Annotated in this window: 54 protein-coding genes, 1 tRNA gene and 1 pseudogene (1 of these 56 running past the window's edge); 30 read left to right on the top strand and 26 right to left on the bottom strand. The window is 72.9% G+C overall.

What is annotated here, in order from left to right; genetic code table 11:
• The 5 genes and pseudogenes from glpK to ACIP4Y_RS24625 all read left to right on the top strand — a co-directional run.
• On the top strand, nucleotides 1–1,165 hold the 3' portion of the coding sequence (gene glpK, locus ACIP4Y_RS24645; RefSeq protein WP_358644103.1) for a glycerol kinase GlpK. 374 nt of this gene lie to the left of the window's left edge; 1,165 of the gene's 1,539 nt are visible here — the last part of the coding sequence; its start codon lies off the left edge, out of view; the stop codon is at nucleotides 1,163–1,165.
• Nucleotides 1,166–1,213: 48 nt separating this feature from the next.
• On the top strand, nucleotides 1,214–2,830 hold the full coding sequence (locus ACIP4Y_RS24640) for an FAD-dependent oxidoreductase (RefSeq protein WP_401397232.1): 1,617 nt from the start codon (nucleotides 1,214–1,216) through the stop codon (nucleotides 2,828–2,830).
• A 167-nt stretch (nucleotides 2,831–2,997) separates the two neighbouring features.
• Nucleotides 2,998–3,120 (top strand): annotated as a pseudogene (locus tag ACIP4Y_RS24635) (class II aldolase/adducin family protein); the annotation flags it as partial.
• A gap of 138 nt (nucleotides 3,121–3,258) precedes the next feature.
• Nucleotides 3,259–3,930, top strand: a complete 672-nt coding sequence (locus tag ACIP4Y_RS24630) for a FadR/GntR family transcriptional regulator (protein ID WP_401397229.1) — start codon at nucleotides 3,259–3,261, stop codon at nucleotides 3,928–3,930.
• A gap of 164 nt (nucleotides 3,931–4,094) precedes the next feature.
• Nucleotides 4,095–5,018, top strand: a complete 924-nt coding sequence (locus tag ACIP4Y_RS24625; RefSeq protein WP_401397226.1) for a PAC2 family protein — start codon at nucleotides 4,095–4,097, stop codon at nucleotides 5,016–5,018.
• A gap of 210 nt (nucleotides 5,019–5,228) precedes the next feature.
• Here ACIP4Y_RS24625 and mshC read toward each other — a convergent pair whose 3' ends face one another.
• From mshC to ACIP4Y_RS24605, 4 genes are all read right to left on the bottom strand, one after another.
• A complete protein-coding gene (gene mshC, locus ACIP4Y_RS24620) occupies nucleotides 5,229–6,458 on the bottom strand; it encodes a cysteine--1-D-myo-inosityl 2-amino-2-deoxy-alpha-D-glucopyranoside ligase (protein WP_401397223.1) in 1,230 nt (409 codons plus the stop codon).
• 93 nt (nucleotides 6,459–6,551) lie between these two features.
• Nucleotides 6,552–7,376 (bottom strand): SCO1664 family protein, encoded by an 825-nt coding sequence (locus ACIP4Y_RS24615; RefSeq protein ID WP_401397220.1) that lies wholly within the window; start codon nucleotides 7,374–7,376, stop codon nucleotides 6,552–6,554.
• Nucleotides 7,340–7,930, bottom strand: a complete 591-nt coding sequence (locus ACIP4Y_RS24610; RefSeq protein WP_358644115.1) for a DUF3090 domain-containing protein — start codon at nucleotides 7,928–7,930, stop codon at nucleotides 7,340–7,342. Before ACIP4Y_RS24610 ends, ACIP4Y_RS24615 begins: the two co-directional genes overlap by 37 nt.
• Nucleotides 7,931–8,029: 99 nt before the next feature.
• Nucleotides 8,030–8,719: a histidine phosphatase family protein gene (locus tag ACIP4Y_RS24605; protein ID WP_401397216.1), complete on the bottom strand. Its 690-nt coding sequence runs from the start codon at nucleotides 8,717–8,719 to the stop codon at nucleotides 8,030–8,032.
• Between the two features lie 62 nt (nucleotides 8,720–8,781).
• On the opposite strand from ACIP4Y_RS24605, the gene corA reads away from it, so the two are divergent.
• Nucleotides 8,782–9,777, top strand: a complete 996-nt coding sequence (corA, locus tag ACIP4Y_RS24600) for a magnesium/cobalt transporter CorA (protein ID WP_401397872.1) — start codon at nucleotides 8,782–8,784, stop codon at nucleotides 9,775–9,777.
• A gap of 7 nt (nucleotides 9,778–9,784) precedes the next feature.
• Here the strand turns inward: corA and ACIP4Y_RS24595 are convergent, their stop codons facing one another.
• Complete coding sequence (locus ACIP4Y_RS24595) at nucleotides 9,785–10,579, bottom strand: ferritin-like domain-containing protein (RefSeq protein ID WP_401397213.1); 795 nt, start codon at nucleotides 10,577–10,579, stop codon at nucleotides 9,785–9,787.
• Nucleotides 10,580–10,786: 207 nt separating this feature from the next.
• Nucleotides 10,787–11,842, bottom strand: a complete 1,056-nt coding sequence (locus ACIP4Y_RS24590; protein ID WP_358644121.1) for an LLM class F420-dependent oxidoreductase — start codon at nucleotides 11,840–11,842, stop codon at nucleotides 10,787–10,789.
• 169 nt (nucleotides 11,843–12,011) lie between these two features.
• Here ACIP4Y_RS24590 and ACIP4Y_RS24585 point away from each other — a divergent pair, with 169 nt between their 5' ends.
• Nucleotides 12,012–12,995 (top strand): aldo/keto reductase, encoded by a 984-nt coding sequence (locus ACIP4Y_RS24585; RefSeq protein WP_401397209.1) that lies wholly within the window; start codon nucleotides 12,012–12,014, stop codon nucleotides 12,993–12,995.
• Nucleotides 12,992–15,196, top strand: coding sequence for a helix-hairpin-helix domain-containing protein (locus ACIP4Y_RS24580; RefSeq protein WP_401397206.1), 2,205 nt, complete (start codon nucleotides 12,992–12,994; stop codon nucleotides 15,194–15,196). The genes ACIP4Y_RS24585 and ACIP4Y_RS24580 overlap by 4 nt, the downstream gene beginning before the upstream one ends.
• An 88-nt stretch (nucleotides 15,197–15,284) precedes the next feature.
• Here the strand turns inward: ACIP4Y_RS24580 and ACIP4Y_RS24575 are convergent, their stop codons facing one another.
• The gene (locus tag ACIP4Y_RS24575; protein WP_401397203.1) at nucleotides 15,285–15,989 is read right to left on the bottom strand and encodes a hypothetical protein; all 705 of its coding nucleotides are present in this window, start codon (nucleotides 15,987–15,989) and stop codon (nucleotides 15,285–15,287) included.
• A gap of 47 nt (nucleotides 15,990–16,036) precedes the next feature.
• Here ACIP4Y_RS24575 and ACIP4Y_RS24570 point away from each other — a divergent pair, with 47 nt between their 5' ends.
• Nucleotides 16,037–16,225 (top strand): DUF5703 family protein, encoded by a 189-nt coding sequence (locus tag ACIP4Y_RS24570; RefSeq protein ID WP_043407302.1) that lies wholly within the window; start codon nucleotides 16,037–16,039, stop codon nucleotides 16,223–16,225.
• A gap of 69 nt (nucleotides 16,226–16,294) precedes the next feature.
• Here the strand turns inward: ACIP4Y_RS24570 and ACIP4Y_RS24565 are convergent, their stop codons facing one another.
• From ACIP4Y_RS24565 to ACIP4Y_RS24555, 3 genes are all read right to left on the bottom strand, one after another.
• On the bottom strand, nucleotides 16,295–17,134 hold the full coding sequence (locus ACIP4Y_RS24565; protein ID WP_401397198.1) for a chaplin: 840 nt from the start codon (nucleotides 17,132–17,134) through the stop codon (nucleotides 16,295–16,297).
• 116 nt (nucleotides 17,135–17,250) lie between these two features.
• Complete coding sequence (chpH, locus tag ACIP4Y_RS24560) at nucleotides 17,251–17,484, bottom strand: chaplin ChpH (RefSeq protein WP_358644131.1); 234 nt, start codon at nucleotides 17,482–17,484, stop codon at nucleotides 17,251–17,253.
• 146 nt (nucleotides 17,485–17,630) lie between these two features.
• Nucleotides 17,631–18,956, bottom strand: coding sequence for a M20/M25/M40 family metallo-hydrolase (locus ACIP4Y_RS24555; RefSeq protein WP_401397195.1), 1,326 nt, complete (start codon nucleotides 18,954–18,956; stop codon nucleotides 17,631–17,633).
• Between the two features lie 212 nt (nucleotides 18,957–19,168).
• On the opposite strand from ACIP4Y_RS24555, the gene ACIP4Y_RS24550 reads away from it, so the two are divergent.
• Both ACIP4Y_RS24550 and polX read left to right on the top strand, forming a co-directional pair.
• Nucleotides 19,169–19,256, top strand: a tRNA-Leu gene (locus tag ACIP4Y_RS24550).
• A gap of 63 nt (nucleotides 19,257–19,319) precedes the next feature.
• On the top strand, nucleotides 19,320–21,047 hold the full coding sequence (gene polX, locus ACIP4Y_RS24545) for a DNA polymerase/3'-5' exonuclease PolX (RefSeq protein WP_401397192.1): 1,728 nt from the start codon (nucleotides 19,320–19,322) through the stop codon (nucleotides 21,045–21,047).
• Nucleotides 21,048–21,057: 10 nt separating this feature from the next.
• Here polX and ACIP4Y_RS24540 read toward each other — a convergent pair whose 3' ends face one another.
• The 3 genes from ACIP4Y_RS24540 to ACIP4Y_RS24530 are packed head-to-tail and all read right to left on the bottom strand — an operon-like array spanning nucleotide 21,058 to nucleotide 23,809.
• A complete protein-coding gene (locus tag ACIP4Y_RS24540) occupies nucleotides 21,058–22,173 on the bottom strand; it encodes a CapA family protein (RefSeq protein ID WP_401397189.1) in 1,116 nt (371 codons plus the stop codon).
• 10 nt (nucleotides 22,174–22,183) lie between these two features.
• Nucleotides 22,184–23,488, bottom strand: a complete 1,305-nt coding sequence (locus ACIP4Y_RS24535) for a phosphoribosyltransferase family protein (protein WP_401397186.1) — start codon at nucleotides 23,486–23,488, stop codon at nucleotides 22,184–22,186.
• Nucleotides 23,489–23,500: 12 nt separating this feature from the next.
• A complete protein-coding gene (locus tag ACIP4Y_RS24530) occupies nucleotides 23,501–23,809 on the bottom strand; it encodes a dsRBD fold-containing protein (protein ID WP_358644141.1) in 309 nt (102 codons plus the stop codon).
• Nucleotides 23,810–23,898: 89 nt separating this feature from the next.
• Here ACIP4Y_RS24530 and ACIP4Y_RS24525 point away from each other — a divergent pair, with 89 nt between their 5' ends.
• Complete coding sequence (locus ACIP4Y_RS24525; protein WP_401397183.1) at nucleotides 23,899–24,291, top strand: YchJ family protein; 393 nt, start codon at nucleotides 23,899–23,901, stop codon at nucleotides 24,289–24,291.
• Here the strand turns inward: ACIP4Y_RS24525 and ACIP4Y_RS24520 are convergent.
• Complete coding sequence (locus tag ACIP4Y_RS24520) at nucleotides 24,288–24,989, bottom strand: FadR/GntR family transcriptional regulator (protein ID WP_358644145.1); 702 nt, start codon at nucleotides 24,987–24,989, stop codon at nucleotides 24,288–24,290. The genes ACIP4Y_RS24525 and ACIP4Y_RS24520 overlap by 4 nt on opposite strands.
• A 140-nt stretch (nucleotides 24,990–25,129) precedes the next feature.
• Between ACIP4Y_RS24520 and ACIP4Y_RS24515 the strand changes: the two genes are divergently transcribed.
• The gene (locus ACIP4Y_RS24515) at nucleotides 25,130–25,648 is read left to right on the top strand and encodes a gluconokinase (RefSeq protein WP_358644147.1); all 519 of its coding nucleotides are present in this window, start codon (nucleotides 25,130–25,132) and stop codon (nucleotides 25,646–25,648) included.
• Nucleotides 25,649–25,686: 38 nt separating this feature from the next.
• Nucleotides 25,687–27,084, top strand: coding sequence for a gluconate:H+ symporter (locus tag ACIP4Y_RS24510; RefSeq protein ID WP_401397179.1), 1,398 nt, complete (start codon nucleotides 25,687–25,689; stop codon nucleotides 27,082–27,084).
• Nucleotides 27,085–27,387: 303 nt separating this feature from the next.
• Here ACIP4Y_RS24510 and ACIP4Y_RS24505 read toward each other — a convergent pair whose 3' ends face one another.
• The 3 genes from ACIP4Y_RS24505 to ACIP4Y_RS24495 form a co-directional block, all read right to left on the bottom strand.
• Nucleotides 27,388–28,014, bottom strand: coding sequence for a cytochrome b/b6 domain-containing protein (locus ACIP4Y_RS24505; RefSeq protein WP_401397176.1), 627 nt, complete (start codon nucleotides 28,012–28,014; stop codon nucleotides 27,388–27,390).
• The gene (locus ACIP4Y_RS24500) at nucleotides 27,998–28,744 is read right to left on the bottom strand and encodes a molybdopterin-dependent oxidoreductase (RefSeq protein ID WP_358644153.1); all 747 of its coding nucleotides are present in this window, start codon (nucleotides 28,742–28,744) and stop codon (nucleotides 27,998–28,000) included. The genes ACIP4Y_RS24505 and ACIP4Y_RS24500 overlap by 17 nt, the downstream gene beginning before the upstream one ends.
• Nucleotides 28,745–28,878: 134 nt before the next feature.
• A complete protein-coding gene (locus ACIP4Y_RS24495; protein ID WP_401397173.1) occupies nucleotides 28,879–29,856 on the bottom strand; it encodes a hypothetical protein in 978 nt (325 codons plus the stop codon).
• Between the two features lie 355 nt (nucleotides 29,857–30,211).
• Here ACIP4Y_RS24495 and ACIP4Y_RS24490 point away from each other — a divergent pair, with 355 nt between their 5' ends.
• Genes ACIP4Y_RS24490 through ACIP4Y_RS24475 form a run of 4 tightly spaced genes read left to right on the top strand, consistent with a single transcriptional unit; the run spans nucleotide 30,212 to nucleotide 32,417 of the window.
• Nucleotides 30,212–31,126 carry a DMT family transporter gene (locus ACIP4Y_RS24490; protein ID WP_401397170.1) on the top strand — a complete coding sequence of 305 codons (915 nt, stop codon included), beginning with the start codon at nucleotides 30,212–30,214 and terminating at the stop codon, nucleotides 31,124–31,126.
• Nucleotides 31,127–31,149: 23 nt separating this feature from the next.
• Nucleotides 31,150–31,665, top strand: a complete 516-nt coding sequence (locus ACIP4Y_RS24485) for an NUDIX domain-containing protein (RefSeq protein ID WP_401397167.1) — start codon at nucleotides 31,150–31,152, stop codon at nucleotides 31,663–31,665.
• Nucleotides 31,666–31,686: 21 nt separating this feature from the next.
• Nucleotides 31,687–32,079 carry a DUF202 domain-containing protein gene (locus ACIP4Y_RS24480; RefSeq protein ID WP_358644159.1) on the top strand — a complete coding sequence of 131 codons (393 nt, stop codon included), beginning with the start codon at nucleotides 31,687–31,689 and terminating at the stop codon, nucleotides 32,077–32,079.
• The gene (locus ACIP4Y_RS24475) at nucleotides 32,076–32,417 is read left to right on the top strand and encodes a DUF202 domain-containing protein (protein ID WP_401397163.1); all 342 of its coding nucleotides are present in this window, start codon (nucleotides 32,076–32,078) and stop codon (nucleotides 32,415–32,417) included. The genes ACIP4Y_RS24480 and ACIP4Y_RS24475 overlap by 4 nt, the downstream gene beginning before the upstream one ends.
• A 266-nt stretch (nucleotides 32,418–32,683) precedes the next feature.
• On the opposite strand, the gene ACIP4Y_RS24470 is transcribed toward ACIP4Y_RS24475, so the two are convergent.
• Nucleotides 32,684–33,634, bottom strand: a complete 951-nt coding sequence (locus tag ACIP4Y_RS24470; protein ID WP_401397160.1) for an NADP-dependent oxidoreductase — start codon at nucleotides 33,632–33,634, stop codon at nucleotides 32,684–32,686.
• Nucleotides 33,635–33,746: 112 nt separating this feature from the next.
• Here ACIP4Y_RS24470 and ACIP4Y_RS24465 point away from each other — a divergent pair, with 112 nt between their 5' ends.
• The 6 genes from ACIP4Y_RS24465 to ACIP4Y_RS24440 all read left to right on the top strand — a co-directional run bounded on the left by ACIP4Y_RS24465 (nucleotide 33,747) and on the right by ACIP4Y_RS24440 (nucleotide 40,130).
• The gene (locus ACIP4Y_RS24465; RefSeq protein ID WP_401397157.1) at nucleotides 33,747–34,046 is read left to right on the top strand and encodes a hypothetical protein; all 300 of its coding nucleotides are present in this window, start codon (nucleotides 33,747–33,749) and stop codon (nucleotides 34,044–34,046) included.
• A gap of 170 nt (nucleotides 34,047–34,216) precedes the next feature.
• On the top strand, nucleotides 34,217–35,239 hold the full coding sequence (locus ACIP4Y_RS24460) for a phosphotransferase family protein (protein WP_401397154.1): 1,023 nt from the start codon (nucleotides 34,217–34,219) through the stop codon (nucleotides 35,237–35,239).
• A 5-nt stretch (nucleotides 35,240–35,244) separates the two neighbouring features.
• The gene (locus tag ACIP4Y_RS24455; RefSeq protein ID WP_401397151.1) at nucleotides 35,245–36,459 is read left to right on the top strand and encodes an acyl-CoA dehydrogenase; all 1,215 of its coding nucleotides are present in this window, start codon (nucleotides 35,245–35,247) and stop codon (nucleotides 36,457–36,459) included.
• A gap of 145 nt (nucleotides 36,460–36,604) precedes the next feature.
• Nucleotides 36,605–38,281, top strand: coding sequence for a PucR family transcriptional regulator (locus tag ACIP4Y_RS24450; protein ID WP_401397148.1), 1,677 nt, complete (start codon nucleotides 36,605–36,607; stop codon nucleotides 38,279–38,281).
• 230 nt (nucleotides 38,282–38,511) lie between these two features.
• Nucleotides 38,512–39,912, top strand: a complete 1,401-nt coding sequence (locus ACIP4Y_RS24445; RefSeq protein ID WP_401397145.1) for a diaminopimelate decarboxylase — start codon at nucleotides 38,512–38,514, stop codon at nucleotides 39,910–39,912.
• A gap of 11 nt (nucleotides 39,913–39,923) precedes the next feature.
• Nucleotides 39,924–40,130, top strand: a complete 207-nt coding sequence (locus ACIP4Y_RS24440) for a hypothetical protein (RefSeq protein WP_358644175.1) — start codon at nucleotides 39,924–39,926, stop codon at nucleotides 40,128–40,130.
• Between the two features lie 16 nt (nucleotides 40,131–40,146).
• Here the strand turns inward: ACIP4Y_RS24440 and ACIP4Y_RS24435 are convergent, their stop codons facing one another.
• From ACIP4Y_RS24435 to ACIP4Y_RS24425, 3 genes are read right to left on the bottom strand one after another with little or no spacing between them, the layout of a single operon-like run.
• A complete protein-coding gene (locus tag ACIP4Y_RS24435) occupies nucleotides 40,147–40,740 on the bottom strand; it encodes a TetR/AcrR family transcriptional regulator (protein WP_401397141.1) in 594 nt (197 codons plus the stop codon).
• A 42-nt stretch (nucleotides 40,741–40,782) separates the two neighbouring features.
• Entirely contained in the window at nucleotides 40,783–42,447 is a 1,665-nt protein-coding gene (locus ACIP4Y_RS24430) for a class I adenylate-forming enzyme family protein (RefSeq protein ID WP_401397138.1), read from the bottom strand.
• Complete coding sequence (locus ACIP4Y_RS24425; protein ID WP_358644181.1) at nucleotides 42,444–43,217, bottom strand: SDR family NAD(P)-dependent oxidoreductase; 774 nt, start codon at nucleotides 43,215–43,217, stop codon at nucleotides 42,444–42,446. The genes ACIP4Y_RS24430 and ACIP4Y_RS24425 overlap by 4 nt, the downstream gene beginning before the upstream one ends.
• A 168-nt stretch (nucleotides 43,218–43,385) precedes the next feature.
• On the opposite strand from ACIP4Y_RS24425, the gene ACIP4Y_RS24420 reads away from it, so the two are divergent.
• Both ACIP4Y_RS24420 and ACIP4Y_RS24415 read left to right on the top strand, forming a co-directional pair.
• Complete coding sequence (locus tag ACIP4Y_RS24420; protein WP_401397135.1) at nucleotides 43,386–44,606, top strand: exo-beta-N-acetylmuramidase NamZ domain-containing protein; 1,221 nt, start codon at nucleotides 43,386–43,388, stop codon at nucleotides 44,604–44,606.
• 93 nt (nucleotides 44,607–44,699) lie between these two features.
• Nucleotides 44,700–46,001, top strand: a complete 1,302-nt coding sequence (locus ACIP4Y_RS24415) for a serine-threonine protein kinase (protein ID WP_401397132.1) — start codon at nucleotides 44,700–44,702, stop codon at nucleotides 45,999–46,001.
• Between the two features lie 144 nt (nucleotides 46,002–46,145).
• Here the strand turns inward: ACIP4Y_RS24415 and ACIP4Y_RS24410 are convergent, their stop codons facing one another.
• Nucleotides 46,146–48,935, bottom strand: a complete 2,790-nt coding sequence (locus tag ACIP4Y_RS24410) for a penicillin acylase family protein (protein ID WP_401397129.1) — start codon at nucleotides 48,933–48,935, stop codon at nucleotides 46,146–46,148.
• A 208-nt stretch (nucleotides 48,936–49,143) separates the two neighbouring features.
• On the opposite strand from ACIP4Y_RS24410, the gene ACIP4Y_RS24405 reads away from it, so the two are divergent.
• Both ACIP4Y_RS24405 and ACIP4Y_RS24400 read left to right on the top strand, forming a co-directional pair.
• The gene (locus tag ACIP4Y_RS24405; RefSeq protein WP_401397126.1) at nucleotides 49,144–49,746 is read left to right on the top strand and encodes a hypothetical protein; all 603 of its coding nucleotides are present in this window, start codon (nucleotides 49,144–49,146) and stop codon (nucleotides 49,744–49,746) included.
• A 108-nt stretch (nucleotides 49,747–49,854) separates the two neighbouring features.
• A complete protein-coding gene (locus tag ACIP4Y_RS24400; RefSeq protein WP_401397123.1) occupies nucleotides 49,855–50,559 on the top strand; it encodes a 3-keto-5-aminohexanoate cleavage protein in 705 nt (234 codons plus the stop codon).
• Between the two features lie 105 nt (nucleotides 50,560–50,664).
• Here ACIP4Y_RS24400 and soxR read toward each other — a convergent pair whose 3' ends face one another.
• A complete protein-coding gene (gene soxR / locus ACIP4Y_RS24395) occupies nucleotides 50,665–51,123 on the bottom strand; it encodes a redox-sensitive transcriptional activator SoxR (protein WP_358644193.1) in 459 nt (152 codons plus the stop codon).
• A 116-nt stretch (nucleotides 51,124–51,239) separates the two neighbouring features.
• On the opposite strand from soxR, the gene ACIP4Y_RS24390 reads away from it, so the two are divergent.
• Complete coding sequence (locus tag ACIP4Y_RS24390) at nucleotides 51,240–51,701, top strand: MaoC family dehydratase (protein ID WP_358644195.1); 462 nt, start codon at nucleotides 51,240–51,242, stop codon at nucleotides 51,699–51,701.
• Between the two features lie 2 nt (nucleotides 51,702–51,703).
• Here ACIP4Y_RS24390 and ACIP4Y_RS24385 read toward each other — a convergent pair whose 3' ends face one another.
• From ACIP4Y_RS24385 to ACIP4Y_RS24375, 3 genes are all read right to left on the bottom strand, one after another.
• On the bottom strand, nucleotides 51,704–52,327 hold the full coding sequence (locus ACIP4Y_RS24385) for a TetR/AcrR family transcriptional regulator (protein ID WP_358644197.1): 624 nt from the start codon (nucleotides 52,325–52,327) through the stop codon (nucleotides 51,704–51,706).
• Between the two features lie 72 nt (nucleotides 52,328–52,399).
• Nucleotides 52,400–52,687 carry a YiaA/YiaB family inner membrane protein gene (locus ACIP4Y_RS24380; RefSeq protein WP_358644198.1) on the bottom strand — a complete coding sequence of 96 codons (288 nt, stop codon included), beginning with the start codon at nucleotides 52,685–52,687 and terminating at the stop codon, nucleotides 52,400–52,402.
• Nucleotides 52,688–52,757: 70 nt separating this feature from the next.
• Nucleotides 52,758–53,909, bottom strand: coding sequence for an acyl-CoA dehydrogenase family protein (locus ACIP4Y_RS24375; RefSeq protein WP_401397870.1), 1,152 nt, complete (start codon nucleotides 53,907–53,909; stop codon nucleotides 52,758–52,760).
• A gap of 82 nt (nucleotides 53,910–53,991) precedes the next feature.
• Here ACIP4Y_RS24375 and ACIP4Y_RS24370 point away from each other — a divergent pair.
• The coding region (locus tag ACIP4Y_RS24370; RefSeq protein ID WP_401397118.1) for a TetR/AcrR family transcriptional regulator at nucleotides 53,992–54,595 on the top strand (604 nt) is incomplete at its 3' end.

The raw sequence follows: 54,595 nt of genomic DNA, 5'->3' as shown, positions 1-54,595 counted from the left end.
CCAGGACCGCTTCCGCCGGGAGACCGGTCTGCCGCTCGCGTCCTACTTCGCCGGCCCCAAGGCCCGCTGGCTGCTCGACAACGTCGAGGGCCTGAAGGAGCGCGCCGAGGCCGGGGACATCCTCTTCGGCACCATGGACACCTGGGTCATCTGGAACCTGACCGGCGGTGTCAACGGCGGCCGCCACGTCACCGACGTCACCAACGCCTCCCGCACCCTTCTCATGAACCTGCACACCACGCAGTGGGACGAGAAGATCTGCGAGTCCATCGGCGTGCCGATGCAGATCCTGCCCGAGATCCGCTCCTCCGCCGAGGTCTACGGCGAGGTCACCGGCGGCAAGCTCGGCGAGCTGCTCGGCGGCATCCCGGTCGCCTCCGCGCTCGGCGACCAGCAGGCGGCCCTGTTCGGCCAGACCTGTTTCTCCGAGGGCGAGACCAAGTCCACCTACGGCACCGGCACCTTCATGGTGATGAACACCGGTGACAAGATCATCAACTCCTACGCCGGTCTGCTGACCACGGTCGGTTACAAGATCGGCGACCAGCCGACGGTCTACGCCCTGGAGGGCTCGATCGCCGTCACCGGCTCGCTGGTGCAGTGGATGCGCGACCAGATGGGCCTGATCTCCACCGCCGCCGAGATCGAGACGCTCGCGCTCTCGGTGGAGGACAACGGCGGCGCCTACTTCGTACCGGCCTTCTCCGGCCTGTTCGCCCCGCACTGGCGCTCCGACGCCCGCGGTGTGATCGCCGGTCTGACCCGGTACGTCACCAAGGCGCACCTCGCCCGCGCGGTCCTGGAGGCGACCGCCTGGCAGACCCGGGAGATCGCCGACGCCATGGTCAAGGACTCCGGCGACGAGCTGGTGGCCCTGAAGGTCGACGGCGGCATGACCTCCAACAACCTGCTGATGCAGACCCTGGCCGACGTCCTGGACGCACCCGTGGTGCGCCCGATGGTCGCCGAGACCACCTGCCTCGGCGCCGCCTACGCCGCCGGCCTCGCCGTCGGCTTCTGGTCCAGCACCGACGAACTGCGCGCCAACTGGCGCCGCGCCGCCGAATGGACCCCCCAGATGGACGCGGAGATCCGCGACCGTGAGTACAAGAACTGGCTCAAGGCCGTCGAGCGGACCATGGGCTGGATCGAGGACGAGAGCTGAGCGGCTCAAGACAGCTCAGACATCTCTGACGAGGAGTAAGTACCCGACATGACCAGTCAGTCCACCCTGCAGTCCGTGCCTGCCCTGGGGACGCACCCGGCCTCCGGCTCCAACCCGAGCCGGGCCGAGACCAGGGAGCAGCTCGCCAAGGCGTCGTACGACCTTCTTGTGATCGGCGGCGGCATCCTGGGCATCTCCACCGCCTGGCACGCCGCGCAGTCCGGGCTCAGGGTGGCGCTGGTCGACGCCGGCGACTTCGCCGGCGCCACCTCCTCCGCCTCCTCCAAGCTCCTTCACGGCGGTCTGCGCTACCTGCAGACCGGCGCGGTGAAGCTGGTGGCGGAGAACCACTTCGAGCGCCGTGCGGTCTCCCGCCAGGTGGCCCCCCACCTGGCGAACCCGCTCACCTTCTACCTCCCCGTGTACAAGGGCGGGCCGCACGGCGCGGCGAAGCTCGGCGCGGGCGTCTTCGCCTACTCCGCGCTCTCCGCGTTCGGCGACGGCGTGGGCCACCTGCTCTCGCCGGCCAAGGCGGCGCAGGACGTGCCCGAGCTGCGCACCGAGAACCTCAAGGCCGTGGCCGTCTACGGCGACGACCAGATGAACGACGCGCGCATGGCGCTGATGACGGTCCGCGCGGCCGTCGAGGCGGGCGCGGTCGTCCTGAACCACGCCGAGGTCACCGGCCTGCGCTTCACCAAGGGCCGGGTCACCGGCGCCGACCTCAAGGACCGGACGTCCGGCGACGAGTTCGGCGTCAACGCCCGGCTCGTGCTGAACGCGACCGGCCCCTGGGTCGACCACCTGCGCAGGATGGAGGACCCCAACGCGGCGCCGTCCATCCGCCTGTCGAAGGGCGCGCACCTGGTCCTGAAGCGCACCTCCCCCTGGAAGGCCGCGCTCGCGACCCCCATCGACAAGTACCGCATCACCTTCGCCCTCCCCTGGGAGGACATGCTGCTGCTCGGTACCACCGACGAGGAGTACGAGGGCGACCCGGCGGACGTCTCGGTCAACGAGAAGGACATAGCCCAGATCCTGGACGAGGCCGCGTTCTCCGTCCGGGACCAGCAGCTCCAGCGCGACCTGATCACCTACGCGTTCGCCGGTCTGCGGGTGCTGCCGGGCGGGCCCGGCGACACCGCCAAGGCCAAGCGCGAGACGGTCGTGACCGAGGGCAAGGGCGGCATGCTGTCCGTCGCGGGCGGCAAGTGGACCACCTTCCGGCACATCGGCCGTACGGTCATGCAGAAGCTGGAGGCGCTGCCGGGTCACCCGCTCGGCGACGACTTCGAGCCGATCTCCTCGCTGCCGAAGAAGCTGCCGCTGCCCGGTGTCGCCAACCCGCGCGCGGTCGCCCACCGTCTGCTGGTGGACGGCCCGGCGCCGGGCCCGCGCATGGCGGCGGACACGGCGAAGCACCTGGCCACCCACTACGGCTCCCTGGCCTTCGACATCGCCCGCCTGGCGAACGACGATCCGGAGCTGGCCGAGCGCGTCCACCCCGACGCCCCGGAGATCTGGGCGCAGGTGGTCTGGGCCCGTGACCACGAGTGGGCCGAGACGCCGGACGACGTGCTGCGCCGCCGTACCACGCTGACCATCCGGGGCCTGGCCACGGACGAGGTCCGCGCGAAGGTCCAGGACCTGCTGGACAAGAAGTAGACCCGAGCGGCGGCCGGTATCCCCGACCCGGACCGTCCGCCGCCGGCACTCCGGACCCCGCCGCACCGGGTCCGGACCACTGAGAGGGGCGGCTCCACGCCGATGGAGCCGCCCCTCTCGCCTGCCCGGGAGGAGTCCGCGGTGCCAACGGCCAGGACACGACGGGGCTGGGCGACCGGCTGGAGGCCGCGCGCGATCCCCGGATGCCGGCGGTGGTCGTCGCCGGGCACGGGCTGTACGCGTGGGGCGCGGACCCGCGGCAGGCCCGGCAGCACGCGGAAGTGGTCGAGTGGCTGCTGGAGTCGGCGCCGGCGGGGAACCGAGCCCGCACCCGGCCCCAGGGGGACTTCCGTTCGAGGCGATCCGGCCATGAGAGGCCCCGCATAATGTCCGGAGACATCCGATGTCTGGGCGACAGGAGGCCGGCCGTGGCAGTCACCGACGAGGCGATCGAGAAGATCAAGGACATGATCGTCTCCGGTGCGCTGCGCCCCGGCGACCGGCTGCCCAAGGAGAGCGAACTGGCCGCCGAGCTGGGCCTGTCCCGCAACTCCCTGCGGGAGGCCGTACGTGCGCTGTCGCTGATCCGGATCCTCGACGTACGGCAGGGCGACGGCACCTATGTCACCAGTCTGGACCCGCAGTTGCTGCTGGAGGCGATGAGTTTCGTCGTGGACTTCCACCGCGACGACACGGTGCTGGAGTTCCTCGCGGTGCGCCGGATCCTGGAGCCGGCCGCGACCGCGCTGGCCGCCTCGCGGATCGGCGAGGACGAACTGGACGCCCTGTCGGCCCAGTTGGACGAGCTGGGCGCGGAGCCGTCGGTGGAGCAGCTGGTCGCGGCCGACCTGGAGTTCCACCGGAGCATCGTGCGCAGCGCCGGGAACTCGGTGCTGTGCTCGCTGCTGGACGGGCTGTCCGGTCCGACCACCCGGGCCTGGATCTGGCGGGGGCTCGCCCAGGAGGACGCGGTCGGCCGCACCCTGCGCGAGCACCGGGCGATCCTGGGCGCGCTGCGGGACCGGGACGCGGAGGCGGCCCGCTCCTGGGCGACCGTGCACATCGCGAGCGTGGAGCAGTGGCTTCGCCGCTCCCTGTGAGGGGCGCCGTGCCGCCGCCGGCCTCCCCGCTGACCGGGGGTGTTCCGGGCCCGGGAACGGGGCAGTGATCCGTTCACTCCCCCGTGCAAGGGGGCTGCGGGCGCCCCCGCCGGACGCCGTAAGGTTGGTGAGTCAAGCGAGGGCACGTCGGAAGGAGGCACTGGGTGATCGAGCTGGAGGGGGTTCCCGAGCTGATCGACCCAGTCATGGTGGCCGCGTTCGAGGGCTGGAACGATGCCGGCGACGCCGCCTCCACGGCGGTCGCGCACCTGGAACGCGAGTGGAAGGGCGAGGTGTTCGCGGCGCTGGACGCCGAGGACTACTACGACTTCCAGGTGAACCGTCCCACGGTGTTCATGGACGGCGGTGTGCGCAAGATCACCTGGCCGACGACAAGGTTGTCGGTGGTCCGCGTCGGCGGCGCGAAGCCGCGCGACCTGGTGCTGGTCCGGGGCATCGAACCGTCCATGCGCTGGCGTTCGTTCTGCAACGAGCTGCTCGGCTTCGCGCACGAGCTGGGTGTGGAGCTGGTGGTCGTCCTGGGCGCACTGCTCGGTGACACCCCGCACACGCGGCCGGTCCCGGTCAGCGGGGTCACGTCCGACCCGGACCTGGCCCGCCGGATGGACCTGGAGGAGACCAAGTACGAGGGTCCGACGGGCATCGTCGGCGTCCTGCAGGAGGCGTGCACGCACGCGGGCGTCCCGGCGGTCTCGCTGTGGGCGGCCGTACCGCACTACGTCTCCCAGCCGCCCAACCCCAAGGCCACGCTGGCGCTGCTGAACCGGCTGGAGGACCTGCTCGACATCCGCATCCCGCAGGGCGAGCTGCCCGAGGACGCGCGGGCCTGGCAGGTGGGCGTGGACCAGCTGGCCGCCGAGGACAGCGAGGTCGCCGAGTACGTGCAGACGCTGGAGGAGGCCCGGGACACCGCGGAGCTGCCGGAAGCCTCCGGTGAGGCGATCGCGCGGGAGTTCGAGCGGTATCTGCGGCGGCGGGACGTGGGCCCTCCGGGCGGCAAGCAGAGGCCGCCCGCCTCCGGCGGCGGGGCCAGGGAGGACGAGGAGGACGGCTCCTCGGAGGACTGAGGCGGCTGAAGGTACGACGAAGGGGCGGTTCCCGTGAGGGAAGCGCCCCTTCTCCGTGTGGCCGGCGTGGACGCTTCCCGGAGGAAGCGCCCACGCTTGGTGTGCCGACGCGCCGTGGGTGCCGTGGACGGGCCGTCGAGCGTCTGCGGGCCCGTGGTGGCCGGCCGCGCAGTTCCCCGCGCCCCTTCGGAGCGCCTCACGCCGGGATGGTTACAGCGCCACTCCCAGCAGTGCGTCCACCGCACGGGTCACCAGGCCCGGCGCGCCGGTGTCGGTGCCGCCTTCCGCTTCCTGGCGGGCCGCCCAGCGGTCGACGGCGGCCAGCGCGGTGGGGGCGTCCAGGTCGTTCGCCAGGGCCTCGCGGATCTCCTCGACGAGGGCGTCGGCGGAGGGCCCGTCGGGGCGGGAGACCGCCGCGCGCCAGCGGGCGAGGCGGGTGACGGCGTCCTGGAGGACCTGGTCGGTCCACTCCCAGTCGGCGCGGTAGTGGTGGGAGAGGAGGGCCAGGCGGATGGCGGCCGGGTCGACGCCGTCCCGGCGGAGCCGGGAGACGAAGACGAGGTTGCCCTTGGACTTGGACATCTTCTGGCCGTGCAGGGCGACCATGCCGGCGTGGACGTAGGCCTTGGCCATGGGGAACTCGCCGGTGAGCACCTGGGCGTGCGAGGCGCCCATCTCGTGGTGCGGGAAGGCGAGGTCGGAGCCGCCGCCCTGGACGTCGAAGCCCATGCCGAAGTGGTCGAGGGCGATGGCCACGCACTCGATGTGCCAGCCGGGCCGGCCCCGGCCGAGGGTGCCGCCGTCCCAGCTGGGCTCGCCCTCGCGGGCCGCCATCCACAGCATCGGGTCGAGCGGGTTCTTCTTGCCCGGGCGGTCCGGGTCGCCGCCGCGCTCGGCGGACAGCAGCCGCATGGCGGCGGCGTCCAGGTTCGAGACCTTGCCGAAGTGCGGGTCGGACTCGACGGAGAAGTAGATGTCGCCTTCCAGGTCGTAGGCCGCGCCGAGTTCACGCAGCCGCTCCACGAGCGGGACGATGCCGGGTATGGCCTCGACGGCGCCTATGTAGTGCTGCGGCGGGAGCATCCGCAGGGCGGTCATGTCCTCGCGGAAGAGGGCCGTCTCCCTCTCGGCGAGGGCGACCCAGTCGACGCCGTCCCGATCGGCCCGCTCCAGCAGCGGATCGTCGACGTCGGTGACGTTCTGGACGTAGTGGACCTGCCGCTTGGTGTCGAGCCACACGCGCTGAACGAGGTCGAACGCGTTGTAGGTCGCCGCGTGACCCATGTGGGTCGCGTCGTACGGCGTGATGCCGCAGACGTAGATACGGGCGACGGGACCGGGGTCGAGGGTGACCAGGCCGCCGGTCGCGGTGTCGTGGATCCTCAGGTCGCGGCCCTGACCAGGCAGGGCGGGGACCTCGGAAGCGGGCCAGGCATGCATGTACATGAGCCTAACCGGCGCCGAGCTGCGGGTACGAACGGCATGGCCCCGGATGGCCGGTTTCGCGGTCTTGCACCTCGGCGCCGGATGTGCCTAAACCGGCGGCCAGGGGATGGCGGGCCACTCCCCGCTCGGCTCCGGATGCAGGCCCGAGGTGAGCAGCGTCTCGACCCGCGCGCGCGTGGCCTCGATCTCGGCCGCCGTGATCAGCGCGGCCAGCCGCCGGCCCAGCTCCCCCTCCAGGCCGTCCCGGAGCCCCTTGAGGACGTCGACGGCCTCCGGGGTGAGGGACTCCCCGGCCCAGCCCCACAGGAGCGTGCGCAGCTTGTTCTCGACGTTGAAGGTGACGCCGTGATCGATGCCGTAGAGCCGGCCGTCGGCGGTGGGCAGCAGGTGACCGCCCTTGCGGTCGGCGTTGTTGATCACCGCGTCGAGCACGGCGAGCCGGCGCAGCCGCTCGTCGTCGGCGTGCACCAGCAGCGCGGTGCGGCCCTCGCCGACCTCGGCGAAGCCGATCGCCTTCCAGCCCGGCTCCGGCTCCTCGGCGTCGACCAGGGCGAGCAGCTCCGCCTCGGCGTGCACGTCGACCCACAGCTGGCACATGCCCTCGCCGTACGGCCCGTCGCGCAGCACCGTGGGGGGCACGAGCCCCCAGCCGGTGGCCTCGGAGACCTCGTAGGCGGCCACCTCGCGGCCGGCGAGGGTGCCGTCGGGGAAGTCCCACAGGGGGCGCTCCCCGGCCACCGGCTTGTACACGCAGGAGGCTTCCCGGCCGTCCAGGGCGACCGTGCAGAACAGCGCCGCGTTGGACGCCTCGCGGATCCGGCCGCGCACGGTCAGCTCACCCCGCGCGAGCAGCTCGGCGGGGTCGGGACCGGCCGTCACGCTCCCCGGCGGTATCCGTTCTGGCGCGGACATACATGTCCTTCCGGATCGAGCGGGAGGCTGCACAGCGGGCACGGTGGCCGCCCGGCGTTGACGATGTCGAGGGCGCGCTTGGCGAAGGCCCGGGCCTGCGCGCCGGTCAGCCGGACCCGCAGCATCGGGGGTCCGTTCTCCTCGTCCTGGAGCAGCCGCTCCTCGGCCTCCGCGAGGTCCTCCTCGGTGTCGGCGTCCAGCTCGACCAGAGCCTGGGCCTCCACGATCATGCGCTGTTCCTCGCCGTCCCAGGCCAGGGCCATGGTGCCGACGCGGAACTCCTCCTCGATGGGGGTGTCGAGCGGGGCGGTGTCGGTGATCTCGGCGGGCGCCACGGCGGGGACGGGGGCGCTGCCGCCACTACGCCGGACGACCTCGTCCAGCAGTTCTTCCATGCGCTCGGCGAGCGCGGCGACCTGGGTCTTCTCCAGGACCACACTGGTCACCCGGGAGCCTGCGATGGCCTGGAGGAAGAAGGTACGGCGCCCGGGCAGTCCGACCGTGCCGGCCACGAAGCGGTCCGGCTGGTCGTAGAGGAACACCTGACGGGACACGTCCTGTCTCCATTGAATTCGTGGTTTCGAGCGGTTCAGCGGTGCGTGCCGTGCGGATACGCGACGCGGTGGGTCGCTTCACCCTACTGCGGCAGACGATCACGGTGCGCCCGCACCACCCCCGACGGGTGCGTCGCCGCCGTCACCGGGTTCCTCGCGCGGGGCGAGCGAAGCGAAGTCGCCGGTGTCGCCGAGCCGGACGAGGAACGGCCGCAGGCGTGTGTAGCGGATGGCGGTGACCGAGCAGGGCTCCACGGAGATCCGCTGGAAGAGGTCGAGGTGGAGGCCGAGGGCGTCGGCGACCAGCGACTTGATGATGTCACCGTGGGAGCACATGAGGTAGACGGCGTCGGCGCCGTGCTCACGCTCCACGCGCGCGTTCCACTCGCGTACGGCCTCGGCGGCACGGGTCTGCATGGCCCGCATGGACTCCCCGCCGGGGAAGGCGGCGGCGGACGGGTGGGCCTGGACGACCTCCATCAGCGGCTCGTCCTTCAGCTCGGCGAGCTTGCGGCCGGACCAGTCGCCGTAGTCGCACTCCCCGATCCGCTCCTCGGTGTGGCAGCGCAGGCCGGGTCGGGCCTCCAGCAGCGGCCGTACGGTCTCCTGGCAGCGCTGCAGCGGGCTGGTGACGACCTCGGCGATCGGCAGGCCGGCGAGCCGTGCGGGCAGCGCGGCGGCCTGCGCGGCACCGCGCTCGTCCAGGGCGACACCGGGGGTCCGGCCGGCGAGCACGCCCGAGGTGTTGGCGGTGGAGCGTCCGTGCCTTACGAGGATCAGCGTGGGCATGCGGACCAGGGTAGGCGCATCACCTGGTGCGCCGGCGAGCGGGCGAAGGGAGAATGCGCACCGTGATCGTGGACTGCGCCATCTACCGGCACGGACACCGCACCGAGGGCCCGGAGGACCTCTCCGACGCGCTCGCCGAGGCGCGGGCCGCGGGCGGATTCGTGTGGATCGGGCTGTACGAGCCGTCGGAGCGGGAGTTCGACCTCGTCACCGACGAGTTCGGGCTGCATCCGCTCGCGGTCGAGGACGCCCTCAAGGCCCATCAACGGCCCAAGCTGGAGGTGTACGACGACTCGCTGTTCATGGTGATCAAGCCGGTCGTGTACGAGCCCGACAGCGACGCCGTGTCGGCCGGAGAGGTGATGGTCTTCGTGGGCGACTGTTTCGTGGTGACCGTCCGGCACGGCGAGGGCGCGCCGCTGGCGGCGGTGCGGCACCGGCTGGAGGAGGAGCCGGAGATGCTCGACAAGGGGCCCACCGCGGTGCTGTACGCGATCGCCGACGCGACCGTCGACCACTACCTGGAGGTGGCGACGGAGCTGCAGACCGACCTGGACGAGCTGGAGGCGCAGGTGTTCCAGCCGGAGACCGGCAGTTCCCGCAACACCGCGTCCCGGATCTACACCTTCAAGCGGCAGGTCCTGGAGTTCCGCCGGGCCACCGGGCCGCTGGCGCTGCCGCTGGCCCGGCTCGCCGGCAACGGCCCGCTCGGCGCGGCGGAGCCGTTCGTGCACGACAAGGCGCGGCCCTTCTTCCGGGACGTGGGCGACCACCTCACGCGCGTGAACGAGTCCGTGGAGGCCCTGGACCGGCTGGTGTCGGACATCCTGTCGGCCCACCTGGCGCAGATGAGCGTGCGGCAGAACGACGACATGCGGAAGATCTCCGCGTGGGCGGCGATGGCCGCGGTCCCCACGATGATCGCGGGGATCTACGGCATGAACTTCGAGCACATGCCCGAGCTGCACTGGCTGTGGTCGTACCCGGCGGTGATCGCGCTGATGGCCGTGCTGGAGGTGCTGCTGTACCGGCTGTTCAAGCGGCGTGGCTGGCTGTGAGAGCGGCTCAGGCGAACTCGGGGTCGGGGACGGGCGACGCGGGTCCGCCGAGGGGGTCGCGGCGCTCGGGCGCGCTCAGGCCGACCATGCGGTGCCAGCCGGCGAGGCGCTCGTAGGCGTACACGGCGTGGATGCCGGCCGCGAGCACGGCCGACTTGGCCCTGGACCAGCCGAGGATGCGGCCCATGTGCGCCATGACGGCGAGGCTGACGTCCCGGTAGACGCGGATCTCGGTGAGCGCGCACGCGCGCAGGGTGCGCTGGATCAGCCGGCCGTGCCCGGCCGCGGCGAAGCGCAGGAGTTCCTCGTGGGTGTAGGCGAGGTGGTTGTCCTCGTCGTGCGCGATCACGCGGACGGCCTTGCCGACCTCGGGGTGGTCGGCGAAGTGGGTCCGGAGCGCCACCATCTGGTCGGCGGCGCGCTGTTCGGTGACCCGGCTGTGCGCGAGGTAGACGATGATGTCCGGCACGGTGAGCGGCTCGTCCCGGCGGAGCTTGTCGTGGGCGAGGCCGATGCCGTACCGCTCCAGAAGCATCGTGTAGTCGGTCTCGGGCGGGACGGGGACCGGGGTGAGGCCGCGCTTCTTCAGCAGGGCGTGGAAGATGCGGCCGTGCTTGTCCTCGTCGGCGCCGTGCCGGGCGATCTTCGGGGCCAGCGCGCGTTCGCTCTCGGGTACCAGTGCGGCGATCCGGCCGTTCTCCCAGCCGCCCTGGGCCTCTCCGCTGGCGGCGACGGAGCAGAAGAGCCGGAAGGACTCGTCGTGGTCGAGGATCTCCTGGAAGAGACTCCTGGCCGAAAGCATGGGCGCCACCTCTCCGCAGCGTTCCGCGGGTTTCCGCAAAGAACGAGTCAAATGCGGACAGAGGGCAGCCGCAACACGGGTGCGGGCCCGCTCGGCCGAAAGAAGGACCGCGGGGGTCGTAACCGCGCGGCGGCGGGCGCGTTGTTCCCGGTGACGGCCGTGGCGGGGTAGACCCCCGAGCCCCCACCACGGCCGCTGAACATCCCCTTACGCCAGCCCCGCGCGCTCCAGTGCCTCGCTGCCGGCCCGCAGGGACGCGATCCGCTCCTCCAGCGTGAAGCCGGCCGGGGCCAGGCTGAGGGTGGTGACCCCGGCGGCGGCGTAGGCTTTCATGCGGTCGGCGATCCGGTCGACGGAACCCAGCAGGGTGGTCCGGTCGATGAGCTCCTGCGGGATCGCGGCGGCGGCTCCCTGCTTGTCCCCGGAGAGGTACTTCCGCTGGATGTCGGCGGCCTCCTTCTCGTACCCCATGCGCTGCGCGAGCTGGTTGTAGAAGTTCTGCTTGGCGCTGCCCATGCCGCCGACGTACAGCGCGGTGTACGGGCGGAAGGTGTCGGCGAGCCGGGCCACGTCCTTGTCGTCGCCGAGGGCGATCGGCAGGGTCGGGCACACGTCGAAGCCGTCGAGCGTCAGGCCCGCCTTCTCCCGGCCCGCGCGCAGGTACTGCATGGTGGTCTCCTCCAGGTGCTCGGCGGAGGGGAAGATGAGCAGCGCGCCGTCGGCGATCTCGCCGGTCTGCTCCAGGTTCTTCGGGCCGATCGCGGCGATGTAGAGCGGGATGTGCTCGCGCTGCGGGTGCACGGTCAGCTTGATCGGCTTGCCCGGGCCACCGGGCAGCGGCAGCGTCCAGTGCTCGCCCTCGTACGACAGCCGCTCCCGGGTCATCGCCCGGCGGACGATCTCCACGTACTCCCGGGTGCGGGACAGCGGCTTGTCGAACTTGACGCCGTACCAGCCCTCGGAGACCTGCGGGCCCGAGACACCGAGGCCGAGCCGGAACCGGCCGCCGGAGAGCGAGTCGAGCGTGGCCGCGGTCATCGCGGTCATCGCGGGCTGCCGGGCCGGGATCTGGAAGATGGCCGAGCCGACGTCGATGCGCTCCGTCTGCGCGGCGACCCAGCTGAGGACGGTGGCCGCGTCGGAGCCGTAGGCCTCGGCGGCCCAGCACACCGCATAGCCCAGCCGGTCGGCCTCCTGCGCCACGGCCAGGTTGTCGCCGTCCATTCCGGCACCCCAGTAGCCGAGGTTGATCCCGAGCTGCATGGCCGATTCCCCTTACCCATGAGTAACGTGCCTGTCGGGGTGACCTTAGCGCGGGGACGGGTGCCGGGGGCAGGGTGTGGGGGCCGCGTCTCACCGGGGCGTTCACGCATCCGACCCGGTTATCCACAGGCAACCCACCGCACCGGTTATGGCCAGTAATCTCGCCCGCATGGAGCAGAGGCATCTCGGCCGCACCGGCCTGCGCGTGTCCCGGATCGGGCTCGGCACCCTCACCTGGGGCCGGGACACCGACGAGCACGACGCCGCGGACATGCTGAAGGCGTTCTGGGAGGCCGGCGGCACCCTCGTCGACACCGCGGACGTGTACGGCGACGGGGAGGCGGAGTATCTGCTCGGGCAGCTCATGGACGGCCTGGTGCCGCGCCGCGATCTGGTCATCTCCACCAAGGCGGGCAGTGTCCCCGACCCCGACCGCCGCTTCGACGGCTCCCGCGGCCATCTGCTCGCCGCGCTCGACGCCTCCCTGGCCCGCCTGGGCACGGACCACGTCGACCTGTGGCACGTCCACGCCTACGACCCCGACACCCCGCTGGAGGAGACCCTGCACGCCCTCGACCTCGCGGTGGGCAGCGGCCGGGCGCGGTACGCCGGCGTCTCCAACTTCTGCGGGTGGCAGCTGGCCAAGGCGGCCACCTGGCAGCTCGCCGCGCCGGGCGCCCGCACCCGGCTGGCCAGCACCCAGATGGAGTACTCGCTGCTGCAGCGGGGCGTGGAGCGCGAGGTGCTGCCGGCCGCGCTCGACCTCGGCGTGGGCCTGCTGCCCTCCTCCCCGCTGGGCCGGGGCGTGCTCACCGGCAAGTACCGGCACACCACTCCCCCGGACTCGCGCGGCGCCTCGGAGCACATGGCGCCGTTCGTCGAGCCGTACCTGGACGACACGGCGACCCGGATCGTGGACGCGGTGACGACGGCCGCCGACGGGCTCGCGGTCACCCCGCTCCAGGTGGCCCTCGCCTGGGTGCGGGACCGGCCCGGGGTGGCCGCGCCGATCGTCGGCGCGCGCAACGCGCAGCAGCTCACGGCGGCGTTGTCAGTGGAGGCCCTTAGTCTTCCTGACGAGATCTGCCGGGCGCTGGACGATGTGTCGGCGCCCGTGCACCGCTACCCCGATCACGACTGGAGCACGCTGTGAGCACGGAGCCGGAGACCACGGAGAACGCCGAGCCGGGGGCGCCGGACACCCGTGAGACCCCGGACCGGGGCACCGACGGGGACGTCCCGGCCGAGGGCACGGACACGGCCGGCGGTGCGGAGTCCGCCGACGACGGGGAAGGCGCCGCAGCCGAGGGCGGTGCCGGGGCGGAGGACGGTGCCGCCGCCGGGCTGTCCGAGGCGGAGGCCGAGCTGGCCGCGCAGCGGATCGAGCGGGAGCGGATCGAGCGGCGCAAGGCCGAGAAGAGGAGCCGGATCGAGAGCGGCGGCAAGCTCAGCGGCACGGCGGCCGACCTCCTCGCGGCGGTCCGCGCCGTCGAGAGCGGCGAGAAGCCGACGGCCACGGTCTTCGCGGAGCCCGCGCCGGCACCGCGCCGCACCGCACCGGAACCGGTGCGCAGGCCCCAGCCCGCCCCCGCGCCGGTCGCGCCGAGCGGTCCCGCCCCGGAGGCCGTCGACGCCGTGCGCCGGGTGCTGACCGAAGGCGGCGCGCCCGACGCCCTGGCCGCCCAGGTCGCCGCGGTCCTCGGCGAGGGCGCCGACACCGCGCTGCGGGAGGACCCCTGGCAGCTGCTCCGGGTCGCCGGGGTGCGGCCGGAGCAGGCCGACGGCTTCGCGCGGGCGCTGCTCGGCGCCGGCTGCGCCCCGGACGACGAGCGGCGGGGCCGCGCGGTGACCGTCTGGCTGCTGGAGCAGGCGGCCGTGGCCGGGCACACCGCCCTGGACCTGCCCACGCTCACCGCGGCGCTGGGCCGGCAGGGTGTGCCGGACCCGGACGCGGCGGTGCAGGCGACCCTCGCCGAGGGGGAGGCGCTGGTGTTCCAGGACGCCCTGGACGAGCCCGGCGCGCCCGCGCCCCAGGCCGCCGGCACCGGTGAGGACACCGACGAGGAGCAGGAGCGGCCGGTCCGGGTCCTCGTCGGCCTGGAGCGGTACGCGCTGGCGGAGGAGAGCCTCGCCGACGGCCTGGCCCGTCTTGTCAACTCCCTGTCCCAGGAGACCGGACAGGTCTGGGAGACGGTCGCCGCCGGGCTGTCCGGCGGCGCGGCCGAGCTGGCCCGCGCGGTCGCCGGGCACGGCCTGGTGCTGCACACCGGCGGGGAGGCGGCCCGCGCCGAACCGGCCGCGCTGCTCGGTGCCGCCCGCGCCGCGGGCCTGCGCGCCTTCGCCGTCTGCCACACCGCGGACGGGCGCGGGCGGCTGGCCGCAGAGCTGGGCGGGGTGCCGGCGGAGCGGGGCGTGGGCACGGTCGCCGGGCTGCTGTCCGGCGCCGAGGGCCCGGGCCGGGACACGGACGGCGCCCTGGAACTCGACCTGCTGATCGTGCTGGACGCGCCGCAGCTGGACGTGGAGGGCGCGGCGATGCTGGTGGAGTCGCTGCCCGACGGGGCCCGGCTGGTGCTGAGCGGCGACCCCGGGGTGCTGTGGTCGGCCGGTCCGGGCCGGGTCTTCGCCGACCTGCTCGCGGCCCGGGTCTGCCCGCAGACCGTCTCCCGTGTCCCCGACCCCGGCCCGCTCGGCGAGCTGGTCTCCGGCATCGGCATCGGCGAGCTGAACCAGGTCGCCGCCCCGGGCAAGGAGATCGTCATCGTGCCGGTGCGGGACGCGGGCGAGGCCGTGCACCGGACGGTGCAGCTCGTCGCCGACTCGGTGCCGCGGGCGATCGGCATCCCGGCCGACCAGACCGTGGTGATCACCCCGGGCCACGGCGGCGCCGCGGGCACCCGCGCGCTCAACGCCGCCCTGAAGGAGCGCCTCAACCCCGGTCCCGGCCGGTTCGGCGGCTTCGACCCCGGTGACCGGATCGTCTACTCCCCCGTGCCGGGGCGCGCGGTGCCGGGCGTGGTGGTGAAGGCCGACGCCGAGGGGCTGCACCTGTCGTGCGCCGACGGGCCCGTCGTCGTACCGCGGGAGCGGGTGGAGGGCGGTGTCCGGCACGGCTGGGCGCTGACCGCGCACCAGGCGGTGGGCGCCCGCTGGCCGGCGGCGGTCGTCGTGCTGCCCGGCGACGCCGTGCAGGTCCTCAGCCGCCCCTGGGTGTACACGGCGTTCGGCCGGGCGGAACGGCACCTGTCCGTGGTCCACGGCGTGGAGCAGGCCCTGCCGAAGGCGGTCGCGGACATCCCGCCGAAGCCCCGCACGACCCGCCTGCAGACCCTGCTGCGCCCGCAGGAAGCCTGACGTCCCCCGTCGCCACGGCTGTCAGCCACGGCGGCGGATTCCGGTGGTGCCGTACCGGCCCGAGGCCCTACGGCACCGCCGGCCCCGCTCACTTCTCGGCGTCGAGCGGCTCCAGCTCCTCTTCGTCCTCTTCGTCGTCCTCGTCGACGAAGACGATGTCGTCGTCCCCGCCGTCGGGGACCTCGTCGTCGTCGAACACCGCGCTCACATCGAACCGGCACACCACCTGCTGCGCATCGATGTGCTCGAACGGCGCCGCCAGCCACTCCCCGGCCTCGGGCGGCTCCTCGGAGGCGGTGACCCAGAGCGTGGAGTCGCCCTCCTCCAGGCCGAACTCCTTGTGCCGGGACGCGATCTCGTCCGGTTCGAACTCGCCGAAGAGGATGCCCAGCGCCCCGGGGAGGGTCGCGGCGGCCCGGTCGTCGTCCTCGCCGTCGTCGAACTCCGCCGCCTCCACCCGCTGGGCCTGCGCCAGCAGCCGCTGGGGTTCGGCCACGGTGTAGTCGCGGCGGATCAGCACGCTGATCGCGTGGGGTTCGTCCGGGCCCGCGTACGGCGGCAGGGTGTCCTCCGCACCGGGGATCTCGAAGGGCGTGACCTCGTCGTAACGGTCGTAGAGCAGCTCGTCGTACGCCTCGGCGGCAGCGGCCAGCTGGTTGAACGCCTCGGAAACGGCCGGGTCGTCCTCCCCCGACCTGCGTTCGACCGCGGCCAGATGACGGTCGAGCGCGGTCTTGATCGCCTCGGCGGCGGCGCGTACCTCGGCAGCGGTGGGCTGCGCAGCATCAGACATAGTGCAGACGCTATCCGTACCGGGCACCAGCCCGCACAATAGATGCGATGCCGGAATACGAATTTGTCGACGTGTACGTGCCTCGCGGGGTCTCCCGCAAGGAGGCGACACGTCTGCTGACGGACCATGCCGAGTACGGACACTGGGAGTTGGACCGACTGAGCCTGCTGCGCGACGGCAGCCGCAAGGTGCGGTTGCGCCGGCGGATCATCCGCCAGGTGCGTGCCACGTGGTGAGCCGGGACATGTGACCGGACGAGACGGAAGCGGGCCCCGCCGGGATGGCAGGGCCCGCTCCGCTTTCGGTCACGCCGCGGCCCGTGCCTTGCGGTAGAGCACCGCGCCCGCGAGCAGCGCGCCCGCGCCGGCCGGCAGCGCGATGCCGAGCGGCACCTCGCTGCCCGTGTGCGCGAGCTGGGCGGTGCCCAGCGGCTGGGCGGAGCGGCCCGCCTCGGCCGTGACCTGGGACGCACCGTGGGCCGTGGAGCCGCCCGTGCCGCTCTGGGTGCCCGTGCCGGGGTGGCCGGGCTTGCCGGAGTCGCCCGGGGTACCGGGGTGGCCGGGCTCGCCCGGCTGACCGGGGTGACCAGGAGTGCCGGGCTGACCCGGCTGACCGGGGTGACCCGGGTGTCCGGGGTGACCCGGCTGACCCGGGTGTCCGGGGTGACCCGGCTGACCGGGCGGGGTGCCGTGCCCGTGCCCGCCGCCGTTGGCACAGTCGTTGCCCGTCGTGGCGTTGCCGGCCCCGACGACGTCGACGCTGTTGCCGCAGACGTTCACCGGGACGTCGACCGGTACCTGCACGGTGTTGCCGGAGCCGACGCCCGGCGAGCCGGCGGTGTGGCCGCTCGCGTGCGAGCCGCCGGAGCTGCCCTGCTCACCGTACTGACCCCCCGGGGTGCCGCCGTGGTTGGCGCACTTGTTGCCCACCGACGGGTTGAGCAGCCCGACGACGTTCACGGTGTTGCCGCAGATGTTCACCGGTGCGTGCACCGGCACCTGCACGGTGTTGCCGGACAGTACGCCCGGTGAACCGCCGGCACTGCCCGCCGCGCCCGAGTCGGCGTGTGCGTAGCCGCCCGCGGCGGCGATCACGCCGGTCGCGGCCGCCATGGTCATCAGGCCCTTGCGCGTGCCCTGTCGCATGCTGAATTCCCCCCTGCCTTCCATGTCTTCGTGCGAAAGACCGGTCGGCCTCGGAGCGCATGGCGTGCGCTCCGAGGCCGACGGCTCGTTAAAGGACGCCCCTCAGGGAGCCGGCGTCACTTGTTGACGCAGGCGTTGCCGAAGGCGGGGTTCAGGAGCCCGATCACGTTGATCGTGTTGCCGCACACGTTCACCGGGACGTGGACGGGCACCTGGATGACGTTGCCGGACACCACACCCGGGGAGCCCAGGGCGGCACCCTGGGCACCGGAGTCGGCGACGGCGAGACCCGCACCCGCGAGAACCAGCCCACCGGTGGCAGCCGCAGCAGCGACGACCTTCTTGATCATTCTTCCTCCTCGTTGGCAATGCGACCCCAAGGTTCGGGATCACATCACCTGTAACGAGGAGGGACTGATGAAGCTACGAACCGATCGTCGCATTCACCCTTCTCAGTCGTTCTCGTACGACTGCCCGAATGCCTGAGGGCAGAGCGTCACGACGCGTCGATGAACCGGTCGAGCACCCGCACGCCGAACTGCAGCCCGTCCACCGGCACCCGCTCGTCCACGCCGTGGAACATGCCGGCGAAGTCCAGCTCCGGCGGCAGCTTCAGCGGGGCGAAGCCGAAGCCGCGGATGCCGAGGTCGTCGAAGGACTTGGCGTCGGTACCGCCGGAGAGCATGTAGGGGATCGCCTTGGCGGTGGGGTCCTCGGCGAGCAGCGCGGACTGCATGGCCTCCACCAGCGCGCCGTCGAAGCTGGTCTCCAGTGCCTTGTCGGAGTGGACGTCCTCGCGCCGGACCTTCGGGCCGAGCAGCCGGTCGAGGTCGGCGAGGAACTCCTCCTCGTGGCCGGGCAGGAACCGGCCGTCGATGTGGGCGGTGGCCTCGCCCGGGATGACGTTGACCTTGTAGCCGGCGTTCAGCTGGGTGGGGTTGGCGGTGTTGCTCAGGGTGGCGCCGATCAGCTTGGCGATGCCGCCGAGCCTGGCGAGGGTGGACTCCATGTCCTTCGGGTCCAGCTCGGTGCCGAGCGCGTCGCCGAGTTCGTCGAGGAAGGCCCGGGTGGTCTTGGTGACCCGGACCGGGAACGTGTGGCGGCCGACCCGGGCGACCGCCTCCGACAGCTCCGTGATGGCGTTGTCGCGGTGGATCATCGACCCGTGCCCGGCGGTCCCGGCCACGGTCAGCTTCATCCAGTGCATGCCCTTCTCGGCCGTCTGGATCAGGTACAGCCGCCGCTGGTCGTCGACGGTGAAGGAGAAGCCGCCGACCTCGCTGATCGCCTCGGTGACGCCCTCGAACAGCTCGGGATGGTGGTCGACCAGGTGGCGGGCGCCGTACGTGCCGCCCGCCTCCTCGTCGGCGAGGAAGGCGACCACGATGTCCCGCGGGGGCCGGCGCCCGCTGCGCAGCCGGTCGCGGACGACCGCCAGCGTCATGGCGTCCATGTCCTTCATGTCGACGGCCCCGCGCCCCCACACGCACCCGTCCGCGATCTCCCCGGAGAACGGGTGGTGGGTCCAGTCGGCGGCGTTGGCCGGTACGACGTCCAGGTGGCCGTGGATGAGCAGCGCGGGCCGGGACGGGTCCTCGCCCTCGATGCGGGCCACCGTGGAGGCGCGGCCGGGGTGGGACTCGTAGATCTTCGGCTCCAGCCCGACCTCGGCGAGCTTCTCGGCGACCCACTCGGCCGCCTTGCGCTCGCCCGGGCCCGAGTGGTCGCCGTAGTTGCTGGTGTCGAACCGGATCAGCTCGCGGCAGAGGTCCACGACCTCGTCCTCGCCGGTGACGCTCCTGGCCGTGTCCGTCTCGCTCACGTGCTTCCTCCCGCTGTCACTGCTGGTGGTCCCCTCATCCTCTCTCCGGCCCCGCTCCGGGCCCAAGACCGGACCCGGCCCGACACGCGCCGTTCACGGGCGACCGGCTGCGGGACCGGGGGGTGATCAGCCACCCCCGAAAGCCTGGTAATGTTTCCTTCGTCGCCGCGAGGGAAGCCCGCGAAAGGGAAACCACGCACGACAGACACCTTGTCCGGGTGGCGGAATGGCAGACGCGCTAGCTTGAGGTGCTAGTGCCCTTTATCGGGCGTGGGGGTTCAAGTCCCCCCTCGGACACCAGTGAGGCCCCTGCTGCAACAGGGGCCTTTTTCATGCCCCGGTGCGACTTCCTAGACTTGAGGGGTGGCCCGGCCCAACGACGAGGTCGAGGCGCTCCTGCGGGAGTACGCCGATCTCATCGCGATCACCGGAGGCGACGCCTTCAAGGCGCGCGCCTACGAGAAGGCGGCACGGGCGATCGGCGGGTGTCCCACGGACATCTCCACGCTGGACGCCGAGGGACTGCGGGAGATCCCGAACGTGGGCCGGTCGATCGCCGAGAAGGTGGCCGAGTACCTGCGCACGGGCCGGATGGCGGTGGTCGAGGAGCGCCGGGCGAAGATCCCCGCCGGGGTGCGCGAGCTGATCACGATCCCGACCCTGGGCCCGAAGAAGGCGCTGCGGCTCTACGAGGACCTGCACATCTCGTCGGTGAGCGAGCTGGCCGCGGCCATCGAGGCGGACGCGCTGGCCGATCTGAAGGGCTTCGGCGAGAAGACGCAGGAGAACATCCGGCACGGCATCGAGCTGCTCCAGCGGGCAGGCACGCGGGTGCCGTTGTCGTCGGCACTGGAGACCGCCGAGGAGATCGTCGGGGAGCTGTCCGCCGTGACGGGCTGCAGGCGCTGTGCGTACGCCGGTTCGCTGCGCCGGATGCGGGAGACGGTCGGGGATCTGGACGTGCTCGTCGCCGCGGAGCGGTCGGCGCCGTTCATGGACGCGCTGTGCGAGCTGCCGGTCACGACCGAGGTCGTCGCGCGGGGCACGAAGAAGACGTCGGTGCGCACCGGCAAGGGGCTCCAGGTCGATCTGCGGGTGGTGCCGCCGGAGTCGTGGGGCGCCGCGATGCAGTACTTCACCGGGTCCAAGGCGCACAACATCCGGACCCGGACCATCGCCGTGCACCGGGGGCTGAAGCTCTCCGAGTACGGCGTGTTCGACACCGGGAGCGGGGAGTCGGTCGCCTCCCGCACCGAGGAGGAGGTGTACGCGCGGCTGGGGCTGCCGTGGATCGCGCCGACGCTGCGCGAGGACCGCGGGGAGATCGAAGCGGCGCTGGGCGACGGCCTGCCGGAGCTGGTGACCGAGCGGGACATCCGCGGTGACCTGCACACGCACACCGATCTCACGGACGGTCTGGCCTCGCTGGAGGCGATGGTGGAGGCCGCCGCCGAGCGCCGGTACGCGTACTACGCGGTCACCGACCACGCGCCCGATCTGTACATGCAGCGCATGACGGAGGAGAAGATCCTCGCCCAGCGGGAGCGGCTGCGGGAGCTGGACGGCACCCGGCACGGGATGCGGCTGCTGCACGGCACCGAGCTGAACATCGGTCCGGACGGCGAGGTGGACTGGCCGCAGGAGTTCCTGGCCGGTTTCGACCTGTGCGTGGCTTCGCTGCACTCGCACTTCGACCTGGGCCGCACGGCGATGACCCGGCGGCTGGTGCGGGCCTGCGAGAACCCGTACGTCCACATCATCGGGCACCCCACGACCCGGCTGATCGGCAAGCGGCCTGGGGTGGACGCCGACTGGGACGAGGTGTTCGCCGCCTGTGCGCGCACCCGGACCGCGCTGGAGGTCAACGCCCAGCCGGACCGGCTGGACCTGCGCGACGAGGACATCCTGCGGGCCCGGGAGCACGGCGTGAAGTTCGCCGTGAACACCGACGCGCACTCCGTCCCGCACCTCGCGCAGCTGCGCTTCGGGGTGGGCACCGCGCAGCGCGGCTGGCTCACCGGGGAGGACGTGATCAACACCTGGCCGCTCACCCGGCTGCGCCGGTTCCTGCGCAAGGGCGGGCGCAAGTGAGGGTCCGGACTCAGGCGAGGGGCCGTACCGTCAGCGTGCCGTCGGCGCCGTGCTCGACGCGGGTGCCGAGGTCGCGGGCGTAGCCGTCGAGGACGGAGCGCAGCCAGGCGGTGTCCTCGGCCGAGGCGTTCTCCAGGCGGAGCCGACGGGCCTGGAGCGGCACCATCCGCAGACCGGTGAGCCGGCCGGTGCCGGGCTCGGCCGAGACCAGGTACAGCAGGCGCAGGTCGTCGCGGTAGCGCTCGTAGCCGCCGATGCCCTCGTAGTCGTCGACGAGGTCGCCGCAGCCGTACAGGACGAGCCGGTCGCGGTAGACCTCCGGCGGGCGCGGGTGGTGCGAGGAGTGTCCGTGGACGATGTCGGCGCCCGCCTCGACGAGCGCGTGGGCGAAGCGGACTTCGGCGCGGGAGGGGGTGTATCCCCAGTTGGGGCCCCAGTGGACGGAGGCGACGACGAGGTCGCCGGGCCGTTCGACCCGGCGCAGGCGGTCGGCGAACTCCGTGGCGGCGGCCGCGGTCGGCGCGGTGACGAGGGCGACGCCGGGCCGGTCGCCGGTGGCGGCCCAGCTGTGCGGGATGCCGCTGGAGGGCATGCCGAAGGCGAAGACGAGGACGCGTCCGCCGGACCGCAGCGGCACGGTCGCCGGGCGCCATGCCGCGGCGGCGTCCCGGCCCGCCCCGGCGGTGCGCAGTCCGGCCGCGGCGAGGGAGTCCAGCGTCTCTCGCAGGCCGGCCGGTCCGAAGTCGAGCACGTGGTTGTTGGCGAGGACGCAGACGTCCGGGCGGGCCGCGGCGAGGCAGGGCAGGTTGGCGGGGTGCATCCGGTAGTGGACGGCCTTGCCGGGTGCGAAGTCGCCGTCCCGGGTGACGGCGGTCTCCAGGTTGAGCACCCGGACGTCCGGTGCGGCCCGCTCCAGGACGGGCAGCGCCTCGCCCCAGGGCCAGCCGGGGTCCACGGGCCGGGGTATCGGCCCGTTGGCGGCCTCGGCCAGGGCGACGTACTGCCGGGCGTCGCGCACGTAGTCCTCCCGCAGGAGGGGAGCGACGGGGTGGGGCAGGATCTGGTCGACGCCCCGGCCGAGCATGACGTCGCCCGCGAGGAACAGGGTGACGGCGTCCTCGCCCATGGCCGGCGGGCTAGACGTGCGCGGGTGCCATGTGGTCCGTGAACCAGTCACGGGCCAGCTCGGTCACCTGTTCCAGCGTGCCGGGCTCCTCGAAGAGGTGGGTGGCGCCGGGGACCACCGCGAGCCGGTTCTCGCAGCGCAGTCGTGCCTGTGCCTCCCGGTTGAGGTCGAGGACGAGCGGATCGGCGCCGCCGACGACGAGCAGGGTGGGTGCCGCCACCGCGGCCAGGCGGGGGCCGGCGAGGTCGGGCCGGCCGCCGCGGGAGACGACCGCGGCGGGCCGAGCGTCGGGGTCGGCGGCGGCCCACAGTGCGGCGGCCGCACCGGTGCTGGCGCCGAACCAGCCGACGGCGAGCCCCTCGACGTCGGGTTCCTCGCGCAGCCAGCGGGTGGCGTCGAGCAGCCGGCCGGCCAGCAGCGCGATGTCGAACACGTTGCCCCGGTCGGCCTCCTCCGCGTCGGTGAGCAGGTCGAACAGCAGGGTGCCGAGCCCGGCCCGGTGCAGCCCCTCGGCCACGAACCGGTTGCGCGGGCTGTGCCGGCTGCTGCCGCTGCCGTGGGCGAAGGCCACCACGCCGGTGGCGCCCTCGGGCACGGTGAGCCGTCCGCCGAGCCGTACGGCTCCGGCCGTCACGGTCACTTCGCGGTCGGTGGAGCCGGCGCCCGCGGTGTGCCGGTGCCGGCTCGCGGCCCGGCGCAGGCAGGCCGTCACCTCTTCGTCGTCGACCTGGGCGAAGTCGGCGTAGAACTGGCCGACCGCGGCGAAGTCCCAGGGGGTGTGCAGGCAGACCAGTTCGTCGGCGTCGCCGCCGAGCCGCCGGGCGAAGTCCCGGGGGGCGACGGGGACGGCCAGGACGATGCGGGCCGCGCCCCGGGCCCGGGCGATCCGGCAGGCGGCCCGCGCGGTGGAACCGGTGGCCACGCCGTCGTCCACCACGACGGCGGTCCGGCCGGCGACGGAGACCGCGGGGGCGGCACCCCGGTAGCGCGCGGCCCGGTCGTGCAGCACCCGCAGCTCGCGTTCCTCGACGCCGGCGAGATCCGCGTCCGAGACACCGGTGCCGCGCAGCACCTCCTGGTTGATCACGCGGACGCCGTCCTCGCCGACCGCCCCCATGCCCAGCTCGGGCTGGTACGGCACGCCGAGCTTGCGCACCAGGCAGACGTCCAGGGGCGCGTCGAGCGCCTCGGCGACCTCGGCGGCGACCGGCACCCCTCCCCGGGGCAGCCCGAGCACCACCACGTCCTGGCCCCTGAGGTACTCCAGGCGTTCGCCCAGCCGTCGGCCCGCTTCGAGGCGGTTCCTGAAGTGCAAGGCGGCGCTCCTTCACTCCCGGGACAGCCAGAGCGGCACCGGGGCGTCCGTGTCGGCGGCTCCCGTCGCCTTCATGTCGCCGTCGGCGGCGCGCAGCAGCATGCGGCCCATGGCGATGAGCGCGCGCCCGGCGGCGAGTTCGTCGCCGATCTCCGGCATCGCCCGGTCGTAGGGGTTGCGGCGGGCCTCCGCGTGGCTCTCCAGGACGTTGTCCCCGGTGTCCAGGATGATCCGGGCGGTGGTGTCCGGATCGTGCTCGCACAGGTAGACGTTCAGCCGCCACTCCTTGACGGCGGGACGGCTGCTCACGGGTCCGGTCATCGTCCGTCTCTCCTCCCGCGCTGCGCTGCTCTTCCACTGTGCACCCGGCCCGGGGCCGACGCCTCCCCTGCTGCGGGCAGAATGGGGCCATGACCTCGCGCACCTGCCCCTGCGGCCTCCCCCGGCCCTACGACGCCTGCTGCGGCCGCTTCCACGCGGGAGCGGCGGCCGCGCCGACCGCCGAGCTGCTGATGCGGTCGCGGTACTGCGCGTTCGTGCAGGGGGACGCCGGGTATCTGCTGCGCACCTGGCACCCGCGGACCCGGCCGCAGCGGCTGGACCTCGACCCGCGGATGCGGTGGACGGGACTGGAGATCCTGGACACCACCGACGGGTCCGCTTTCCACGGCACCGGCACGGTGACCTTCCGGGCCTCCTACCGGGGCGGCTCGCTGCACGAGCGGAGCCGGTTCGAGCGGGTGGACGGGGCGTGGGTGTACGTGGACGGTGACTTCCCCGACCAGCCGGAAGCCCGCAGCTAGGGCGCGAGGATGTCCAGCTCCTGGAGGGCGCCCACGGTGATCTGCCGGGTCAGTTCCTCGGCGCGGGCCGCGTCGCCCGCGCGGACCGCCTCGGCCACCTGCACGTGCAGGGTGACGGCCGCCGGGTCGGGGTCCTCGAACATGACCTCGTGATGGGTGCGGCCGGCCAGCACCTCCGCGACGACGTCGCCGAGCCGGGCGAACATCTCGTTCCCGGAGGCGGTGAGCACGACCCGGTGGAAGGCGATGTCGTGGACCAGGTAGTTCTCCAGCTTGTGGCCGCGTGAGTTGGCCACCATGCCGAGGGCGCACTCGGTGAGTTCGGCGCACTGCTCGGCCGTGGCGTGCTGGGCGGCGAGGCCGGCCGCGACGGGTTCGATCGCGGAGCGCAGCACGGTGAGCGAGCGCAGCTGGTGCGGGCGGTCGGCGCCGGCCAGGCGCCAGCGGATGACCTGCGGGTCGTAGACGTTCCACTCGGCCTTCGGGCGGACCGTGACGCCGACCCGGCGGCGGGACTCGACCAGGTGCATGGACTCCAGCACGCGCACCGCCTCGCGCATCACCGAGCGCGACACCTCGAAGTGCTGTGCCAGCTCGTCGGTGCGCAGAACGCTGCCCGGCGGGTACTCACCCCCGGTGATCGCGGGGCCGAGGGTGTCCAGTACATGGCCGTGCAGCCCCCGGCCCGGTGTGCTCATGCACTCAGCGTACGGCGTGGATCACGGCGAGAAAAAGTCAGACTTATAAGTCACAGACTCTTGAATTCGTCGTACCTAATGGGTTTCAGTGTGGCGACGCCGCAGTGGCGTCGGATGTCGAGGAAGACAGCGAGGCAGTCATGCGAACCCCCCAGGTCGTCGTCGTGATGGGCGTCGCGGGGACGGGCAAGACCACGATCGGTCCCCTGATCGCCGCGCGGCTGGGCGTCCCGTACGCCGAGGGCGACGACTTCCACCCGCAGGCCAACATCGCCAAGATGTCGGCCGGGATCCCGCTCGACGACGCCGACCGGTGGCCGTGGCTCGACGCCATCGGGCACTGGGCGCACGGCCGGGCCGGACTGGGCGGGGTGGTCAGCAGCTCGGCGCTGAAGCGGTCGTACCGCGACCGGCTCCGGGCCGTGGCGCCCGGAATCGTGTTCCTGCACCTCACGGGCGACCGGCGGCTGATCGAGGAGCGGATGTCCCAGCGGCAGGGCCACTTCATGCCGACGGCGCTGCTGGACTCGCAGTTCGCCACGCTCCAGCCGCTCCAGCCGGACGAGGCCGGAGTGGCCGTGGACGTCGCCGGCAGTCCGCAGGAGATCACCGAGCGAGCCGTGCGGGCCCTGGACGCGCTTCCCGTCGCATCCGAGTAACACCTCACCCCCGTCCCCCGTAACCCAAGGGAACCCCCGTGACCAGACTCAGCGTCGAGATGCTGGCAGCGGACGCACCTGCGCCGATCACTTCCGCCGGACACGCCCAGCTGGGCATCGCCGTCCTGGTGGGCATCGCCGTCATCGTCCTGCTCATCACCAAGTTCAAGCTCCATGCCTTCCTCGCGCTGACCATCGGGTCGCTGGCGCTCGGGGCGGTCGCCGGGGCGCCCCTCGACAAGGCCATCACCAGCTTCACCACCGGGCTCGGCTCCACCGTGGCCGGCGTCGGCGTCCTGATCGCGCTCGGGGCGATCCTGGGCAAGCTGCTCGCCGACTCCGGCGGCGCCGACCAGATCGTCGACACGATCCTCGCCAGGGCCGGCGGGCGGGCGATGCCGTGGGCGATGGTGCTGATCGCCTCCGTGATCGGCCTGCCGCTGTTCTTCGAGGTCGGCATCGTGCTGCTGATCCCGGTCGTGCTGATGGTCGCCAAGCGCGGCAACTACTCCCTGATGCGCATCGGCATCCCGGCCCTCGCCGGTCTGTCCGTGATGCACGGCCTGATCCCGCCGCACCCCGGCCCGCTGGTCGCCATCGACGCGGTCAAGGCCAACCTGGGCGTGACCCTGGCGCTCGGCATCCTGGTCGCCATCCCGACGGTGATCATCGCCGGTCCGCTGTTCTCGAAGGTCGCCGCCCGCTGGGTGGACGTGCCGGCACCCGAGCGGATGCTGCCGCAGCGCGCCTCGGAGGAGCTTCAGCGCCGGCCGGGCTTCGGCGCGACGCTCGCCACCGTGCTGCTGCCGGTCGTGCTGATGCTGGCCAAGGCGCTGGTGGACATCGTCGTCGACAACCCCGCGCACACCGCCCAGCGCGTCTTCGACGTCGTCGGCTCCCCGCTGATCGCGCTGCTCGCCGCCGTGATCGTCGGCTTCTTCACGCTGGGCCGGCCCGCCGGGTTCACCAAGGGCCGGCTCCAGCAGACCGTCGAGAAGGGCCTGATGCCCATCGCCGGCATCCTGCTGATCGTGGGCGCGGGCGGCGGCTTCAAGCAGACGCTGATCGACTCCGGGGTGGGCCGGATGATCCTGGACGTCTCCAAGGACTGGTCGATCCCGGCCCTGCTGCTGGCCTGGCTGATCGCGGTGGCGATCCGGCTGGCGACCGGCTCGGCGACGGTGGCGACGGTCTCGGCGGCCGGTCTGGTCGCGCCGCTCGCGGCCGACATGTCGACCACGCACGCGGCGCTCCTCGTCCTGGCCATCGGCGCGGGCTCGCTCTTCTTCAGCCATGTCAACGACGCCGGCTTCTGGCTGGTGAAGGAGTACTTCGGGCTGAGCGTCGGGCAGACCGTGAAGACCTGGTCGGTGATGGAGACCATCATCTCGGTGGTCGCCGGCGGCCTGGTCCTGCTCCTCTCCCTGATCATCTAGGGGCACGGCGACGACGGGGTCCGGCCGAGGCCGGCTGCACGGTGGTCCTCAACGGGCGCGGGTGGGCCGGGCGGCGTGTGCTTGCGGGCGCGGCGCGGACACGACCACACCCCCGCGCCGCACCAGCCGCAGACAGGTGTCCAGGCCGGCGGGCCGCCCCCGGGGCCACGGCGACGTCCACCTTCGCGGGCCGGCCGCGGTCATCCGGATCGTCAGATCGCGCCGGTGTTCGCGCCGGCCGCTGACCGGGAGCGGTCCGGCAAGGTGCTGCTGGAGTGCTGAGCGGCACGGGACAGCAGGGGGCTACGGGCGCCAGAGCGGGTGCTCCCGGTTCGCCCACTCCTCGCTCACCGTTCCCGTCCGCAGGCCGCGTCTCGCCTCCGGGTCGCCCAGGGCCATGCCGATGTGGCCCGCCAGGACCACGCCGATCGTCAGGGCGAGCCAGTCGTGGACGAAGGTCGCCGAGGTGCGCCACATCAGCGGGGTGAGGTGGGTGAACCACATCATCAGGCCGGTGCCGAGCATGACCAGGGTGGCGCCGGCGATCCAGGCGGCGTAGATCTTCTGGCCGGCGTTGAACTTGCCGGCGGGGCGCTGCTCGCGGCGTCGGTCGCGGCGCAGGGCGGCACGCAGCCAGACCCGGTCGTGCGGCCCGAAGCGGTTGAGGAACCGCAGGTCGGCGCGGAAGGCGCGGGAGGCCAGGCCCAGCAGGACCGGCACCGGCAGGGCGAGGCCGGCGTACTGGTGGACCCGGACGACCAGTTCCCGGCGGCCGACCAGGACCGCCAGCTGCGGGATGTAGAGGACGGCGGCGGTCAGCACGCACACGCCCATCAGCGCGGCCGTCGCGCGGTGCACCCGTCGCTCGGCGCGGGTGAAGCGGTGGAGGCGGGCGCCCGGCGGGGCAGGGGTCTCAGCTCGTAGGCTCATCGGTCCGTCCGTTCGAGCGGCCGACCCAGGCGTCGACGTCGTAGCCGAGGTCCTCCCAGTAACCGGGGCGCACCCGGTCGGTGACGGTGATGCCGGAGAGCCACTTGGCGGACTTGTAGAAGTACATGGGGGCGACGTAGAGGCGGACCGGGCCGCCGTGGTCGTGACCGATGTCCTTGTCCTGCATGCGCAGGGCGACCAGGACGTCCGGACGGCGGGCCTGGTCGAGCGTGAGGCTCTCGGTGTAGGTGCCGTCGAAGCAGGTGAAGCGCAGGGCCTTGGCGGTGGGGCGGACGCCCGCCGCGTCGAGCAGGTGGGACAGGCGTACGCCCTGGAAGGGGGTGCCGGGTACCCGCCAGCCGGTGACGCACTGGACGTCCCGGACCAGCCGGGTCTGCGGCAGGGCGCGCAGGTCGGCGAGGGTGTAGCCGCGCGGGCGGTCGACCAGGCCGTCGATGGTGAGGCGGTAGTCCGCGGCGGTCCGGTGCGGGACGGAGGCGGCCACGGAGTAGTAGCGGAAGCCGCCGCCGTTGGGCAGCAGACCGGTCAGGCCGGTGGGGTCCTTGTCGGCGACGCCGCCGAGGAAGCCTTCGAGGCCGCGTTGGAGCGCGGGCGCGGCGACCACGCCGAGGGCGCCCAGGCCGAGGGTGCCGAGGAAGACCCGGCGGCCGATGGGCCTGCCGTCCGGTTCCGGTTCGGGTATGGGTTCCTCGGATGGTTCAGGGTTCACGTGTTCATTCGAGCACTCGGGGCCGCGCGGGGCCAGATGATCGGGTCGCTGGTCAGACTTTCGTCATCACTTTTTCCGTACCTGCCATGGGTACGTCGGGGAGGGCGCGGTTTCTCACTGCTTCTCACTTGTTCTCACTGCCCGAGCGCGCGGGTGCGGGCCGCGTCGAAGGCGGCCCGGGCATCGGGGTGCGCGTAGGACCAGGGCGCCGGGGTGGCGTGCTCGCCGATGCGCTGGAACAGGGCCGCCGCCTCGGCCGGGCGGCCGGCGCAGGTCAGGGCGAAGGCGAGGTGGTTGAGGTCGATGTGACGGCGCGGGTGCTCGTCGTGCTCCCACTCCAGCCACCAGTCGAAGCAGGCGCGCAGGATGCGCCGGGCCCGCGGGCCGGACCAGTGCCCGGAGGCGGCCGGGTCGGCCGGGGCCAGGCCTGCGGCGGCGAGGACCCGGTAGCGCTCGGCGTACGCGACGACGGGCAGGACGGCCAGCGGGGAGTCGGCGGGGGCCTCGGCGGCGGCCAGCTCGGCGACGTCGTACACCTCGTGGACGTCGGCCCCCCGGCCGCCCGCGGGCCGTTCGGCGAGGCGCGCGATCAGCAGGTGGTGGGCGTGGTGGTGCTCGGGGTGCCGGCGGCGCAGCTCGCAGAAGGTGTCGAGCACCTCGCGCTCGGGGCCGAGGGCGCGGGCGAGCAGCAGCCGGCCGAGCCAGGGGGTGGGGTCGGCGGGGGCGAGGCCGGCGGCGGTGTCGCAGGCCTCGCGGGCCCGGCCGGGTTCCTCCTTGCCGCGCAGTGCGCGGTGGACCAGGGCCAGGGCGAGCAGCGCGGCGGCGTCGGCGGAGCCGGGCTCGGCGGCCAGCCAGTCGCTCGCCCAGGCCGCGGCGTACGGGTCCTGGGCGAGCGCCGTGAGGCGGTGGCCGCGGCGGTCCCAGTCGTCGCCGGTGTGCACCAGCAGGGAGCGCGCGGCCTGCCGTCGGCCTTGGGCCAACGCGGTCCGGGCGGTGTGCAGTTCGGCGTCGTCGAGGGCGGCGTCGAAGGTGCCGGAGGCGTCCTGGGCGGGCGCGCCGGACGGTTCCGTTCGGGCCCGGCGAGCGCCGAGCAGATGCGGGAGAGGGGGCACCGCGGGCTTCCTGTTTCTCGGGCTGCCATCGACCGATCACGCACAGCAAACCCCCAGCCAAGGGTCGCGTCAAGCGGAACGACGCTGTTGAGAGCTTCAACTTCCGGGCTCGAGACCGGACTTGAGGGCTCCGGTGCAGGTGGGCCGGTTCCCGGGCGGTCACGCCGGTGGAATTTTCCTGTGGCGTATGCCATCGCGTTCCGGGCCGTCCGCCCCGACTTCTGTGGCGTACGCCATGGCGCCGCGCCCGCTGGTTGCGGAGCATGGCGAGTCAACCGCCCGGTATCGGGCACTTCCGGGGCACTCCGTCCCGGGAGCGCTACAGTCGGCCACTACGCGCCCGTGGTCCGGCCGGATGATCGAGGTACACAGCGTGTCGGTTCTGGTTCTCCTTCTCGCCGTGAGCGCGGCCTGCTGTCTGGGCTTCGGATTCGTACTCCAGCAAGACGCGGCGCAGAAGGCGCCGCTGAAGGACTTCCTCTCTTTCCGGCTGCTGCTCGACCTGATGCGGGTGCCGCGCTGGCTGGGCGGGCTCGGGCTGATGGTGGCCGGCATGGTGCTCGGCGCGGCCGCCCTCGGCAGAGGCGAGATCTCCCTGGTCGAGCCGCTGCTCGCGACCAATCTGCTGTTCGCCCTCGCCCTGTCCCGGCACCGGACCAAGCAGGTCCTGGGCCGCCAGGGCTGGGCCGGTCTGCTGCTGCTCGCGGGCGGGGTGAGCGCGTTCATCGTGGCCGGCGAGCCGCGCGGCGGCACGGCCGTCGCCGATCCGCTGCGGCACTGGCTGATCATCGGGACCGTGACGGGCGCGGCCCTGGTCCTCACGACGTACGCCAAGCGCTCCCGGCTGAGCTGGGGCCCGGTGCTGCTGGCCCTGGCGGCCGGACTGCTGTACGGCGTCCAGGACGCGCTGACCCGGGTGAGCGGCGTCCGCTTCTCCGACGGCGGCTTCAGCGAGCTGTTCACCGGCTGGCAGCCGTACGGTGTGGTGGCGTGCGGGGTCACCGGTCTCGTCCTGGTGCAGAGCGCGTTCGAGACCGCCCCGCTGCGCATGTCGCTGCCCGCCCTCACGGCGGCCGAGCCGCTCGCCGGGATCCTGTGCGGGGTGGGCTTCCTCGGCGACCGGCTGCGCACCGACACCGGGGCGCTGGCCTGGGAGGCGGCCGGGCTCGCGGCCGTGGTGACGGGCATCGTGCTGCTCGGGCTGCATCCGGCGATGCCGTGCGGCACGGCGCAGCAGGAGCACCGGGCCGGGCACCTCCAGCGACGCTGAGGCCGCCCTGCTTGGATACGGGCATGAACCCTGCTGACGAGATCCTCGACATCGTCGACGAGCACGACCGGGTCGTCGCCCGGTACCCGCGCGGCGAGGCCTACGCCCGCGGACTGCGCCACCGCTGTGTGTTCGTCCAGGCCCGGGACGCGGCCGGCCGGCTCTTCGTGCACCGGCGCACCGCGACCAAGCTGGTCTTCCCCTCCCTGTACGACATGTTCGTCGGCGGGGTCGTCGGCGCGGGCGAGTCCTACGACGAGGCGGCGCTGCGGGAGGCCGAGGAGGAGCTGGGGGTGCACGGGCTGCCGCAGCCGGAGTTCCTCTTCAAGTTCCTGTACGACGACGGCGCCGGGCAGAGCTGGTGGTCGGCGGTGTACGAGGTGCGCTGCGACCTGCCCGTGCGACCGCAGGCCGAAGAGGTCCAGTGGCACGCCTTCCTGCCCGAGGAGGAGGTCGAGCGGCGGCTCGGCGAGTGGGAGTGGGTGCCGGACGGGCTGGCGGCCCATGAGCGGCTGCGGGCGTTCCGGGCGGCCCGGTGATCGCCGGGTAGGGTCGGCCGCGTGAGCGAATTCGTACGGAACATCCGGTTGTGGTTCGCGCCGGAGCGGGTGCGGGACGAGGGCGGCACGCCCGACTACCGGTTCTCGCTGGCCAACGAGCGCACCTTCCTCGCCTGGCTGCGCACCGCGCTGGCGCTGATCGGCGGCGGATTCGCGGTGGACCAGTTCCTGCCGGACCTGCGCTGGGCGTGGCGGGTCGGTCTCGCGCTCGCGCTGCTCGCGGCCGGTGTGCTCTGCTCCCTGCGCGCGGTGAACCACTGGGTGCGCTGCGAGCGGGCGATGCGCCGCGGCGAGGACCTGCCCGCCTCCCGCTTCCCGGTACTGCTGAGTCTGGTCGTCGCGGTGGTCGCCGTCGCGATGGTCGTGGTGGTACTGGTGGGGTGGGAGGGGTGACATCCGGCCCGGGCCCGGACGACGGCGGCCTGGCGGGCCGGGATCCCGGGTTGCAGCCCGAGCGGACCCGGCTGGCCTGGCGGCGCACGACCCTGTCCGGTGCGGTGGTCGCCGTCCTGGGTGTCAAGACGGCGCTGCACGGCGGCGCGTCGGCCATCGGCGTCCTCGTGTGCGCGCTGTGCTGCGGGCTGTGGCTGGCATTCCTCGGCGTGGCCCACCACCGCATCCGCGCCCTGTCCGCCGGCACCCCGCCGCCCGCCCTCGCCCCCCGCCACGCGACGGCGGCGGTGCTGTGCGCGGTGGCGATGGCCGCGTGCGCCGCGGTGCTGGTGGTGTAGGCGCGGCAACGGTCCAGGCGGCACCTTGCCCGGCCTCGGCCCAGGCGGCACCCTCCCCGGTCTCGATCCAGGCACTTCCGGGTCTCGGCCCAGGCGGCACCTCCTCCGCCGCGTGCCAGGCGCTTCCCGGCCTCGGCCCAGGCGGCACCTTGCCCGGCTTCGGCCCAGACGGCACCTTCTCCGCCTCGTGCCAGGCGCTTCCCGGCCTCGGCCCAGGCGGCACCCTTCCCGATCTCCGTCCAGGCGGCACCCGCCCCGGTCTCGGCCTAGGCGGCACCTTCCCCGGGCTCCCCCTCCACCGTCACCACGATCTTGCCGCGGGTGTGGCCCTCCTGGCTCAGTCGGTGGGCGTCGGCTGTGCGGGTCAGGGGGAAGGTCTGCTGGACGTGGACGGTGACGGCGCCCTGGTCCGCCAGGTGCGACAGGTGCCGCAGGTCCTCGGCGTCCGGGCGGACGAAGCAGTAGCGGCCGCCGTAGGCCACCACCTCGGGGTCGGCGATCGAGGCCAGCCGGCCCTCCGGGGCGAGCAGGTTGGCCGAGCTCTTCAGGGTGTCGCCGCCGACGGTGTCGAAGACCGCCTCCACTCCCTCGGGGGCGAGCCCGCGCACCCGTTCCGCCAGGCCGTCGCCGTAGACCACCGGCTCGCCGCCCAGCGCGCGGACGTGGTCGTGGTGCCTCTCGCCGGCCGTGCCGATGACCCGGGCGCCGAGGTGGGCGGCGATCTGGACGGCGAGCGAGCCGACGCCGCCGGCCGCCGCGTGCACCAGGACGGTCTCGCCCCGCTTCACCTCCAGCGTCTTGACCAGTACCTGGTAGGCGGTGAGCCCGGCCAGCGGCAGCCCGGCAGCCTCCTCGAAGGACAGCCTGCGCGGTTTGCGGGCCAGGGTGCGCACGGGCGCGGCGACGTACTCGGCGAAGGTGCCCCGGGAGAGGAAGTCCTCGCGGACGTAGCCGATGACCTCGTCGCCGACGGCGAACTCGGTGACCGCGGCCCCGGGCTGCACGACCACTCCGCTGACGTCCCAGCCGGGGATCACCGGGAAGACGGCGTCCAGGACCGGGTCCAGGTACCCCTCGCGGCACTTCCAGTCGACGGGGTTGACGGCCGCCGCGCGCACCTTCACCAGAACCTGGTCGGGGCCGACCTTGGGGTCGCGCAGCTCGCCGTACTCCAGCACCTCGGGTCCGCCGTAGCGGCGGTAGCTGATGCCCTTCATGCCCTCGACCCTCCGGGGTGCTCGTGCGCCACGCAACCGGGATGCCCTGATATGCGCCTTTCGCGTGGCAGCCTTTCGGTCGTCACCCCCGTACCCCCCGAAGGGGAGCACCATGACCACCCTGCACCAGGAACACAGCGAGCACGGGCCGCACCGCCACGGGCCGGGCTGCGGACACAACGCCGTACCGCACGGCGACCACGTGGACTACGCCCACGACGGCCATCTGCACCGGGAGCACGAGGGCCACTGGGACGAGTGCGAGCCGGCCGGGCACAGCGTCCACGAGGGCCACGAGCACGTGCACCACGACGAGTGCGGGCACGCGCAGGTGCCGCACGGCGACCACGTGGACTATCTGCACGCCGGGCACCGGCACGCCGAGCACGGGGATCACTGGGACGACCACTGACCCGTGGCGGGCAGAGGGACGACGGCTCCCCGGGCAGCGCCCCGGGGGGCCGCCGTCCTATCGTGGCTCCGGTCACGTTTCCCGCCGGGTTCGGCTCCCCCACTGGACGACATACCGACCGGTCGGCATCATGAGTCCTGTTCTTGTTGACCCGTTGGTAGGAGTGATGAATGAGCGCCGACCACCCGCCCGGACTCGACCTGGACCGGCTGCGCGCCCTGCTGGAGCGTGAGCGTCCCGGTCTGGTGAGCGGCCCGCTGACCGGACGGCTCATCGAGGGCGGACGGTCGAACCTCACCTACGCGCTCTCCGACGGAACCTCCAAGTGGGTCGTCCGCCGGCCCCCGCTCGGCCATGTGCTGGCCACCGCGCACGACATGAAGCGCGAACACCGGGTCATCAGCGCCCTCTACCCGACGCAGGTGCCGGTCCCCCGCCCGCTGCTGCTGTGCGAGGACGAGGAGGTGCTCGGGGCGCCGTTCTACGTGATGGAGTTCGTGGAAGGCACCCCGTACCGCACCGCCGACCAGCTCGCCCCGCTCGGCCCGGAGCGCACCCGGAACGCGGTGCTGTCCCTGGTGGACACGCTGGTCGAGCTGCACGCGGTGGATCCGGCCTCGGCGGGCCTGGCGGACTTCGGCCGCCCCGAGGGCTTCCTGGACCGGCAACTGCGCCGCTGGGGCAAGCAGTTGGACGCCTCCCGCAACCGCGACCTGCCGGGCATCGACGAGCTGCACGCGGCCCTCGGCCGTGACCTGCCCCGCTCCCCCGCCCCGGCCGTCGTCCACGGCGACTACCGGCTCGACAACGTCCTGATCGGGGACGACGACCGGATCAAGGCCATCCTCGACTGGGAGATGTCCACGCTCGGCGACCCGCTGACCGATCTGGGCCTGCTGGTGATGTACAGCCGGCCGCTCGGCATGCCGGACTCCCCCGTCTCCACCACCGCCGAGGCCCCGGGCCACCCCGACCCGCGGGAACTGATCGAGCGGTACGCGGCCGGCTCCGGCCGGGACGTCTCGGCCATCTCCTGGTACACGGCGTTCGCCTGGTTCAAGCTCGCCGTGATCCTGGAGGGCATCCACTACCGGTACACGCTCGGCCAGACGGTCGGCCGCGGCTTCGACCGCATCGGCGACCTCGTGCCCGTCTTCATCGACCACGGACTGACCACTCTTCAGGAAGGCTGACCGGCATGGACTTCGCGTTCGACGCGCGCACCGAGGAACTGCGCGCCAAGCTCCTCGCCTTCATGGACGAGCACGTCTACCCGGCCGAGGCGGTCGCCGAGGAACAGCGGGCCGCGCTCGCCTCGCCCTGGGACACCCCGGCCGTGGTCGAGGAGCTGAAGGCCGAGGCGCGCAGGCAGGGCCTGTGGAACCTCTTCCTCCCCGACGCCGGGTACGGCGCCGGGCTCACCAACCTCCAGTACGCCCCGCTCGCCGAGATCACCGGCCGCTCCCCGCACCTCGCGCCCACCGCGACCAACTGCGCCGCGCCCGACACCGGGAACATGGAGGTGCTGGCGCAGTTCGGCACCGAGGAGCAGAAGAAGCAGTGGCTGGAGCCGCTGCTGGCCGGCGAGATCCGTTCGGCGTTCGCGATGACCGAGCCGGAGGTGGCCTCCTCGGACGCCACCAACATCACCACGCACATCGAGCGGGACGGCGACGAGTACGTCATCACCGGCCGCAAGTGGTACATCTCCGGGGCGATGAACCCGGACTGCAAGATCTTCATCGTGATGGGCAAGACCGATCCGGACGGCGCCGACATCCGCCGCCAGCAGTCCATGGTCCTGGTCCCGCGCGACACCCCCGGCGTCACGGTCAAGCGGGCCATGCAGGTCTTCGGCTACGAGGACCACTCGCACGGCGGCCACGCCGAGGTGGTCTTCGACCACGCCCGCGTGCCGGTGGCGAACCTCGTCGGCGAGGAGGGCGGCGGCTTCGCCATCGCCCAGGCCCGGCTCGGCCCCGGCCGGATCCACCACTGCATGCGGCTGATCGGCATGGCCGAGCGGGCGATCGAGCTGATGTGCCGGCGGGCCGTGACCCGTACCGCGTTCGGCAAGGCGCTGGCCCAGCAGGGAGTGGTCCAGAACTGGATCGCCGACGCCCGGGTCACCGTCGAGCAGCTGCGGCTGCTGGTGCTGAAGACGGCCTGGCTGATGGACACCGTCGGCAACAAGGGCGCCCACACCGAGATCCAGGCCATCAAGATCGCCACCCCGCGCGCGGTGGTCGGCATCCTGGACCGGGCGATCCAGCTGCACGGCGCGGGCGGGGTGAGCCAGGACTTCCCGCTGGCCGAGCTGTACGCGAGCGCCCGCACGCTGATGCTCGCCGACGGACCGGACGAGGTGCACCAGCGGTCGCTGGCCCGCCGGGAGCTGAAGCAGTACCTGTGACGCGCACGCCGGTGCGGCACCGACGCCGCACCGGCCGTCCCCCTCGCGTCAGCTCCGTGCGCCGTTGAGTGTGCGCCCGGTGTGTGGTGTCGTACCTCTTCCGGAACCGGCCCGGCGGGCCGGCGGCGCGTCGAGTGGGGGAAGCGTGACGGACCTGCGGGACCACCCGGAGTGGCGGACGGCCACGGAGACCGGGGTGACCTTGGAGCGGCTGCTGTCCGTCGTGGGGTCGGGGGCCCTGGAGCTGGACACGGCACCGGCCGGACTGGCGGTGCCCGTCGGCAGGGCGGCGGTGCTGGATCCGCTGGACCCCGACATCAGGCCGCGGGTGCTGCTGCTCGCGTTCGCCGTCGACCCCGGGTCGGCGCAGGCCCTGGACGTCGTACGCCGGGCCGGTGCCGCCGGGGCCTGCGGTGTGGTCCTGGGCCCCGACCGCACCGAACAGTCCGCCCGGGCCCTGCGTGCGGCCGCCGAGGAGGCCGGGGTGGCGGTGCTGTACCGCACCCGCTGGTGCGACTGGGAGCAGCTGGTGGGCGTGGTGCGGGCCGGACTGGCCGCCGCGGGGGCGCCACCTGTCCTCGGGCCGGCCGTCGGGGACCTGGACGCGCTGGCCGACGCGGTCGCCGCCCTGGTCGGCGGCTCGGTGACCATCGAGGACACCGACTCCCGCGTCCTGGCGTACTCCTCGACCGAGGAGAACGTGGACGAGATGCGCCGGCTGACCATCCTGGGGCGGCGGGTCCCGCCGTGGCGGGTGGCCGCGATGCGGGAGGCGGGCCTGTTCCGCGCCCTGTGGGCGACGGACGAGGTGCTGCACCGGCGGGCCCGGGGCGAGGATCCGGAGCGCCTGGTGTGTGCCGTCCGCGCGAACGGCGAGGTGCTGGGGTCGGTCTGGGTGGCCGCGGTCGGCGGCAGGCCGCTCGCCCCGAACGCGGCCGAGGCGCTGCGTACGGCGTCCCGGGCGGCCGCCGCCCATCTGCTGCGCCACCACACGCGCGGGGCGGACAGCCGGCTGGTGGAGGACGCGGCGCGTGCGCTGCTGGAGGAGCGCGGCTCCGCGGAACTGCTGGCCGAGCGGGCGTCGCTGCCGGCGCAGGAACCCTGCGCCGTGCTGGCGGTGGGCCTCGGCACCGACGCGCCCGAGCAGGAGCCGTCCCGCGACGCGTCGACGATGTACGGCCTGCTCACCCTGCACTGCACCGCGCTCGGGCACCGGATCGTGGTCGTACCGGCGGGCGGCCGGGCCCTGGTACTGGTGTGCGCGCTGGACCCGGGCCGGGCCCGTGAGCAGCTGGCGCGGCTCGGGGAGTCGCTGGCGGCACGGGTGTCGGAGGCGACCGGCGGGCAGGTGCGGGTGGGACTGGGCGCGGTGGTGCCGGCGCTGGCCCGGGCGGCCGAGTCGCGCCGGGACGCCGAGCTGGCGCTCAAGGCTCTCGGCCGGGCCGGGGCTTCGCGCACCGTGGCGTGGGTGGAGGAGGTGGCGGACACGATCGGCGTCCTGCAGGCGGTCGAGGCACTGCGGGACGTACGGCTGCCGCCGGAGACCTCGGTGGCGCGGCTGGCCGCGTTCGACGCCGAGCACGCCGGGAGCCGGCTCGTGGAGACGCTGCGGGCCTACCTCGACCACTTCGGTGACGTGTCCGCCGCCGCGCGCAGCCTCTCGGTGCACCCCAACAGCCTCCGCTACCGGCTGGGCCGGATCGCCGCGGTCTCGGGGCTGGACCTCGACAGCCCGGACGCCCGTCTGCTGGCGCAGCTCCAGTTACGGCTGGCCGACGAAGGCCCGCGACCGGGACCGGCCGGAGCGTCGTCGCGGCCGTGACACCGGTGCCGGCCGGTGCCGTCGTTCGTGCGCCCGCACCAAGGCGGGGTGCCGTTCTCGTCGGGGCGCACAACGGCGCGGCCCGCGGGGCGCGGTCGTCCCTCCCGGCAGCGGTCGGGGGAGGGAGGTCTCTGCCGAACCGACGAAGACGGGCGGGGGGCGCGGCGAGCAGCCTGGGAGGGCGCCCGGGACGCTCCGGGCCTCGCGACCCCGACACCGGAAGGTTCACCATGACCGCTGTGACCCTCGCCGCCGCCCGGCGTGAACGCATCCTCCAGGAGGCCGTACGGCAGGGGCTGCTGGACCCGGAGCAGTCCCTGCTGGCCGCCTTCGTCGACCTCGACGGGGTCGCGGCCACGGTCGCGGCGCTGCACGAGGCGTTCGCCGGCCTCGGCGGGGACGGCCCCCGGCAGGGGGCCGGCTCGGGCCCGTCCGCACCGCCCCGCGTCCTGCACGCCTTCGCCGCGAAGGCCAACTGCCTGGTGCCCGTGCTCCGGGAGCTGGCCGGGCTCGGCATGGGATGCGAGGTGGCGTCCGCGGGCGAGCTGGCCCGGGCGCTCGCGGCCGGCTTCCCGGCCGAACGGATCGTCTTCGACGCCCCCGCCAAGACCCGGGCGGAGCTGGAGCGGGCCCTGGCCCTCGGGGTGGCCGTCAACGCGGACGGCTTTCAGGAGCTGGAGCGGATCGCGGACATCCTCGCCCGGCGCCCTTCGGCGTCCCGGATCGGGGTGCGGCTCAACTGCCAGATCGGCGGCGGCCGGATCGCCGCGATGAGCACCGCCACGAGCACCTCGAAGTTCGGCGTGCCGCTGACGGACCCCGGCAACCGGGAGCGGCTGATGCGGGCCTTCGCCGAGCACCCGTGGCTGACCTGGGTGCACACGCACACCGGGTCCCAGGGCTGCCCCCTCGACCTCATGGCCCGCGGGGTGGCCCGGGCGGTGGAGTTCGCGGACGAGGTGGAGGCGGCCTTCGGGCCGGGCCGGGTCGAGGGCGTCGACATCGGCGGCGGACTCCCCGTCAACTTCGCCGACGACGAGGTCACGCCCGGCTTCGCGACGTACGTCGAGCAGCTGCGGGCGCACGCCCCGAACCTGTTCCGGCGCGGGTACCGGGTCGTCACCGAGTTCGGCCGCTCGCTCCTGGCGAAGAACGGCTTCCTGGCCGCGTACGTCGAGTACACCAAGACCGCGGGGGGCCGGCCGATCGCCGTCACCCACGCCGGTGTGCAGGTCGCCGCCCGGACCGTGTTCGGCCCCGACGCCTGGCCGCTGCGGATCGAGGCGCACGACGGGTACGGCACGGTTCGGCGGGGCCGGCCCGTGCGGCAGGACGTCGCCGGTCCGGCCTGCTTCGCCGGCGACCTGCTGGCGCGCGACCGTGCGCTGCCGCTGCTGCACCCCGGTGACCTGGTCGTCGTCCCGGACACCGGCGCCTACTACTTCTCGACGCCGTTCCACTACAACAGCCTTCCGGAACCGGCGGTGCACGGCGTCCGGGTGCGCGCGGACGGCGGGATCGAGTTCCCGCTGATCCGGCCCGCACAGGACCCGTGGCGGCTGTCGGCCCGGGACGGCGTCGGCGTGCCGCCCCGGGAGCCGGCGGGCGCCCCGGTCCCCGGTGTCAGGTGAGGGGTGCGAGGGTGTCCCGGCCCGACCGTTCGCGGCCCGACCGGGACGGGCCGCTGCTCACCCAGCGCGCCGCCCTGGTGTTCCTGCTGGCCGCCCTGGCCGGCGCCGGCGCCACCGTGCTGGCGGCGCTGGCCGGCAACCCGTGGCCGGTCGCGGTGAGCGTCGGCGGCGGAGCGGCCGGCTCCGCCGTCCTGTTCTTCAAGGAGATCATCGGCTAGCCGGCCGGCTCCCGGCCTACGGGCGCAGGGCCCGCAGCAGCAGGTCGGCGAGGTGGTCGGCCACCTCCTGGGGGCTCAGGGGGCCGTCGGGGCGGTACCAGGTCGACAGGTGGTGGACGGAGCCGAAGTGGTAGTCCACGATCAGGTCGGCCGGGGTCGCCGTGGAGAAGACGCCGGCCTTCTGGCCCTCCTCGATCAGCGCCCGGAAGCGCTCGTGGTAGCGCCGGCGCTCGGCGCGGACCTGCTTGTTCTTCTCCGGGCTCAGGTGGTGCATGGACCGGAAGAAGATCATCGCGTCGTCGAGGTTCTCGATCGTCGTGACGACGACGTCCGCCGCCGCGTCTCTGAGCCGCTTGTCCACGGGCTCGTCGGCGCCTGCGAAGGTGTCCAGCCGCTCCTGCTGGAGGCGCAGTACGCGCGCGTACACCTCGTGCAGGAGGTCGTCCTTGGAGCCGAAGTAGTGGTACAGCGCACCCTTGGTGACGCCGGCCGCCTCCACGATCTCCTGCACGGAGGTCCGGTCGTAGCCCTGCTCGGCGAAGAGCCGGGTGGCGGCGGCCAACAGCCGCTGCGGGACGGGCGTCCCGTCTCCGTCCGTCGTCCTGGGCACTGCCGCCACCTGCCTTTCCGTTTCTGCTGCTCGTGTCTGCTGCTAGTCCTGCCCGGTGCGGGAACGCAGTTCCCGCCGGAGGATCTTCCCACTCGCCGTCTTGGGCAGGTCGGGCAGGATCTCCACCTGCCGTGGGTACTTGTAGGCGGCCAGTCTCTCCTTGCAGTACACCGCGAGTTCGTCCGGGTCCGCCTCGGCCCCCGGACGGAGGCTGATATAGGCCTTGACGGTCTCGCCACGGTACCCGTCCGGCACACCGACCACGGCCGCTTCGCGTACCGCCGGGTGCGTGTACAGGACGTCCTCGACCTCGCGCGGCCACACCTTGAAGCCGGACGCGTTGATCATGTCCTTCTTGCGGTCCACGACGTACAGCCAGCCCTGCTCGTCCATGAACCCGATGTCGCCGGTGCGCAGCTCGCCGTCCGGGAAGGTCTCGGCGGTGGCGTCGGGGCGCCGCCAGTAGCCGGGCACCACCTGCGGTCCGCGGACGACGATCTCGCCGTGCTCCCCGAAGGGCACCTCCGCGCCCTGCTCGTCCAGGATCCGCACGACCGTGTCGGCGCCGGGCAGGCCCACGGACAGCGTCCCGGAGACCGGGTCCACGGGCGCCTCCAGGTGGGGCGGCACGGAGGCGCAGGGGGCGGTGCACTCGGTGAGGCCGTAGCCGACGCGGATGTACGGTCCCAAGCGCTCCCGGAACTTCTCCACCAGGGCCGGCGGCACGGGCGCGCCGCCCGAGGACAGGTTCACGAAGGAGGCGAAGTGCTCACGGCTGACGTCCGGGTGGGCGGCGAGCGCCATGTAGGCGGTGGAGGGGCCGACGGTGTAGTGCGGGCGGTGCTCGGCGAAGGCCTCCAGCACGACACCGGGCTCGAAGCGGTAGGTGAGCACCAGGGTGCCCGCACTGCTCAGACAGGCGCCGAACTGGCAGACCATGCCGGTGATGTGGAACAGCGGCGCGAGCGCGTAGTAGACGGGAGCCTCGGGCAGGCCGAGACCGGTGGCCTGGCGCTCGGCGTTGTGCATGATGTTGGCGTGCGTGTTGGTGGCGCCCTTGGGGGTGCCGCTGGTGCCCGAGGTGTAGCTGATCAGGGCGATGTCGCCGGGGCGCGGCAGGCGGTCCTCGGGCGCCCGGCCGCCCTGCCGGGCGACGGCCACCAGGTCGTCGGCGTCGGGTGCCTGGGGCAGCCGCTCGAAGGTCAGCACGCGCGGGTCGTTCCGCGTCTGGAAGTCCCGCTCGCACGCGGTGAGCGCGATCCGCACCGGCGAGCCGGCGGCCGTCTCCCGCAGGTACGTCTCCCAGGCCCGGTCGGAGCAGATCAGCGCGGCCACCTCGCCGTCCCGCAGGACGTGCGCCACCTCGCCCGACTTGTACATGGGGTTGACCGGGACGACGGTCGCGCCCGCCTTCCAGGCGCCGAGCACGGCCAGCACGAAGTGCGGGGAGTTCTGCAGCAGGACGGCCACCCGGTCGCCGCGCTGCAGGCCGCGCGCGGCGAGGTGGGCGGCCACGCCGTCGGTCAGCTCGTCCACCTCGCGGTAGCTGAGCCGGGCGTCGAAGTAGGCGAGGAAGGTGCGGTCGGGGGCCTCGGCGACGGCCTCGCGCAGGGCGTGCACGAGCGAGTCGGCGGGGTCGAGCGGGGCGCGCTGGGTCTCGTCGAGCAGCGCGAGCCAGGGGCGGGCGGCGTAGGGGGAGGCGGTCACCGGGCGGCCTCCCACTTCTGCTGGATGTGGTTCATGGTGGCGAGCCAGCGGTCGGGCTCACCGGCCCGCACCTGGTAGAAGCCGGCGACCTCGGGGTGCGGCAGGATCAGGAAGCGGTCCTCCTCGATGCCCTGGAACAGCGCGTCGGCCACGGCCGCCGGCTCGATGGCGGTCGGCTGGAGCACCAGGTCGCCCGCGCTGCCGGTGGCGGCCAGCATGTCGGTGCGGACGCCCTGCGGGCAGATGGCGTGCACCTTGATCCCCCGGTGGCGGTACGTCAGCGACAGCCACTCGGCGAAGGCGTAGGCGCCGTGCTTGGTCACGCTGTAGGAGGGCGCGCCGATCATGGTCAGCAGTCCGGCGGCGGAGACGGTGGAGACGAACCGTCCGCTGCCCCGCTCCAGCCAGTCGGGCAGCAGCGCGTGGGCCGCGCGGACGTGGGCCATCAGGTTGACGTCCCAGGAGGCCGCCCAGGTCTTCTCGTCCAGCGGGCCGTCGAGGTCGCCGTCCTCGAAGGCGACGCCGGCGTTGGCGCAGTAGACGTCCACCGTGCCGCCGAGCGCGTCCCGGGCCTCGGCGACGATCGCGGAGGCGTCGCCGGGCACGGCGGTCCCGCCGATCTCGTCGGCCACCGCCTCCGCCTTCCCGGCATCCAGGTCGTTCACCACGACCCGGGCCCCCTCGGCGGCGAACCGCCGGGCCAGCGCGGCCCCGATCCCACCGCCCGCCCCGGTGACGACCACTCCCGCATCCTGCACGGCTTCCACCATCGGTCTCCTTCGACACGACTCTCGCGCGGCGCGCGTCGGCTCTGGCCGGCTCAGACTAACCAGTCGGTATGTGTAAAGGAAAGGGTGACTGCACCAACCTCTAGGGGCGCGGGGAACTGCGCGAGAACGACGCACGGTCCGCACGTGTCCACTCACCGGAGGACCCCCATGCACCTGTCCCGACGGACCCTTCTCGCATCGGCGACGACGACAGCCCTCCCGGCTGCACCACGGCACCGCGAGCATCTCCACACCGGCTTCGAAAGACTCGCGGCCGACGACTACTCACTCCTCTCCGGCCAGAAAGCAGGCGTCGTCACCAACCCCACCGGCATCACCAGAGAAGCCGAGCACATCGTCGACGTCATGCACCGCGACCCCCGCGTCCGGCTGACGGCAGTCTTCGGCCCCGAACACGGCTTCCGCGGCACCGCACAGGCCGGCGGCTCCGAGGGCCGCTACGACGACCCCGCCACCGGTCTGCCGGTGTACGACACGTACCTCAAAAGCGGCCGGCCGCTCGCCGACGTCTTCACCGCCTCCGGCGTCGACACGGTCGTCTTCGACATCCAGGACGTCGGCGCCCGCTTCTACACCTACATCTGGACCCTCTACGACTGCATGGAAGCGGCCCGGCTCGCCGGCAAACGCTTCGTCGTCCTGGACCGCCCCAACCCGGTGACCGGCCGGGAGGCCCGGGGCCCGGTGCTGCACAAGGAGTTCGCCACCTTCGTCGGCCGGCAGCCGATCGCGCAGGCCCACGGGATGACCGTCGCGGAGCTGGCCCGCCTGTTCAACGGGGAGTTCCTGACCACGCCGGTCGCCCTGGAGACCGTACGCATGACGGGCTGGCGACGCGCCGGGTTCTACGACGCCTCCGGCCTGCCCTGGGTGCCGCCGAGCCCGAACATGCCCACCCCGGACACCGCGCTGGTGTACTCCGGCACCTGCATGTTTGAGGGCACCAACCTCTCCGAGGGGCGCGGTACGACCCGGCCCTTCGAACTGCTCGGCGCCGAGGGCGTCGACGGACGCTGGGCCGCCGCCGCGAACGAACTCGGGCTGCCGGGCGTGCGGTTCCGGGAGGCGTACTTCACGCCCACGTTCTCCAAGTTCCAGGGCAAGACCGTCGGCGGGGTGCAGCTCCACGTGACCGACCGGGCCGCCTACGACCCCGTACGCACCGGGATCGCGCTGCTGGTGACCGCCCGGAAGGTGTGGAGCGGCTTCGCCTGGCGTTCGGACAACTGGATCGACAAGCTCACCGGTTCCGCCCGGGTGCGCACGATGATCGACGCGGGCGCCGGTACGGACGAGGTGACGGGCGCCTGGCAGGAGGAGCTGGCCGCGTTCCGGCGGGTTCGAAAGGAATATCTCCTCTACAAGTGAGCCGCGCCGTATGGCCAACCCCGCGTCCCCGCAGGACGATACGCGCGAAGCGCACCGTTTCGCACCGTGTCTCGGGGGCCGAGGGAGCCTGGTATGGCGGATGCTGGGATGAGCGTGACTCCCTACTGGGAGCTGACCTTCGACGCGGACGGGGACGCGGACGGCCCCGAACGCGACCGGCTGGCGGAGCAGGTCACGGAGCACGGCCTCCGTGACCTGATCGTCTTCTCGCACGGCTGGAACAACGACCGCTCGGGCGCGACCGCCCTGTACCGCCGCTTCTTCGCTCCGATTCCGAAGCTGGCCCCGAAGGCGCGGCTCGGGTACGTCGGCGTGATCTGGCCGTCGATGCGGTTCAGCGACGAGCCGATCCCGGACTTCCCGAAGTCCGTGGCGGCCGTGGAGGCGGAGGCGGCGCCGCGCCCGGCGCTGGACAAGGACTCCCGGCGCGCTCTGCTGGAGGCCTTTCCGGGCCGGGCGCCGGTGCTGGACCAGCTGGCCCGCATGCTGGACGAACGGCCGGACGGCGCGCGGGGACTGACCGAGTTCGGGCGGCTGGTGCGGCTGCTGCTCGACACGGACGGTGACCCGGGGGTGGCCGACACGGACGAGCAGGGCGAACCGGCCGTGTTCGGCGAGGATCCGGTGACCGCGTGCGAGCAGTTCGCCGCGGCCCTGGCTGCGCTCGGCCCGGAGGGCGGCGGGCCCGGGTTCAGCCTGCCGAATCCGTGGGACGGCGCGAAGGAGCTGCTGCGGCAGGCGACGTACTACCGGATGAAACGGCGGGCCGGGACGGTCGGCGAGCGGGGACTCGGGCCGGTTCTCGGGCAGGTGGCAGGAGCGGCGCCGGGGGTGCGGGTGCATCTGGTCGGGCACAGCTTCGGCGGCCGGCTGGTGGCGTTCGCGCTGCGCGGGCTGCCCGCGGGCGTGGACACGGTGAAGTCGGTGACCCTGCTCCAAGGGGCCTTCTCGCACTACGCGTTCGCGGACCGGCTGCCGCACGCCCCGGACCGGTCCGGGGCGCTCAAGGGCCGGCAACGGCGCGTCGACGGCCCGCTGGTGTGCTGCTACTCGCACTTCGACGCGGCCCTCGGCACGTTCTACCCGCTGGCGTCCCGGCTCGCCGGGGACGACCGGGCGTGCGCGGGCAGCGAGATCGCGGCCGTGCTCGGGCCGCGCTGGGGGGCCATGGGGCACGACGGGGTGCAGGCCGTCCCGGACACCGCCCGGCTGGACCTGACGGCGGCCCTCGGCGGCCCGCTGCCCAGGTCCGGCTGCGTGAACGTGGACGCGGCGGCCGTGGTCCGGCGCGGCGGCGCGCCGACCGGGGCACACAGCGACATCGTGCACCCCGAACTGGCGCGGTTGGTACTGGCGGCGGGCGGCATCGTCTGACGTGCGGCCAACGGGTGTGGGCCTACGGGTGTGGACCTACGGGTGTGGACCCACGGGTGCGGACCCACAGACGTTTGCCCCCCAGCGTTGGCCAACGGGCGTTGGCACACCATCGTGCCGACGCCCGTTCGTCCACCGCGTGTCTCACCTGTGTGACGTGTACTCCACGACCTGCTGGAACGTCGGTCGGTTCTGCCAGCTGATCTTGCCGTGCTTGATGCCGCCCAGGGTGCGCTGGACGATCGAATCGGCGCACCACTGGTCGCCCGCCGAGCACTGGTCGTCGCCCGGGTAGACCTGGGAGGCGGTCAGGCCGGCCGCCTGCTTCAGGGTGCTGAGCAGGAGGTCCCGGCAGGCGGAGAGGCTGCCGTCGCCGCAGTACTTCCGGGCGAGCGGCCCCTGCACCGACTCCCCGAGCACCGACCGGATGTCCTTGTCGACATAGCTCCACCAGCCGTACTGGAACGAACTGCCGGCGTGCGAGCCGGTCGGGCCGTGACCGGCGGACGGTGCCTCGTCGACCGGCAGGCTGTTCGTGATCGCGGTGTACAGGCCGTCGCCGAGCCCCGGCTGGAACTCCGCCTTGACCAGCAGCGGCCACCAGGCGTCCAGGATGCGGATCGCGTCGGCGTCGGCGTAGGTCTTCGAACCGGCCGACGTCTCGGTGCGCCTGGCGCCGGCGGTCACCCAGGCCTGCAGCTTGCTCACCGCTGCGGCGGCCGTGGAGTCGGTCACCGGCGAGGAGTTGACCACCCTGAGCAGCTTGGGCAGCACGTCCTCGGCGCGCAGATCGGCGAGGCCCGCGTCCGCCATGGCCTGCACCAGCTTGGCACGGGTCACCCCGCCGGCCGCCACCAGCTTCTTCACCCGGTCCTCCAGCAGGTTCCCGCGGTGCACCGAGCCGTCGCCCCAGGGCGCGGTCGTGTAGTCCTTGGCCTGCTTGTTGTTCCAGGAGACGTAGTAGTCCTGGTCGACGGAGTTGGGGTGCGCGGAGGCCGGGGTGTAGTCGGCGGTGTTGGTGGCCGGGTCCCAGTTGCGCCACTCGTACGCCGGCCGCGCCCACACCGGGAACTCGGTGTCGACCCCGCTCGCCCGCACCGGGTTGTCACCGCTGTTGTAGTAGGCGGTGTGCTGGGAGTCGGCGTAGAACCAGTTGAAGGTGTAGTTGATGTGCTGGGCCGCGCTCTGGAAGTCCTTCGGCCCCTTGACGTAGTCGGGGTCGTTCAGCATCTGGAAGCCGATGATCGAGTCGGCCTCGTGCAGGTAGGAGGAGCGCAGGGTGGTGTAGGCGACCTTCTTGCCGCCGACGGTCGCCCGGTACTCCACCGGTCCGTACGTCGTGCGCCACGCGCGCAGGGTGTACGACCCGGCGGGTGTGCCGTCGGCCGTGGTCGGCTTCCAGGCGTTCTTCTGCTCGACCTTCTCCATGGCCGTGCAGGTGCCGTGGTACAGGTAGTGGTAGTCGTCCTGGCACAGCTCGACCGCGTAGGTGTCGATGATGTCCTGGCCGGAAGTGGTGGCGCTCCAGGAGTAGTCCTGGCCGCGGCCGAGTTCGACGTACATGCTCAGGCCCGCGAAGGAGGCGCCGCGGGCGCTGATGCCGGGGCCCTGGATCTCCTGGAGCATCAGCAGTTGCGGGGCGAAGTAGCCGGTCTGCGGTCCGAAGACGGCGATCGGGTGGCCGCTCGCGGTGTACTTGCCGCTCACCACGAGGGCGTTGGACATCCCGCGCCGCGCGGAGCCGAGGGCGGTCTTCGCGGCGGTGGCGGCGGTGCTCTTCGCGGCCGCGGTGCCGGCGCTGCCCGTACGGTCGTGGACGAGCGGTTCCTGGGTCACCGAGCCGGCGTCGGGCAGTGCCTCGCCCTGGGCGTCGGCGGGCTTGGCGCCGTAGGGGAAGCTCTCGCCGTTGTGGACGGTGAGGACGGCCTCGGGGTCGTTGCGTTCACGGAAGGACTCCCAGACCTTGGTGCCCTCCTCGACCCCGTACTCGGACTGGGCGGCGAGCAGGGAGAGGGCGTTGTCGACCTCGCCGCCTCCGCCGGAGCCGAACAGCGAGCCGATCACGGAGGCGAGCGCCACGAGGTCGGTGACCTTGAAGTGTTCTATGGTGCCGGCGTTGGTGATCGAGTCCTTGTGGCCGGTCAGGACGTACTCGCCGGGGAAGTAGCGGCCGCTGTCGGAGGCGTCGATGTAGGAGTTGATTCCGTCGAGGTAGGCCTTGACGTCGGCGAGGGCCTGCTGGCCGCGGGCGCCGTTCCTGGCCACCGCGTTGTCGATCTGCGCCTGGAGGTCGGCCTCGGTGTAGGGCGCGCTGCGGTAGAACTGCTGCTCCAGGCCCTGGTTGGCGGGGGCGCCGCCGGCGAAGGAGGTCAGCTGGCCGCGGCCCACGTGCCGGAAGACGTCCATGAGCCACAGCCGGTCCTCGGCCGCCGCGAATCCGGCGCCGAACTCGGTGCCGTACCGGGTGGTGCCTGTGATGTGCGGCACACCGGTCCTCTTGTCGCGGACGATCGTCACGTCGCCGCGGCCGGCCGGCTTCTCGGTGGAGGCGACCTGGTCGGCGGGGACGCCGAACGAGGAGTCGTTGAAGAACGTGTTGAGCGTGGCGTCGGTCAGGCCCTTGTAGCCGCCGGCCAGGTTGGCGTAGGGGCCGAGCTGGTCCTCGGCGTGCGCGGGCTGGGTGCCGAAGGCCTGGTTCAGCAGGATCTGGGCGAGGGTCGCGTTGCCGTTCTCACCGGGCGGGAGGATGTCGGAACACCGGCCGCCGCAGTAGTCGTTGGCGGGCGCGGCGTCGGCCGCCGCCACCGCGGTCCGGGTGAGCGGGGAGAGAAGACCGGCGATGAGGACGCATACCGACGCGGTCTTCAGGAACCCGGGGAGTCGGCGGGACGTTCTCAGTCCGTCAAGGGTGATAGGTGGGGTTCGCCGTGGCATGGCAGCTCCTAGCGACAGGGGTGACCGGAGGTTACCGCCGGTATCCCGCCGTTTAAAGATGAACATGCGTCACGTTCTGGATTCCGCAAGGGAGATCCGGAGAAGAGATGGAGCCGAATCGCCTGTCGATACGTCTATTCGGCGACGTCCGTGCGACGACGCCGAAGTGACCGAGGTACAGGTGCAGGTGTGACGGAGGTGCAGGGCGATGGCCGGTTTCCGGAGTCTGGCAAGACAGGTACGCGATCCGGGCTGTGATCTGGCACTACGGCGGTACTCGCTGCGCAAGTGCCTGGAGAAGTTCGCCCCTTACGGGCATCGGGCGACCTGGGACCATCTGTGCTCACGGGCGGGTTTCGGTCCCGAGGACCGCTCCCCCGATCCGGCGCGGCTCGTGGCCGCACTGGAGGAGCTGGAGGAGGCCCGTGACGTCTGGCTCGCCTACGAGACCGACTTCACCGAGCGACGCAGGAAGGAGAAGCACGACGGGCTGCGCCGGCCGGGCAGTGTGGACGACTGGCACCGGCTGACCTGGGGCGGGTTCGGGGTCGCCTGGTGCGACGACCCGCGGGTGCATCCCGAGGAGCCGCTGGCGGAGGTGCTGCGCCGGCTGATCGCGGCGCTGGAGCAGGAGCCGGGCTCGTCGTGCCCGGTCTGCGGCGGGGAACGGCTGGTCTGGAAGTACGGCCTGGACCACGAGCCGTCGTCCGGCCCGGTCTGCACGGACTGCGGGATCCTGGTGCCGCGACCCGTCCTGAGCGCGCGGGCCCTCGAGTACGCCAGGCGGGGACGCCTGCTCATGTCGGCCTGAGCGGTGGGCCGGTACCGGTAGCCGGTGCCGGGGGGGTGCGCAGGGGATGCCGCACCCCTTTCGCGAGGACCGAATGCCGTTGCCGGTGGTGACTGGCATCCTCGGGTCATGGTGCAGGTGTGTCTCAACGGGCGTCGCTCGGCCGCCGACGGCGCGGGCGTCCCGATGTCCCCGGAGGATCTGGCACGTTCGGCCGCCGAAGCGGTGGCGGCCGGGGCCACCTCGGTGCATGTCCACCCGAAGACGCCGTGCGGGCAGGACAGTCTCTCCCCGCGCGTCCTCGGTCCGGCGCTGGAGGCGATACGGGCGCGGGTGCGGGTGCCGGTCGGGGTGACCACCGGCGCCTGGGCCGAGCCCGAACCGGCGGCCCGGCTGGACCGGGTGCGCACCTGGTCGGTGCTGCCCGACTTCGCCTCGGTCAACTGGCATGAGCCGGGCGCCGAGGAGGTCGCCGCGGAGCTGCTCGGCAGGGGCGTGGACGTGGAGGCGGGCATCTGGTCCGGCACCGAGGGCGTGGGGCGCTTCGCGGCCTCGCCGCTCGGGCCGAGGGTGCTGCGGGTGCTGGCCGAGGTGACCGACCCGGATCCGGCGACCGCCGAGGCGTCGGCGCGGGCGCTGCTCGCGGAGCTGGGCACGGCGCACGGCCGGCCGGTGCTGCTACACGGCGAGGAGGGCGGCACCTGGCCGGTCGTCCGGCTGGCGGCCCGCCTGGGCCTCACCACGCGGATCGGCCTGGAGGACACGCTGCTCCTCCCGGACGGCCGACGGGCCCTGTCCAACGCCCAGTTGGTGACGGAGGCACTTCGGCAGTGAGCCGCCTGCCGTGGCCGGCCGGGGGTGGGGCCGCGCACCGGCGCTGCACGACTGCCCGCAGCTGGGCGAGCGGACGGGCGGAACGCGTCGCCCCCGTGGCCACATTCAGCGGCCTTCGGCGAAGAGCCTGGAGCCCGTCAAGCGTTCGCCGAAGACGTCGTCCGGGTTGGACAGGACGCACGTCTCCAGGGAGAGGCACCCGCAGCCGATGCAGTCGGTGAGGTGGTCGCGCAGACGGTTCAGCTGGCGGATCCGCTCCTCCAGTTCCGAGCGCCACCGCTCCGACAACCGCGCCCAGTCCTCCCTGGTCGGCGTGCGTTCCTCGGGCAGTTCGGACAGGGCGTCCCGGATCGTGGCGAGCGGGATGCCGACCCGCTGGGCCGCGCGGACGAAGGCGACCCGGCGCAGGGTGTCGCGGCTGTACCGGCGCTGGTTGCCGGGGGTGCGCCGGCTGGAGATCAGGCCTTTGGACTCGTAGAAGTGCAGGGCGGACACCGCGGCTCCGCTGCGTGCGGACAACTGGCCGACGGTCAGCTCGTGGATCTTCTCGGGAATCTGGGGCACCCCTCAGAGACTACAGAGACGGCTCGCCGCACCCGGGCCCGCCGTCCGTTGACATCGGCCCCCGACCCGACCATGCTAAGCAGTCGCTTAGAGATGCGAGCGAGAGGGCCGGGAACATGGCAGAACCAAGGATCTTCACCTCCCCCGACGAGCTGCGGGCAGCCGTGGGCGAGCAGCTGGGCCACACCGACTGGCTGGAGATCGACCAGAAGCGGATCGACCTGTTCGCCGAGGCGACCGGGGACCACCAGTGGATCCACGTGGACCCGGAGAAGGCCGCCGCGGGACCGTTCAAGACCACCATCGCCCACGGTTACCTCACCCTGTCGCTGCTCCCGCTCTTCGGGCCGCAGCTCATCCAGGTCGAGGGCGTGAGGATGGGCGTGAACTACGGGACGAACAAGGTCCGCTTCCCCTCGCCCGTCCCCGTCGGGTCCCGGGTGCGCGCCACCGCGAAGATCACCGGCGTCGAGGACGTCACCGGTGGTGTGCAGGTGACGGTCGCCTTCACCGTGGAGCGCGAGGGCGGCGACAAGCCGGTGTGCGTGGCGGAGTCGGTGGCCCGGTACTACCTGTAGGCCTACCCGGCCCCGACCATGCGCAGCACGAGGTCGGCGTAGAGCGCGCCGACCTCCTCGGGGGTGCGCGGGCCGTTCACGTTGAACCAGCGGGCCACGTCGATGCACAGCGACAGCACGGCGAGCGTGGTCCCCTGGACGTCGAGCACGTCGAACTCCCCCGAGGCCACGCCGTCCTCGATGATCCCGCGCACCTCGGCGTCCACCTGCTGGCGCAGCGCGACGATCTCGGCGCGGGCCTCGGGACCGAGGGCGTCGAGCTCGTACTGCACGACCCGCGCCGTGGTGCGCCGTCCGGCGTGCCAGCGGACGAAGGAGCTGACGGCGTCGGCGAGCCGCTCCTTGGCGCTGCCCTCGCGGCGGGCCGCCGTGCGCAGGATCTCCAGGGCCTTGTCGTGGCCGATCCGGCTGATCCGGTGGAGCAGCTCTTCCTTGGTCTTGTAGTGGATGTAGAGCGCGGCCGGGCTCATGCCGGCGCGGCCCGCGATATCGCGGGTCGTCGTCGCGTGGTAGCCACGCTCGGCGAAGGCCTCCACCGCGGCGACGAGCAACCGCCGGGCCGCGTCAGGGGTGACCTCTTCCCACGGCTCCACTTCGCCGCCGGTCGTCTCCTCCGCCGTACTCATCGCTCGCTCGCCCCTCTCGTGACAGGAGCACCACCATACCGCCGACGGTGAGCGAGCGCTTAGCGTAGCCGCTCAGAGCTTCTCGAAGGGGTCGTGGTCGGCGAGCAGCTTCTCCAGGCGGGCCTGGTCGACGCGGCTGACGAGCTGCCCGGCCTCCTGCCGGTCCCGGATGACCTTGGCGAGAGTGAAGGCCGAGGTGACGAGGTAGAGGACGGCGATCGCCAGGAAGCCACGGACCCAGGCGTTGGCGTCGAGCCGGAAGATGCCGATGGCGGTGGCCGCCATGGCGACCGCGAAGGAGGCGACGGCCTGGCCGTAGAACGCGGCCGTGCTCTGCTGTTTGACCGGTGTGTCACTCATGGCCCCAGCATCGGCGGACGCGGCCCGTGCCCCATCCGCCGGGATACTCAAAGACGTACTCGGAACGTACTCAGAAGGCGGAAACCCCGGTCAGGGAACGCCCGATGAGCAGCTTCTGGATCTGACTGGTGCCCTCGTAGAGGGTCATCACGCGAGCGTCGCGCAGGAGCTTGCCGGCGGGGTACTCGTCGATGTAGCCGTAGCCGCCGAAGACCTGGAGGGCGTTGTTGGCGGCGCGGACGGCGGCCTCGGAGGCGAACAGCTTGGCCTTGGAGGACTCGACGGCGAACGGCTCGCCGCGGTCGATCAGGTCGGCGACCCGCCAGGTCAGCAGCCGGGCCGCGTCCACGTCGACGGCGATGTCGCTGATCAGCTCCTGCACCAGCTGGTGCCGGGCGATGGGCCCCCCGAACTGCTCCCGCTCACCGGCGTAGCGGACGGCCGCGTCCAGCGCGGCCTGGGCTATCCCGACACAGCCGGCGGCCACCGACATCCGGCCCTTGGCCAGCGCGGACATGGCGACGGAGAAGCCCTTGCCCTCCTCGCCGAGCATCGCCGCGGCGGGCACGCGCACGTCCTCCAGGACGAGTTCGGCGGTGGCCTGGCCGCGCAGGCCGAGCTTGCCGTGGAGGGTGCGGCGGGTCAGGCCGGGGGTGTCGGCGGGGATCAGGAAGGCGGACACGCCCTTGTGGCCGGGGGCGTCGGTGGAGCGGGCGAAGAGCAGGACGACGTCGGCCCAGGTGCCGTTGGTGATGAACATCTTGGTGCCGTTCAGCACGTAGTCGTCGCCGTCGCGCACCGCCCGGGTGGTGAGGCTGCCCGCGTCGGAGCCGGTGCCGGGCTCGGTGAGGCCGAAGCAGCCGACGTACTCGCCCGCGGTGAGCCCCGGCAGCCAGCGCCGCTTCTGCTCCTCGCTCCCCCAGGCGGCGATCGTCTTGGCGACGAGCCCGAGGGAGACGGAGACGATCCCGCGGACCGAGGAGTCGCCGCGGCCCAGTTCCTCGGTGACCAGGCAGTAGGAGAGGTGGTCGCCGCCGGAGCCGCCGTACTCCTCGTCGACGGTCAGACCGAGGAAGCCGACCTCGCCGAGCTTCTTCACGATGCCCCGGTCGACCTCCTCGGCGCGGTCCCAGGCGACGGCGTGCGGGGCGATCTCGCGCTCCACGAAATCCCGGGCGAGCTGCCGTACGGCCGCCTGCTCCTCGCTGAGCCCCAGGTTCACCACGAGATCACCCCACACCCTTGAAAGCCGTACATTTAAATTAGCACTGCTAGTTTCCAGTCGCAGCCCTACTATGTGCGCCATGGCCCGACCGCGCAAGCCCCTCCTCAGCCCCGACCGGATCGTCGAGACGGCCCGGGACCTCGTGGACCGGGAGGGCCTGGCGGCGGTCTCCACCCGCCGGCTCGCCGCGGAGCTGGGGGTGAGCGGGCCCTCGCTCTACAACCACTTCCGCACCAAGGACGAGATCCTGGAGGCGGTCGCGGACTCGGTGAGCGCGCTGGTCGACCTGTCGATGTTCGAGGACGGCCGGGACTGGCGGACCGCGCTGCACGACTGGGCCGTCTCCTACCGGGCCGCCCTGCGCGACCACCCGAACATCGTCCCGGTCCTCGCCCGCGGCCCCGGCCGCCGGCCCGCCGCGCTGCGGCTGGCCGACGCGGTCTACGGCGCGATGGTCGACGCGGGCTGGCCGCCGGCGCAGGCCACCTCCATCGGCGCGCTGATGCGGTACTTCATCATGGGCTCGGCGCTCGGCTCGTTCGCCGGCGGCTTCGTGGACGACGCGAGCGCGTACGACCCCGCCGACTACCCCCACCTCGGGCAGGCCCATCTGCTCGCCGAACAGCAGGAGAAGATCGACGAACGGGCCTTCGAGACGGGGCTGAGCGCACTGCTGGACGGGC

It is taken from the genome of Streptomyces sp. NPDC088810, from assembly GCF_044750305.1.
Classification (GTDB): domain Bacteria; phylum Actinomycetota; class Actinomycetes; order Streptomycetales; family Streptomycetaceae; genus Streptomyces.
Note: the sequence above shows the minus strand (reverse complement) of the source record. Positions and strands in the feature narration are given on the sequence as shown.

Coding starts and splice junctions, on each gene's coding strand:
- ACIP4Y_RS24640 (WP_401397232.1), top strand. CDS start 1,214: ATGACCAGTCAGTCCACCCTGCAGTCCGTGCCTGCCCTGGGGACGCAC.
- mshC (WP_401397223.1), bottom strand. CDS start 6,458: ATGCATGCCTGGCCCGCTTCCGAGGTCCCCGCCCTGCCTGGTCAGGGC.
- ACIP4Y_RS24615 (WP_401397220.1), bottom strand. CDS start 7,376: ATGTCCGCGCCAGAACGGATACCGCCGGGGAGCGTGACGGCCGGTCCC.
- ACIP4Y_RS24605 (WP_401397216.1), bottom strand. CDS start 8,719: ATGCCCACGCTGATCCTCGTAAGGCACGGACGCTCCACCGCCAACACC.
- ACIP4Y_RS24595 (WP_401397213.1), bottom strand. CDS start 10,579: ATGCTTTCGGCCAGGAGTCTCTTCCAGGAGATCCTCGACCACGACGAG.
- ACIP4Y_RS24590 (WP_358644121.1), bottom strand. CDS start 11,842: ATGCAGCTCGGGATCAACCTCGGCTACTGGGGTGCCGGAATGGACGGC.
- ACIP4Y_RS24585 (WP_401397209.1), top strand. CDS start 12,012: ATGGAGCAGAGGCATCTCGGCCGCACCGGCCTGCGCGTGTCCCGGATC.
- ACIP4Y_RS24575 (WP_401397203.1), bottom strand. CDS start 15,989: ATGTCTGATGCTGCGCAGCCCACCGCTGCCGAGGTACGCGCCGCCGCC.
- ACIP4Y_RS24570 (WP_043407302.1), top strand. CDS start 16,037: ATGCCGGAATACGAATTTGTCGACGTGTACGTGCCTCGCGGGGTCTCC.
- ACIP4Y_RS24565 (WP_401397198.1), bottom strand. CDS start 17,134: ATGCGACAGGGCACGCGCAAGGGCCTGATGACCATGGCGGCCGCGACC.
- chpH (WP_358644131.1), bottom strand. CDS start 17,484: ATGATCAAGAAGGTCGTCGCTGCTGCGGCTGCCACCGGTGGGCTGGTT.
- ACIP4Y_RS24540 (WP_401397189.1), bottom strand. CDS start 22,173: ATGGGCGAGGACGCCGTCACCCTGTTCCTCGCGGGCGACGTCATGCTC.
- ACIP4Y_RS24530 (WP_358644141.1), bottom strand. CDS start 23,809: ATGACCGGACCCGTGAGCAGCCGTCCCGCCGTCAAGGAGTGGCGGCTG.
- ACIP4Y_RS24525 (WP_401397183.1), top strand. CDS start 23,899: ATGACCTCGCGCACCTGCCCCTGCGGCCTCCCCCGGCCCTACGACGCC.
- ACIP4Y_RS24520 (WP_358644145.1), bottom strand. CDS start 24,989: ATGAGCACACCGGGCCGGGGGCTGCACGGCCATGTACTGGACACCCTC.
- ACIP4Y_RS24515 (WP_358644147.1), top strand. CDS start 25,130: ATGCGAACCCCCCAGGTCGTCGTCGTGATGGGCGTCGCGGGGACGGGC.
- ACIP4Y_RS24505 (WP_401397176.1), bottom strand. CDS start 28,014: ATGAGCCTACGAGCTGAGACCCCTGCCCCGCCGGGCGCCCGCCTCCAC.
- ACIP4Y_RS24490 (WP_401397170.1), top strand. CDS start 30,212: ATGATCGAGGTACACAGCGTGTCGGTTCTGGTTCTCCTTCTCGCCGTG.
- ACIP4Y_RS24485 (WP_401397167.1), top strand. CDS start 31,150: ATGAACCCTGCTGACGAGATCCTCGACATCGTCGACGAGCACGACCGG.
- ACIP4Y_RS24470 (WP_401397160.1), bottom strand. CDS start 33,634: ATGAAGGGCATCAGCTACCGCCGCTACGGCGGACCCGAGGTGCTGGAG.
- ACIP4Y_RS24465 (WP_401397157.1), top strand. CDS start 33,747: ATGACCACCCTGCACCAGGAACACAGCGAGCACGGGCCGCACCGCCAC.
- ACIP4Y_RS24460 (WP_401397154.1), top strand. CDS start 34,217: ATGAGCGCCGACCACCCGCCCGGACTCGACCTGGACCGGCTGCGCGCC.
- ACIP4Y_RS24455 (WP_401397151.1), top strand. CDS start 35,245: ATGGACTTCGCGTTCGACGCGCGCACCGAGGAACTGCGCGCCAAGCTC.
- ACIP4Y_RS24445 (WP_401397145.1), top strand. CDS start 38,512: ATGACCGCTGTGACCCTCGCCGCCGCCCGGCGTGAACGCATCCTCCAG.
- ACIP4Y_RS24425 (WP_358644181.1), bottom strand. CDS start 43,217: ATGGTGGAAGCCGTGCAGGATGCGGGAGTGGTCGTCACCGGGGCGGGC.
- ACIP4Y_RS24420 (WP_401397135.1), top strand. CDS start 43,386: ATGCACCTGTCCCGACGGACCCTTCTCGCATCGGCGACGACGACAGCC.
- ACIP4Y_RS24415 (WP_401397132.1), top strand. CDS start 44,700: ATGGCGGATGCTGGGATGAGCGTGACTCCCTACTGGGAGCTGACCTTC.
- ACIP4Y_RS24410 (WP_401397129.1), bottom strand. CDS start 48,935: ATGCCACGGCGAACCCCACCTATCACCCTTGACGGACTGAGAACGTCC.
- ACIP4Y_RS24405 (WP_401397126.1), top strand. CDS start 49,144: ATGGCCGGTTTCCGGAGTCTGGCAAGACAGGTACGCGATCCGGGCTGT.
- ACIP4Y_RS24400 (WP_401397123.1), top strand. CDS start 49,855: ATGGTGCAGGTGTGTCTCAACGGGCGTCGCTCGGCCGCCGACGGCGCG.
- ACIP4Y_RS24390 (WP_358644195.1), top strand. CDS start 51,240: ATGGCAGAACCAAGGATCTTCACCTCCCCCGACGAGCTGCGGGCAGCC.
- ACIP4Y_RS24385 (WP_358644197.1), bottom strand. CDS start 52,327: ATGAGTACGGCGGAGGAGACGACCGGCGGCGAAGTGGAGCCGTGGGAA.
- ACIP4Y_RS24380 (WP_358644198.1), bottom strand. CDS start 52,687: ATGAGTGACACACCGGTCAAACAGCAGAGCACGGCCGCGTTCTACGGC.